The following is a 57,671-nucleotide window of genomic DNA, read 5'->3' on the forward strand; positions in this document are numbered from 1 at the left end:
ATGCCCTTCAGCTGCTCAAGGCGAACCGCTTTCTCTCGGCATGGGAAGGTAGACTCCTCATGGAGCACAACTTCAGCGCGGTCCCGCTCGATGTCCTTGATCTGATCGTTGAGCAACGCGAGCCGTTCGAAACAGCGCTCAATTTGTCGACGAAGGTTTGGTGGCAAAGGCCGCCCATCGCCGGTGCGCATGTCGTCGAGCTGTTTTGACCAGTCACCGCCCTTGATGGCTTTGACAGATCGTATGCCCTGTAATGCAAGTAGCCCCCTGATCCGAGAGATAATTCGGGTGCGCTCGTGCACGAGATCGCCGCGCTCTCGCATTACTCTGCGCGCGTCCTCCTCCTCGGGGGAGGGCACGTCCACGACACGGCACACGCTTTTGTCGCCAGCGAGATAGGCTTTGAGGATTCCGATCATTGCTTCGGCGTCGATCCGGTCGGTTTTTGCGCGCCTGCCTCGCCGCGACACGAGGAAGCTGGCGGGATCCAGCACATATGTATCGATATCGTTCGACCGCAGTAGCCTTGCGAGCCAGAAGCCATCATATCCAATCTCGAAGCACAGGCGAATGGCGGCAGGTTCACCGATACGATCAGCGGCCTTGCACTCAAGATTGCGAAGGTGACTGATCAGTGCCGCGCTGTTCCCGGCAGGAATTGTCCGTAGCGAAGGCTTCGCGGCTCCTGGCGAGAGCGAAGCAACAAGCCAGTTGCGCTTGCTGAGCTCAACGCTGACAATGACAGAAGTCTTGGGGCAGTAATCTGACGACGAGTTCTCCATTTAGCGTTCTCCGTGGGGTTTGACGGAACAACGGCATAGCCGATCCGGCCTGCATAGGATCTATTATGTCCAGGGTTCCTTCTCGTTCACCTGCACCGCGGCGGAGAGCGCGCTTATCGAGGAAGCGTGGCAACATGCCGCTGATCTCGGTGACAAGGCGGCGCCAGGCGAACCCACCGCCGAGTTTCTCGCGTCCTTTCCGCCGACTGACCTCGGCAATCCGTTCAACGGCCTGCTCGAGATATTCGACGATCCGAACTTTCCCATATTCGGCGCGGACATCGAGATCAGCGGCGCGGAGACATGTCTGGTATCGATCTTTGGCGATACGGATTTCCAGCCGGACGCGATTGCGCGCCTGGTTCAACGCTGCTGCCCGCTGACTCTATCTGAAGCCCCAATTGGGTTTGAATGGAGCTATAGCTGTTCGCGCTCGCGCGCCGACGGCATCGGTGGTGGATGGTGCGCCATCTTCGTCGATGGAATTGAATATGGCGCCACGAGCGAAGGGCTATCGAGGGCGCTCCGCCCCGCCACTCATCGCGATCCCTGGATCGAAGATCCGGTCCATCCCCTGTCCGACTGGAAAGACGAAGTGGCCAATGACGATACCCGTCTGGGCTATTTCGACTGGGTCACCGCCCGACATGCTGCCGAGCCGGCTGACATGCGTCCTGCCAACTCCTGATCGCCGGATCCCGATCAAACCCCGTCCGCAGGCCTCTAACATCGCCTTCAGCGAACAATCGCTGTCTCGCCCCACCATTCCGCAACCCGCAAGGATATTATCGATGACCGACGCCCCCGCGCCGGGCGTGCCCGCGCGCCTGTACAGCCAGACCAGCCATGACGAACGTGGTAACTTCCATTATGAAGGCGATCTCTATCGCGTCGGCGAAGCACTGGCTTCACTCGCCTCGCGGATCGAAAGCCATCTTGCACAAGATTTCGCCGAAGCGACGTTTACCATCCGCACGGAAAAGTTCTCCGGGGGGCGCAAGATCATCGCGGAGGTCCTCGATACACCGGCCGATCTCACTGGCCGCGATGCGCAGAACGCCTTCATCGTCGAGGTCCGTGATCAGATGGAAAGGTTCGGGTTCACGCGCACCAATCCGTTGCAGGATTTCTGGTCGTGCAGCTTCTATTGCGAGGTCCGCATCGGCCAGGCCTATTGGGCGGCGCTCGCCAGACACCGAGGCATACGCAACCCTGTCGACATGGTTCTGTCTCTGGGGGCGTTCAAGAAGCGCGTCAAAGCGGGCGACCGACTGAAACTGGTCGATGCCCCGGCCGGCCATCGCCTGATCGGCACGATCCGTGAGATCACCAAGGTGCGATCCGGCGACCTGATCCTCGACGGCCGTTCCTACCTGTCCTTTCCGCGTGCATCCGCCTTTGCTTGCGACGGGCGCCTGGTCAGGATCGCTATCGGTTCGGAATATAGCCCCGATGACCACCTGCTATACGAATGGCAAGCTGTCTGACCGGCTTGGAGCGACCGCCTGGAATCGCGGCCTGCGCATCGTCCTCGTCGGGCGCATACCGTTACAAGTCCGCGCAAAGAAGCGTGCGGCAAACCGCCAACCGACGGTGTAAACCGAGCGTCAGGGTCGCTCGCGCGGCAGGGCTGCGAGTTCCCGGGCATGACCCACGCCGGACCAGGCGCCATGAGACCCGACGACATAAAGATGCTGCTTGGCTCGCGAAGCGGCGACATTGAGGATATTCGGTGTGCCAGCCGCCCAGTTGCGCGCGCCATTTTGTGAGGCCTTCGGCGCGCCCAGAACCAGAATGACCGCCTCCGCCTCCCGTCCCTGAACCGTATGAATGGTCCCGATCCGGTCGTTGGACCATTCCCGGATGTTGACCCCGGCCGCGGCGAACATCGCCCTCTCTTTCTCCAAACGGCGACGCATCTCCTGGGCCACAATGCGGAAAGGGGTGATGACGAACAGGTCCGGGCAGGTGATGCCGGCGTCGATGATACGCCGAATGAGCGAGATGACCTGCTCGCCTTCGTCGGGAGACCATTTGGAGTCCGCCTCGCCGTCGATGTCGACCCATCGGGAAGGACCCAGCGCCCGGCCGATCGCACTCTGGCGAGGGCCCGGCGCATGGACCATCTGGCCGTCATAGGCGATCCTGTTGGAGATGCCGAACATCGGTTCCTGGCAACGGCGGTGAACGAGCAGCGGAATACCAACCCGGCGGGAGCCCTGGTCCGAACGGAATGCAGCCTGATAGGGGGATGCCCGATCCGCGAGCGTCTGGGCGGACGCTTCCGGGGCCGCCCAGATTGGCTTGTCGACCCGGAAGTGTCGGCAAATCTCGGCATTCAGGCGCTCGGGCAAGGCCACGACGGGCGGTATCTGCAACGGATCTCCGACCATGATCGCGCGGCGTGCGCGCAGGATCGCGCCGACGGCCGCCTGGGGCAGCGCCTGTCCCGCTTCGTCTATCAACAGCCAGCCTATGCTGCCGACCGGCAGGTCGCCCAGCATGCGCTCGACCGAGGCGAAAGTCGTGGAAATGACCGGTACGACCAGGAACAGGGTCGACCATAGGTCCCTAAGCAGCGCCTTTTTCGCCGGATCCTGGGGCGCTCCCCTGGAAAAGAAGTCCATCAGGACGCTGAGATTGTGCAGCATCTTTTGCGCCGAGGCGTCGATGAAGGCCTTGTGCACGTCCAGTGCGGCGATGAAGAGGTCTTCGCGGAGACGGTGGACGGCGTCGTTGATCCAGGGCGCCTCAAGGTTCGACGCCTCATGGCCTCGTGCGAAGAAGGCGTCGTCGATGATGCGGTCGCCCAATTCAGGACGATGGCGGTCGATCTCGCTTGCCAATTGCGTCGCCACCGCCCGCGGCGCGGCGAGCCTTGTTTCGCGTCCGGCGATATCCTGATCCAGAGCGGCAAGGGCGGCGTCAGCCTCAGCGAACGCACGTTCGACGGCGCGTAGGGCTGTCCGGGCTTGCGCCTGGGCCGCGACCAGAGGTGCCTGGGTGGAGGTCCAGGCCGCCCATCGGGCCGTGCGGAACAAGCGTGAGAAGAAGACGGGCCGTTCGGTGCGATGTGCCGCAATCGCGGCGCTCCGCTCGCCATGGACGCGCGCGGCGTTCTCAACGTCGATCTGCCGATTGGCGCGGTCGGCCTCAAGGTCCGGACGACGCGAGCGCGTCTGCGCGAGTTCCGCTTCGTCCCTCGCGATCGCCTTTCGGGTTTCCGCCAGCCGAACGCAGAGAATCCGGACGGCTTCCAGCGCCGCCAATCGCCCGTCTACCGTCTGTTTGAGTGTGAGCAGGCGGTCGCGCGCCTTGTACCAGTTTCTCAAGGCGAATGCGGGCGAGGGCGGCTGCTCGGCGAGCACAACCGGCGGGGTGCGGCGCTCGATGATCTTGCCGGTCTCGGGATCCTTGATCTCCTGAACGACCGGGTCCCCCTTGGCGGCCTTGAGATAGGTGCGAAACCCCCAGTCCTCATGCCACCAGAAGCTCTGCTGAAAGGCAGCGCGGTTGCGCGCGTTGCCCAGCACGGCCGCGATCAGGCCCCAGGTGTCAGCGGGCTCCATCGGAACGGCGGGACCATCGTCGTCCTCGGTCGACGCACGGGGGCTGTAGACGAGGTCGCTGATGGACTTGAAATAGCTTATGTCGTCGGTCGAACGGCCAACGGCCTTGGCTGCCGGAAGCTCACGACTGACATTCTCCACCGCCTTGTTGTTGCTGGAGGCGACCAGCATTTCATGTCCCTTGAGCGACGGGTCCAGCACATAGAGATGAAAGAAGGCTTTGGGACCGAACGCCTGTCGCTCTCCTGAAGGCGTAAAGGCCTTTGCAGGGTCGTCGAACGACGCCATCGCCATCGCGCGATCGAGTACGGTTGCGGCAACGATGTCGCGAAGCAGGGTGGTCTTCCCGGTTCCAGGAGGACCATTAACGGCGATCACGCCTCCGCCGTCGGCCAGTGCCGAACGGGCGAGATTGACAGCGGCCTGCTGCAGCAGGACCAGGGGATGCCCACCAGGGCTCGGCCAGCGCGCCGCGGGCGTCCTGGCCGGTGCCACGGCCGCTTCGAGCGCGTCGGTGTCCGAGAACAGGTCGATCGTCCTGCTGGGCGCATCCATACCCAGATACTGACGAAGGCCGCCGGGTAGCTCTCCCTTCGCGCACAGATCGACCGCCTTCGAAAGGTCGCCCATGAAAAAGGAATTGAGTAGCGAGACTTCGGGCGGATTTCTCGCTTTGAAATAGTGGAACACCCGCAAGGCAAAGCTCGGCGGCTCTACGAGAACAGCGGGAAGGCCGAACTGGGCAACGAGCCAGCGGTGCGCCTGGTCGATCGTCGCGAGATCCAAAGGGACCGGGTTTCCGGCATCGTCTGTTCGGCGCAGGATATTCTCGAGCGCCCCGATGATCCGCGGCTCGATGCGAGGCCATGCACCGAGCGCGCCCAGCTTCAGCTTGAGCGCCAAGGGAAGCGCCCAGGCGAAGCTTGAGACCGAGATGCTGTTGTCCTCAAGGAGGACGCCGTTCTTGTCAACCAGGACCGCGCCGATCGCGGCCTTCTCCCGCTGCCGCGTGCTCCGCTCTTCATCTGCGCCGAAGGCCTTGACCAGATCTTCGGTCGCACGATCCATCGGGATCGCGCCGAGGATCACCTGATAATAGAGCTGCCGCTTGGGGCGCGACCGTTCACCCTTGCCCCAAGGAACCTGCCCTCGCGAGAGATCGGCGACACAGCTGCGATCGCCGGAAGCAAGGTCTTCAGGCCTTCTATAGGTCTGGGGCGACAGTGCTTCCAAAGCGGTCCAGGCTGCGAGCATGCCGGCTGCCATATTGTCATGGTCCGGCGTTGCGACAGAAGGCAAATCGCCAAACGCCAGAATGGGCGGCAAAGATGCAATAGAGGATGGCGCTGCTTTGCCAGCGAACGGGTCAGGGGCCGTGCTCGGCTGGCGCGAAGATCGCGCCTCGGAGCGCTCGGGTGCTTTGCCAGGTGGCGCTTTGCTCGCCGGCTCCGTCGCAAGGGCGTTTGCAATGCCGGCGCGCAAGCGCGCTGCCCGATCCGTCGTACGAAAACTCAGCTCATGGTCAAGAAGACGAAGGATCTCCGGGTCCGACTGAGAGGTCCGGAAAATAGTCTCGAGTTGCGCGATCGAATTTTGAAAATGGGGGCGAGCCTTTTCTGCACTCAAACTTCAGTCCCCTTGATGATCCATTGCAGAAATCCGCCCTATGTCGTTCGACCCGGCGGGCGACCGCAAGTCAATATGGTACCGAAGGGATCAGGAGGATCCGATTTGAGTCTTCGCCGCCTGGGTTATCGACAGCCATCGGCACAGGACGCAGGTTGGAAACCGGGCTCTGGATCGCCGCACGGCTAAGTGCCGAAACCCATTTCTGGGATGAAGCCGATCAGATCGCACGCCTGAACACTGAGGACGTCTATGCCGTTTTGCAGGGCGAAGCGGGGTAAATGTTGTCGGTCATCCACCAGTCAGTACAGGATGACGCCCGTTCCGGGCACGAGTTGATCCATAAAATCAAAATCGCGTCGGTTACCGGTCAGCAAATCACAGCCCATCGCAGCGGCCTGAAGAAACAGCACAGCATCGTTCAGCAGCGCGATCGAATGGGCCTGGCCTGACAGGCGCGTTACCAATCCTGCCAACATGCCCGCCTCGGCGAACACCCGCGAGGAAGGTACGGTCAGACGATGTTCGGGAATATCATCGATTGTCCGTCCCAGCGTCTTGAGAACCGAAGCCGTGCGCTTGTCCGCCGGATCGAGCGCGCCCATCAGATGGGTCATTTCGCCCAGCGCTACACAGGAGTGATTAACGATCCGGTTTTCCAGCAACCGATCCGCTTGCGCAGGCGTCTTGCCCTGAAGCACATCGATATAGACGCAGGTGTCGAGCAGAAGCTCTCGGCCTACGACAGTTGCTTTATGAACAAGCGGCAGTTCCTCTTCGCGCCGCCGGGCCAGCTTTGCTGCCGATCGCTGCGGCTTGATCCGGCGCAGCGACGCTTTGCGATCAAATCCTAAGCGCGATATCTGCCGGGACCGAGCCCTTCCGGCTCACCAGCCTGGCCCCGAAATCATCTTCCAGCGCCACTTTGGCGAGCGCATATTCGACGAGATCGGTGGTAGAGGCGATGCCGCTGCGCATCTTGGCACGATCGATGAGTTCGCGCGGGACCCGGGCGCCGACCGCGCTGTTCGTGCCCGAAAGCAAGCCTGCCGCCTTCGCGGCAGCCACGACTGCTTCATGTCGCTGGGACAGATGATCTTCGTGTCTCGTCGCCATCGGGAAACTCCTTTGCGTTAAACAGATACGCCAATTTGTAAAATATGCAAGATGTGATCGGGACAGGCGCCGGCTAAGCTCACACTTGCGGAGCGCGCCAGAGAGCTTGGTAGGAGGCGCATCGCTGCATCAATTCACCATGCGTTCCGCTGCAAACCAGTCGCCCGCTGCGCATGAAGAGAACCTGATCGGCGGCCTTCGCTGTGGCGAGGCGATGGGTGATCATGATCAACGTCGTCGCGCTCCTGGCCCGGCTCCGCAATCTCGTAATCACACTCGCCTCACTGGACGGATCGAGCGCGGACGTGCTTTCATCGAGGATAAGGACCGGCACTTCCACCCCCGTCAGCCGGGCAAGCTCCAGCTTCTGTATCTGGCCTCCCGACAGACGCTCGCCTTGTTCCCCAAGTTCCATCTCGAAGTCGATCGGTCTCCCCGGCTCGTAGAAACGCCAAACGTGAAGCAGTTCCCCGACCTCTCTGATCGACTGGTTCGCCGGGGGATAGAGGATGTTCTCCCGCAATGATCGGTTGAACAGGCCGATGAACTGCGGTGCATAGAGAATATAACGGTGGCGCTCCCCCCACGGGATCATCGCGATATCGACCCCTGCAATCTCGACTTTCCCCGAGCCAGGCGTGAGCACGCCGGCCAGCATCTGTGCAAGGGTAGATTTGCCTGAGCCGTTCGGGCCAACGATCGCGACGAAGCGGCCCGCCGGGATAAAAAGCGAAATGCCGATAATACCCGGCATGTTGTCGCCGTAGCAGAAGCTGACGTCTTCGACCGTCAGATCCGCAGCACCTGTGGGACCGGGCTGCGGGGTGCTCGGCACGACACTGGCGTTCGTGAATGCCAGGACGTCGCGGATGTTGGCGATTGCGACACCAGCCTGCGCGAGGATATAACCCAGCGCGCTCAGCGGAACCGTCAGCCTAAAAGCATAGGTCTGCAACAGGACGAAGTCGCCTGCGGTCATGCGTCCCTTGCCCACATCAAGGCCGGCAAGCATCAACAGCGCCACAAGTCCGACGCCGACACTGCAGAACTGCAGCGCCGCCATGAGGGTCAGCGAACGGTACATGCCAGCGGTGGCCTGTCGTTTCGCCCTCAATATATCGCCGGCATAACGCAGTTCACGATTCAGAGCGCCGTTGAGCACCACGCGGCGGGCATTGCGGACGATGTCACCGATCGTGCGGGACACATGCGATGCCGCCGCATTGGTCGCGTCCGCGTGCGCGCGGTGGCGTCTGGCCCCGATCCAGGTCGCCCCGACGAATCCCAGAAGCGTAAGCGTCAGTACCAGCACATAACGAGGCTGGATCAGGCTGGCGATCACCGCAAGACTGGCGATAGCCTGCAGCAAGACCGGCCCGAGCCGCCAGATCAATCCTTCCACGACCAGCGTCAGGCTATAGGGCAGCCGCTCCAGCATGCCGGGTAGCCGCCCGCTCTGACTGTCCCGCGCCGCCGTGATCTCCGGCAAGGCGGCGGCAAGCGCCCGAGTCGTGAAGTGCCGGGTCAGCGCCTCGACCATTTCCGCGGTGCAGGCGAGCCTGGCCGTTTCGACGATGGAAGCACCGGCCCAGCATCCCACGAACAGCAGGATGGTGAGGAGCAACTGCAGGGGCGATCCCGTCGGTCCGTCCAGCGCGTCGATCAACAGCTTCAGCGCATAGGGGCCTACGACGCCCATCACGATCACGACGGCTTCCAGGCCGGACGCCTGTACCATGCTTCGCCTTGCACCCAGGCCCGCAGACAGCATCAGCCGTGTCAGCCGGGTCAATATTCCGAACGTCGTCACTAGTTAGGCCTCCTGGCGATCGATGGATGAGCCAGAAGGAGGATTGGAACGCGGCCGCTATCTTAGCGCCAAATCAGGTCATTGCGAAGGCAGGATCCCAAGATGTCGGAAAGGGAAGGGAGGGGCAGGAATGTGACGGGAAACGTGGATCGGCCCGTTGCCCCTCTAGCTCCAGGAGATGGTTCCCATGGCGAGCCTTGCCCGCTTGAATGACACGCCCCCCGTGTCCGCACCCTATCGCATCGATGTGTCGCGCGGTGGCCGCAGCGGCCGCGTATCCTCGGAATGGTTCTCACGGCCCGATGACGAGAAATTTCTCTCGCTTTCCAGTCTTTATGACAGCGTTCGCGCCCGCGCCGATCACTCGACCACGCGCATCGTCGAAAGTCGCGCGATCCGGGTCGAAGCCAGGAGCGACAATCCCGAACGGCTGATGCTGATCGCGCCGGGGGATGGACGGCCTGTCGCACCGACCAACTGGTCCTTCGGCCAGATATCCAGCCTCGTCGGTGCGCCGGCCTCCTATCTACGTCAGCTTCCCGCCGCTCTGGCCGGGATCAACCTGCAACACGGCCTCATCACCCATCGCGGCGAACAGGTGAAACTGCTTCAGACCGACGATGGCCGCACCGAACTGCGCGCCGCCACGGGCAGCGAGTATGGCCGTATTTTCGACCATGAACTCGTGCAGGCGATCATGGCTTTCGCCGGCGACGGTGTCGGTGACACACGCTGGAAGGTGCCCGGAACGATCCAGTGGGGCAGTATGACCTATAACCCCTTCGTCGACATCACCAGGGATACGACGACGCTCTACGCCTCGGACAGGGATGTGTTCGTATTTCTGGTCGACGACACGCACCCGATCGAGGCTGGTAAGCTGCCCAACGGCGATCCCGATCTCTATTTTCGCGGATTTTACGCGTGGAACTCCGAGGTCGGCTCCAAAACGCTCGGCATCGCGACCTTCTACCTACGAGGCGTTTGCGCCAATAGGTGCCTGTGGGGCGTCGAGAATTTCGAGGAGGTGAACATCCGTCACTCGAAATTCGCGGCCGCCCGTTTCTCTCACCAGGCTGCGCCCGCGCTCGAGCATTTCGCGAACTCCTCGCCGCAGCATTTTATCACCGGGATCAAGGCCGCGCGGGAACGCATCGTCGCGCGCAAGGATGAGGACCGCGATACTTTCCTGCGCCGCCGCGGCTTCACCAAGGCCGAGACGACGAAGATCATCCAGACGGTAATGGCGGAGGAGGGGCATCCCCCGGAAAGCCTGTACGATTTCGTGCAAGGCATCACCGCTGTGGCACGTTCAAAACCCCATCAGGACAGCCGCCTCGAACTCGAGGGCAAGGCCAGGAAGCTGCTCGAACAGGCGCTCTGACGCCTGGCTTCGGATTTGCCGAATTTTACCTCCAACGCCCGCTCCGGTCTCCGACCGGGACGGCTATCGCTCATGAAAGGATAAGGCGATGCGCGCCCAATCCGATGTTTGCCTGAATGATTTTGCCGTGGACGTCGCCTTCTTCAGCGACGGCGAGCACTTTGCCAGCCAGACCTACGCGGTCACCGTTCGGTCCGACTCATGACCCGCAATCGCACCCAGCGTCTGGGAACAGGGCTCTCTGCCCTCATCGCCGCATCGCCCCCACCCATCACGACTTTGCCACTCGCTAACATCTCCGTTGGATATAATCCCCGCCGTTATTTCGATAGCAGGAAGCATGACGAGCTCGTCGCGTCGCTGCGCCTGCGCGGAATGCTCCAGCCGATACTGGTTCGTCCGACCAAGGATGCGAGCGACAGCTATCTCATCGTCGCAGGCGGGCGTCGCTACCGGGCGGCCTTGGAAGCCTTCGGGCCTGAGGGCGAAATTCCCGTCGTCATCCGAGAGATGACCGATCAGGAAGCCCTTGAGGCAGCGATCGACGAAAACGACGTGCGCGACGACGCATCGGAAACCGAGCAGGCCGATGCCGCCGTGCGCGTGCTCGCGGCCTGCCAGGACGATCGGGCCGAAGCCGCGCGCCGGCTCGGCTGGTCGAAAGCCAAGCTCGACCGCCGTCTTGCTCTGGGTAACCTCTCCGATACCGTCAAGCGCGCGCTCGACGAACGCCGGATCAAGGTCGGCCATGCCGAACTGCTCGCCGCCGTGCCCGCTGACAAGCAGGACAAGGCGCTCGATACGATCCTGAGCTCCGGCCTGGACGTGAGCAAGACACGCGACCTGCTGATGCGCGTCACGCAGGTTCTCGCCAGCGCCAGTTTCGACAAGAGCGAATGCATGACCTGCCCGTTCAATTCGGCAACGCAGCGGGCGCTCTTCGAGACCCATATCGACGATGGCCACTGCACCAACGCGGCATGCTTCGAACTCAAGACCCAGTCGGCGGAAATGCTCCGCTTCGAGGAACAGGAACGCGCCGACAAGGCCGCGCGGGCGGCGGCGCGCCGTGTGAAAGATGATGATGCAGACGATGACGCTGACGATGAAGAGCAGGACGACGTCATCAATGAAGCTAGGGGCGACGGCAAGGAGATGTCAGGCGATGGGACCGGCTCTCCAGTAAGAAGCCGGATGGTCGCATCTGCCCCGTCCGTCGCGGCTGGCAAAGCGAATAGCGCGCCGACGGCGTCCAAATCGACTGTCACCGCCAAATCGATCGCAGACCGTACCGTCGAACTGCGCGAAGCGATGTGGCGCACTGCGGTTGCAAGGGCGCTTGCGGGCAATAGCGCGCATGCCCAGAGTGCGATCCTGGTTGCCGCGATGTCGGGCACGTTGCCGCAGATCAAGGCGGAAACCCTCAAGGCGCGCTCGGGCCTGCTGGTCGACGCCGCATTCCCCGGCCTCGATTATCGCGCCAAAATCACGGTGATCGGCGAACTCGAGAAAGCGCAGGCAGCCACCATATTGTCGGCGATCGGCGCGGCCTATGCCAAGGACGTGGTAAATTTCGAACATGTTGCCGACCTCGCGCGCGCCTTCGACGTGGATCTGCGCGCCATCTGGCAGGTCGATAAGGCTTTTCTTGAGCGATACACCAAGGATGAACTGAGGTTCATCGCTCGCGAATGCGGCCTGATCGCGCATATGGGCGAAAAGGCGTTCGCCAAACGGCTGGGGGGCAAAAAGTCCGACCTCATCGCCGGTATGCTCGGCGCCATCGGCTTCAAATGGGCGGGACGCCTGCCGAGCTGCATGACGCTCGATGGACGATATGGACCACCTCCGGGCGACGCCGCTCCTGCGGTGCCCTCAAAGCTCGCCGCCTGATCTGCTTTTGCATTTTCACGAGAAGGACAGATATCATGCTGATTACCAGCCTGCTTCCGCTGCTAAGCCACTATTCGCTCGGCTTCGATCTCGTCGCAGGCCCCGACGACACCGTCACTCTAACCATTATGCCCCGCAAGGTGGCAGGGGTGGCCCAAAATCTCGAAGCCGGCGAGGCCCGCCCGATCTCGATCACGGCGAGCGCCGCAGAAATCGATGCGGAACTCGGACGAGGCGCAGATGGCGCATTGGGGCAGCTTATGGCCTCGCGCAAAACACTCGCCGACCAGATCGCCGAGCAACGCCAGGCGGCCGAGCTTGCGCGGACCGCCGCTGCGCAAGCCGCGAAGCCGAACACCGCGGCGGCCAAACAGGCCGTGCCTGCCACGCCCGTGAAAGCATCAGCAGCGAATAATCCGCCAGCCGACGCCACGGCCGAGGAACCCGCCAGCCTCTGGTGAGACAGCCGCCCGATTTTTCCAACACCATTGCCAACGAGGCTTGCCATGCAGATCAATCATCTCACCCGGGCCTATCGATATGACGGCATCGACCTGCCGGTGCCGCCCCATCTCGCCGACGACCGCAACGCCCTGCGTACCTATCATGCCACGCTCTACCCGGCGATCCTCAACGCTGAGATGGTCGATACCGGCATTATTGGGGGCGCCCATATCACCGAATATCGCCGTGCCGTCGGCACCAAGGGCTGACCATGGCGCGGCGTGCCGGAACCCCTATACCGCCCACACAGCACAGGACATTGTGCCAATGGATCGAGGCTGACGATGGCGACACGCCCAGCTTTACCCGGCCTGCCTGCAGCGCCGCGAGCCGGACCCTCCACGCCAAGATCGCGCTCCCCCCGGATAGCGGTCCGGGCGAAGTCCGAGAGCCCCTCCAACCCCCATCCGCTCTGCGTCTGCCGCCGCTCGGCTGACCTCGCCGGCACGTCGGTCGTGCTCTCTACTGACGTTCCCGTTCTCTTCGACCAGCCGCTGGGTCCCCATCACGAACTGGTCGGCCGGTGGGCTCTGTCGCTCGAAAAAACGATGCGGACGCTCACCCGTCCGGCCGCGCGTCGGCATATCGAGCGAGTCTTCGACGCTACCGTGCTCGACGTCCTCAATTCCGTTGATCTGGTCGATCTGCGCGTCGTCGTCCTTCAAGGCGGCGAGCAGGGCGGTCCACCCGCGATTGCCATTATCTGTGAGAGCCTGGGGCAGATCGATCTCGGCTGGATCGAAACCGGAGATGCGCCTGTTGCCTGGCGCGCCGCTGCTTATCGGGCGCTGGAACGGAACCTTGGCCGAGTATTGCCCATCTACGGCTACCCATTCCTCTTCGACGAGATCGCGATGTACTATTGGGATGGCGAAACCGAAGACGACGCTGCCCGCCAGAGCCTGATCGCTTATCACGGCGCAGATGCCGACGATCTCGAAAATATGGTGCTGCCCTCGGAGATGAACGCTCGGCGGCCTGCGTGGATGATCGCAGCCAATGCGGCGCCATCGAAGCGACTGCCGGGCGCGCTACGCCGCAGGCTGAACGCACTCGGACGGACATCCAAGGCGCTCGGGGGTCTTGAGAGCGCACGCAATGCCTGGAACTGCGATTTCGAGATCATCCAGGATTACATCCCGGGCTATGAGGAATGTTCCTCTCTGCCGCCGTTGACGCTCGTGCCCTTCGAGCAATTCGCCCGTGAACTCGACGACATTGCCCGTAACGGCATGGAGATGGGCTTCATGGACATCGCAGGGATCTTTCCGCTGCCGCACGCCGATCGCATCGACGACTGGTTCACCTCCCTGCGGCTCGGCGCGCAGTTTCTCGTTGCCGCCCAGGACCTGATCCGGCTCGATCCAACTACATTGTGAGGCTCCTTATGCCCGACCACAGCACGCATTTTGAAGCGACGAGCGGCGGCATGATCCTGACAAACGCCATCCTGCTCTACCGGAGCCAGGGATCCCGAATCCCTCAAGCCTATGGCGCGTCGACACAGGACGCTTGCGCCTTCGCCAGCATCCATGCGGTCGACCAGACCCACGAAGACCATCCGACAATCGCGGCCGGTGTGCCACTTACCCGCGCGCATTTGCGGCAATGGACCGAAGCGCTTGGACGGAGCGTGGCGCCCGAGCTTCTTCCCGACAACATACTGGTCGCGCACGCCGATATGCTCGCTTGGTGGGTTCCCCCGCAGGTGCGCCCGGCCTGGTTCGCACTATCATCTCCGCCTGACGGGCTCCGTGTCCTGCACGAAAGGAACATCGTACCTGTGCCCTATCCCGCGCATCTGTTCGTCGCCACCCGATCGGGCCTCGGCGTCTACGCCCTGCCGACGAATGCACGCCCGACGGCCGAGACGCGGTTGTTGCACTCACCTATTCTTAATGTGTTCGTCGGCGGACAGCTATGCTGGGGCAATATCCCCAGGCCCGGATCGCTTAGCATCGCCTCCATCCCGGACTTTGAGCGCGCTGTATTCGAAAGCTGGTCGACGCATCCTAATCCCGGGCAGGAACGCACTGTTACCGGCAAGGGAGGACTCATCCGGCTCTGGGACGACCTCGCCGCGCGCGGCGCGAAGTGCTTCCCGGTCGGCCGTCTCAAGCCTCTCAGTTTCGCCGGGCGCCGGCAGCCAGGACCAAACGTACGGCGCACTGCGCCAGACCCTGTAACCGTCGGAGCCTTGATCGCCCGCTGGAACCGGCGATGACTTCGCTCACCGATGACCCGACAGCCGCTGCGCTGCTTGCCGCGATGCCCTGCTATCCCGTCCCGTCGCAAGGCCGATCGCCGGCTATCGAAGCGCTTCGGACAGCGCGTGCCGGTCATGGACTTTTGGTCGGCCACGACGGCGTCATGCTGATCCTGCGCCGACCGTGGCTCGCGCTCGATGCCTGGGTCACACCGCCAATCTCGGCCTACCTCCCTTATGGCAGCGCCGGCACACCGAGGGCCGACCTGCGGTGCGGACTGATTCCCGGTGAACTGCTCAAGCGCATATTGGAACATCTACGTGGGGCGTTACCCAATGAGTCCGCGGCGTTTATCCTCTGGAACGCGGTCACGCGGGAATTCTCAGTCGAGTTCCCGATAATCGACGAGGCGACGCCCTCGCGTCTCGTCTATCACCCGCCGATCCTGCGATCCGACTGGCACCTGATCTGTGATATTCATAGTCACGCGGCAGGACCGGCCTTCTTCAGCGCCACCGACGACGTCGATGATGCACATTCAACCAAAATCTCGCTTGTCTTCGGTCGGCTTGATCACGCCGGTAGTCCCCTCGCTGCCTCGCGTCTTTGCGCAGGGGGGATGTTCCTGCCGCTGCCGCGCAGCCCCTTCTCTGGAGATGGTCATGCAAGCTGATATCCGCGCGCGTCACTATCTACACGCTGACTTCGAGAATCGGGCTATTCGTGTCCTGCTGGTGGGCTGCGGCGGGAACGGCGCCCAGATGCTCATGGGACTCGCCTCGCTCGACACCGCGCTCCGCGCGATCTCGACCCGGTCTCTCGACGTCACCGTCGTCGACGACGATATCGTGACCGAGGCGAATCTCGGTCGCCAGCCCTTCTATCGCTGTGACATTGGCAACTCGAAGGCCCACACACTGACCGAACGCATCAACCTCGCGCATGGGCTTTCCTGGAAGGCAGTGCACGGTCGCGCACCTGACGCGATCGGGATCGAAGGCGCCGATATCCTCATCACCTGTGTCGATACCGCTTCGGCGCGGCGTACGCTGGGGGCGGCGCTGGAGAATGGCCATAGCAGCCCCGCTTACTGGATGGACCTCGGCAATCGTGCGAGCGACGGGCAGTATCTGATCGGTTGCCCAGGTAACTCGACTGACAAACGTACTGACCGCCTTCCGACCGTGCTCGAAACCTTTCCGGAACTGGCGGACGAGGCTGTTGCCGAAGACGATGCCCCATCCTGTTCGGTCGCCGAGGCCCTCGAACGCCAATCGCTTTTCGTCAATCGTGTCCTGGCAAGCCACGCGCTTGCCCTGCTGTTCGATCTTCTAGGGCGCGGGTCGATCGGACATGCGGGCGCCTTCATCAATCTTGCCATCGGCCAAACCGTCGCCATCCCGCTGATGCATGGCGTCGCAGGTTGCCGTCGGCACTAAATGATGCTCGCTCGCGTCCATAAATCGCGCCGCATCATAGGTCATTGTGGCCGGTGACGGCTTTTGGTATATACATGGCATATGCAAGGAGGCGCGCCCGATGGCTCAACCCATTTCCACCAGTGTCGTTCGCGAGGCGAAGCTGTTTCGCAACAACCGCAGCCAGGCCGTACGCATCCCGGCGGAGTTCGAGTTTTCCGGGAGCCGCGTTCTCATCCACAAAGAGGGCGACAAGCTCATCATCGAACCTGAACCCAGAGCCAATCTGGTCGATATCCTCAAGGCACTTGCGCCGCTCGCCCCTGACGATGATTTTCCCGAGGATCTCGACGCGACGCTGCTGCCGCTCAAGGATGTCGATTTGTGAGCACACGCTACATGCTCGACACGAACATCGTGTCGGACCTCGTTCGCAACCCGCAGGGGCGCGTATTCGAGAAGATCGTCAAAGTTGGCAGCGACCGTCTGTGCATCAGCGTGATCACTGCGGCAGAATTGCGCTACGGCTGCGCTAAGAAAGGCTCGGCAAAGCTGCTCGCGCAGGTCGAGGCGATCCTTGCCGGTATTGAAATTCTGCCGTTCGATGTTCCCGGCGATGCCGAATATGGCGGCATCCGTGCCGAACTGGAGGCGGCGGGCTGCCCCATCGGCCCAAACGACCTGCTCATCGCCGCGCATGCTTATGCTGTCAGCGCTATACTGGTTACCGCCAATGTCGATGAATTCCGGCGTATCCGGGGCCTTAAGATCGAGAACTGGCTCGAGCCGCAAGCGTAACCGGCGCGGGTTAACTCTACCACCATCCGGTCAACTACGACCGAGCTGATTTACGGTCGAGCGCGATCATGCCGTGAAGGGCCGGATCACGCTCTGCCGACAAGCTTCGCCTCGCGAGCGGACACGAAGGAGAAGGGGAAAGATAGGGGGTGATCCCAGGGAGATCGCCCTTATGCTCACTCCGTACCACCACCGTCGGCATAGTCGGTCTTGCAGCCCGCAGCTATCGACCGGAGAATGCACCGCGCCGTTTCCGCCGGGCCTTGTGTTGTGACGGCCGACGTTGGTGCCTTTGACCCCGCAGACGCGGCTTGCTGGATCGCACATGGCCGCCGTGCAGATCATGCCCAGATACTGGCGTCGGTATGGACGGATTATCCGGACCTGCCGTCCCATGCGCCGCTTGACGAACGCATGGCGCGGAGCCGGGCGCGGGTTGCGGCGCTGCGTCCGTTCAACGACACGATCCGCAAGGAAGCCGAGCGCGACAGACAGCGGGCAAACTTTGCCTGTATCGAGAACCGTGTCGCCAAAGGCAGCGAACAGCCATGTGACCAGGCAATTCTGAACGGGCGCGATCTACACGGCTATGATTGGAACGCCGCCGTCCGTTACGCAAACGGTTGGTATGCAGCACATGCAGGCTGGCCGCCTCGGGATTTTTCCACTCGACAAGGTGAGATATCGCCCGCCTATGCTCAGGGTTTCCGTGACGGCGGTGGCTGTTTCGATGATCTGTTCGATGCGGCGAGGCGCGCCTACGCTGCCGCCGCGCGTAAGGCAGAACAATTGGCGTTTCCTCTACATCCCGCGCTTTCAAGACCCCTTCCCAGCAGTTGGCCGCTCCCGACGGACGGACCGCGCCCCAGCCGTTGGTCGAAGCGCATTTTGATCATCGGCGCGACCATCGCATCCGATGCCTCCAGGGGCTTGATGGAAATGCTGCAGGCGCAGGATGGGCATCAGGCGGGAAAGATCATCATCGCCGCTGCTGCGCGTGGCTTCCATCTATGGCAAGCGGGTCTTTCCGCCGAGATTGCGAAACCCTCCGATCAGTTGCGCGCTCTGCTTGCCGGGGTCGAGCCTGACGATTTGCTGGTGATGGCAGAAGGCGATGATCTTGCCTGGATCGATGGCCATGCCAGCCTGCTGCCACTCTGCCGAACGATGGAGCGCACGCGCAATTCGCCGATCCAGCAGCGTGTGCAGTTCCGCGCCTGGCTCGATCGTGGATTGGGCGACGGTGAGATGATGGCCAGCGGGCATATCCGCTGGACCAAAATCGCTCAGGGCCTCTCGGGGCGCCTTGGCGAGTTCGTGACGCGCTCTGCAGGACCAGCCGAGCCTCGCGGGCACCGAATCGTTGTGGAACTGCGTAACGGAACCCCCGCATTGGGCTTCATGACACCGCAGGGCGAACCGCTGGTTCCCGAGACGGTCATCACCAACAAGGCTCATTTGCGAAAGGCCATGACCATCATGCTGCGTCGGTTCGCAGCCGCCATCCCGCAGCATCACGCGATAGCCGCCTGACATCTCCTGACCCTTGCATCCGATCACAATGGAAACTCAGATGAACGACATCACCTCTTTGCCTGTCATGACCGCCGGCGACGCGCAGGCGATCGGTTTCGCGGCCTTCAACGCCGTTCCGACCTTGCCCATAGACATCCCTGACGGCGGGTTCACCCTTTCGGCTAGAACCAGCGAAGGAAGGCGCATAACCTTCTATTTCGGGCCCTATGTCACGGGCGGGCCGGCTCGCTTCGTCGATATCCAATATCATGATGCAGCCGCCACCGTGCCCGATGCGCGCGGCGCGCCGACACCCGTCTTCGATATCTTCACGATCGGCCATGGCGACACACGCGCCTACGACAGTCGCTCCGAAGAGCTGACGAGCAAACCGTCGATCGCAGTCATCCTTCTATCCGGACCGACGGACGATGACCACTGATCCGGCCGGGAATGAACGGCACGCGCCCAGATCGACCCGGGCCGAAGTCCGCAATCCTGTCCTGGCCCTTCCAGCTGCCCGTGTTCTCGCTGCTATTGATCCCGATATACGGACAGTCCTTGCATGGCTGCTTCGTGATCTTCGGCAGGACGCACGGTCGAAGTCCCGGCAAAGCTGGGATCGGCGCAAGGCATTCACGGCTGCCTACTGGGCATCGGTTGCTACCTATGCGGGCCACATCCTGCGCGCCCTTGGTAGAGCAGGCAGTGATCGCGGCAGGATGCCGCTGGTAGTGCGCCAGCCGGGATTTCCCGATATTGCGGCACGCGATTGGGCCGACGCCTCGCACTGCTATTGCGGTCGGCGCGATCACAGCGGTCTGGGCGCCAGCGAATTCCCCGAGGGCGAGCTCGCCATCGGCGACAGGGTCGTAGCCCGAATCAGCTATAACGGCAGGATCTGGCGCGCAGGACCGTGGCACCCTGGCGACAAGCCTCTTTACGACAATTGGAGCGCGACATCCGCCCCATGATCCCGGCTATCCGGCCTTCCGGTCTCTAGCCATCCGGCACCGCGTTGGGCCCGCGCCCGTCAGAGGGTGGGACCTCGCAGGGACATGGTCGCAAAAGGAGAGGGGGAATTGGTGAGGAAGCCGGGCGGCAGAATGCCGCCATTCCCTCACCACAGGAGATTCTCCGATGGACATCATCGCTTCACGGACGCGTATAACCGGATCGGCTCCCCGTTATTGTTATCGCGCACTGGTCCCGCTGGATGAGGTCAATCCCGCGCGCCGGCATCGTGTCGCCATCCTGCAGGTCCAGACCCCGACCACTCGTCTGCCCTGTACCCGGATCGCCGACACGATGGCGCCCGATCGCTGGTTCGAGCGGAACCTTGCCGTCCCCTGCGGTCTTGCCGCCCGGCTCAACCTCGTCGGCAGGCGCGTCGAAGGCATAATCCTGCGCTCGGTATTTCCCGAGATGATGACCCACCTGGCACCGCTCGCCCTTCTTCTCGATCATGATCCGGGAAGTGCCGTTCATCGGTTCGCGACCATCGATCTCAACGCGGCCTTCGATGCCATCGCTCCCCGCATCGACGTGCTGATGCCTCCCGACCTCGGTCTCCACCTAGGTGCCGATCGCCGTGCGGCCTAACACAGGGACCCTATCCATGAACCATTACACGCTATCCCATCTCGAAGCGGCTGCTTGTTTGTGGGAAGCGGTCCTTGAGTTGCGCGACCGCCCCGATGCCGAACCTCACGCGATCGAACGAGCGCTGGCAATCCGCAAAACCTTCGACGTTCTTGGCACGTCTGGACTGCGCCTGATGGTCGTAGGTTGGACAGATGCGGTCGATGCCGCCTGGTACAAGGCTCAGGAGAGCTCTCCCTTCTCCTTCGACTGGGATTTCGTGCCGCAGTGGATCGTCGACACGATCGACTGGTCGGATCCGCGCCATCCTGACATCCGAACCGATAGCGCCCACCGGGACGTCCCCGGGGGTGAGCGCGCCGCCGTCCGGAAGGGGGCATCCGTAAAGGCCCCTGTGCCCGTCGGTCGGCCCGAACATCTCGCGCTGTTGGCACGAGCACGCGCCGCGTTGGAGACGCCGGCCGGTCTCACCGCCGACGGCTCCAATGCGCTGATCTGGGACATTGCCCACGCCGAGAGACGGCTGTCGGCCGCGCCCTTGCCCTGGCCGACCGATGTCCATGTCGCGGTCATCGAACACCGGCACGGCACGAACCTGCATGTCGCTCTCGATGCGAAGGCGCTTGACGCACAAGTCGCTGCCTATTGCCGCGAATGGTGGAGGGAGATCGGCGACAACAGGGATCCGCATAGTCTTTCAGACAGGGATATCATCGAGACCTATTTCGACGATCATGGGCATGAGAGCTGTTCAACCGATCGCGTGACGTTGGAACCGCCGATAATTCCCCTTCGCATCCCGCAACTCCCCGAAACCGGAACCTATTGCGTCCTGTCGACCGCCCATCTGACCTTTCAGACCGCCGACCGCCTCGACAAATGGGCGTCCTGGCCACCAAGCGAGCGTCCGATCGATATTGCCGCCTCGGTCTATGGCTGGTTCGTGCCGACACGCGAACTGGCTGAGGAATGCCGCGCGCAATTGCCGGAGGACCTGCTGCGGCTGATCGCGTTCGGCCGCGATCGGGGTTTCCGTTTCGTCCTGCTCGATTGCGACGCAGGCAGCCTTGATGTCCTACCGGTCCACGACTGGTAGAACTGGCCGGGTATCATCCCTCAGGCTGGAATCTGGCTCCAAAAGCCCATTTTGCGCCCATGGCTCTTGCGCAGAAAATCAACCCAGTCAGTATGGCACATGGTATCTGACCCGCCATCAACGCCGTCCACAAGCTTGCCCGCAGCCACGAAATCCCGCACGGCATAGGCGTAATATTTTGAAGCGCCGCGATCGAGCACGCCAGTGACCAGTCTGCGGTAAAGAAGGGTGGCAGCAACCGGATCGCTCGACGACAGGGCCTCGGCGCAGGGCCGCAGGACCTCATAGGCCCGCGGGTCCAGCCGATCGATCCGAGCCCGGATCAGTTGGCCGGCGCGCTTTAGATCCGGCCATTCGACCAGAAATGCGAGCGCGCTAACGCTCGGATCGAACGCCATTGCCTGATCGAGCGCCTGCTGCTCTGCGTCGAGATCCTCGAAATCGGGCAGGTACTTAAGCCAGTCGCGCAGCGCTGTCTCATCCAGCCAGCGATCGAAAATCGCCTTGCGCTGCGCCTGCGCGTCTTCCCTGCGGCCCAAGGCGATGAAAGCGCGTAGCCTGAGGTCGGAAAGCTCACGCTCGTTATGCCCGCGTTCGGTCGGCGCATCGATCCAGCCGAGCGCTTCCTCGGCGCGTCCATGCGCGATCAGTCGCTCAGCGACCTTCGCATTGAGCAGCGCGTTACGCCGCTCAGGATCGACCGTGGCGATATAGGCATCGACATCGTCATCGAGGTCGGCGAGTTTGGGCAGGAGCCAACCGGCCTTATAGTCGAAGCTGCGCCGTTCCGTTCCCGTCAGCGTCTCCTGACGGTCCAATAGCAGCTGTCGCAATGCCGCCCGGCCCTCCTTGCCCAGCGCAGGCGAGGCGGCCTCAGGCAACTCATCGAACACGCCATAGCCGTCGCTCTCGATCAGCGTGAGTATATCATCAGCGAGGATTGCTGGTTCCGGCGCTCCGGCGCGGCACCAGATTTTTCCCAGATCTTCGCCGCCCTGCCGAAACACGACGCCCAAAGTACCGCTGCTGTCATCGGCGCGTTCGAACACTGGCTCGGCAAGGCTGAGGAACAGGCGCATGAGATCGATCGCCCGAGCCGCCGATGCTTCGGCCAGCGGTCCTGTTATGCTGGCGCGCAGCTGGTCGAGCTCCTGGGCGAGCGGCCGCACCTTGTCCCATTCGATGAAACTGCGCGACCTACGGATGGTCTTCAAGCGCTTCTCGATCTCATGCGCCAGCGCGCCGCTGTCATCCTTTGCCGCCAGTTCCATCCGCGCGGCACGCGCAAAGATCGGATCGGCCTCGGCCTGGTTCAGCACCAGCCGCGCCAGCCGGGCCGCGCCCAGGCTCTCCAGATTTTCGAGCGTCAGCCTGGTCGAACTGCGCGAGGCCTTCCCGCTTGCTGCCATCAACCTGCGTCTTTCCCCGCCGCGCGCTCGGCGGCGATCAGAGGCATCAGCATGGCGTGCAGCGAGTCTTCCGCACGCGCTCGGCGTGAAGCGTCTGTGGAAGCGAGATCGCGGCGTATCCAGTCAGGCAAGCGACGAAGCAGTTGGTTCAGTTTCGAATCCGGAGAATCAGGCATGCCCGTCTATTTGCCGCAACGGCATGCGTCTGAAAACCGGAACGTAAATCTGTCCGCCATGCAATCCGACCGGAGGGAAGGGGGTGAATGGAAGCGAGGGTCAATTCGGACAGCCCCGGAAGGAGATCGCCATGATGGTTCCCGCCACACTCCACATGAATAGCCGTCTTGGGCGGCCGGTGAAGGAGTACGCCCGATGAACGTCGCCTCCAGCAATTTTACGCGCGACGCCCGCGTCCCGCTCGGCCATTGCTCGACCGGCCAGCTCGAACTCGATCTCGGCAAGCTCATGTCCGGGCGCTGTCTCATCCAGGGATCATCCGGCGCTGGCAAGAGCCAGACGCTGCGCCGGATCGTCGAGGAAGCCTTCGATTATCTCACCACGATCATCATCGACCCGGAAGGCGAGTTCGCCAACCTTGCAGCCCATATCGGCGCGACCACCGTCATAGCCCGCGACTATGCCAATGATGGCCTGACCGGGTTGGCGCTGCGGACCCGCCAGCATCGGATTGCGCTGCACCTTGATCTGACCGACCTGGAGCCGGATCATCGCATCGAGAAGTCCGCCGCCTTTTTCGCCGGGCTGCTTTCGGCGCCGCGCGAGCATTGGGGCAACACGGTGCTGGTCTGCATCGACGAGGCGCATCTGCTCGCGCCGCACATGGCCGCCTCTGCGCGCGATGCCGAGACCCGCCGCCTCGGCGTCGCCACGCTCACCGACATGTGCGCCCGAGGTCGCAAGCGCGGCATCGGCACGATCGTCGCCACCCAGCGCCTTGCCAAGCTCGCCAGTTCCGTGGTCTCCGAACTGCACAATCACCTGATCGGCCTCAACGTCTTCGACCGTGATGTCGCGCGCGCCGCCGATCTGCTCGGCTTCGGGAGCGACCAGGCTGCGCTTCTGCGCCAGCTTCCACCCGGCGAGTTTTTCGCCTTCGGTCCTGCGCTGGCGGCAACGCCTGTGCTGGCGAAGATAGATCCCACCATCACCCCGCATATCGGGCGAACGCCCGATCTGGTCGCCGCCGCCGATCTCGACCCCGACGAAAGCCGCAGCCTGCTAGACCTCGACGCCCTGCGCGAAGTTACACCGGCACGAGCGAAATCGATGGTCATGCGCGGCCAACGTGCGCTCGACGCCTTCCTCATCGACCCCGCCGCTCCGGCTGCCGCACGCATTATCGGCGCCCTGGGGCATATCGCACCCAATGCCACGACCGCGGACGATCTTGCCCGTCATCTGGCGCTGCCGGCCAACGACATCGACGCCGGGCTCGACCTGCTTGCTGCCATCGGCGCGTCCGACACCATGCCCCGCGGGAACACGCGGATTGCGCGTCTGTCGGCGCGGCTGCGGCTGCGCGTCGTCGACACGCCCGTCGTTGGCCTTGTGTGAATGGAGATCGCCATGCCCCAGCCGTCTTTCGATCTCGACGCGGATATTGTTGAACTCGTTCCCTTCATTCCTCGCCCGACGGCGCTCGACGCAGCGCCGCTTGCCGAAGTGGCGTTTCGCGCCGACGCGTGGCTTCCCGATGAAACAGCGCGCTTGCGCGACGCCTTCGCCCAAGATCGCACGATCGACGAGATCGCGGCCATGCTCGGCAGGCCCCGAGCAGGCGTCGCCACGCGTATCCATGATCTTGGTCTGCGCCGGAACTCGAGGCGTTCATGGAGCGGCTGGGACGACCAGGAACTGACGCGATGCTACGCGCAAGAGCCGACTGCGATGCTGGCGACACGGCTCGGGCGGGGCGTGAATGCGCTTTATGCGCGCGCACGCTTGCTCGACCTGTCCGAGCCCGGATCCCCGCCTTACGGTGGCTGGGAGGACGCACAACTGCGCGCCGGGTACGAGAACGGCGTTCCCGTCGCCCAGATTGCCAGCCTGATCGGCCGTCCCTTTGCCGGCGTCATTTCGCGCGCTTCGGCATTGGGACTACGTCATGCCTGCCAGCCGGGCGACTGGAGCGACGCGGAAATGACGCGCGCGCTCGAACTGGCGGCCACCGGTGCACGCTATGTTGCCATCGTGCAGGTTCTGACGGCTGAAGGTTTCCCGTCCCGGAACAGCCGCAGCCTCGGGCAGCGCCTTCGCAAACTGGGTTACGGTAGGGGCTGGGGCCGTCCCTGGATCACCGAGGAAGACGAGTTCCTCCGCCACGCCTATGCGACCGGCAAGAGCCTGACGCCGCTGCGCGAGCGTCTTGGGCGCACTTCGCACTCGATCAGATGGCGTGCGGAAGCGCTGGGTTTGCGTGGCACCCATGTCCATCGGGATGGGTTCCGGCAGGGCCCTGTCTGGACGGCCGAGGAAGAAGCCCGGCTGCGAGCGGACTACGGCAAGGTGCCGACACGTGCAATTGCCGAAAATCTGGGTCGCGGTGCGCGCGCCGTCCTCTACCATGCCAATCGGATGGGCCTCACGCACGGCTTCATGCGCGCGTTCATCCCTGCGGAGGACAGGGCGATCCGTAATGCCTGGACCCATGGCGTGTCGATGGTCGATGTCGCCCAGGCGCTTGGCCGCGATCCCGCCGTTATCGGCAAGCACGCCGCGCGTATCGGCTGCCGGTTCAACGATCCGGCGAGGCCCGCCCGAGGCCCCAGAACCCGCCGGGCAAAGCGAACGCCTGTGACGCTTCAGAGCCTGCTTGCGCTCGAGCCCGCTGCAGCGGTCGATGCCGATCTTCCGTTCGCCGCCTGACCCTGTCTCGCATGGAGGCCATGATGCCGCTGCCCGATCTGCCCGCCCGGTTGTCGCCGTTTCGCGGCCGTTTATGTTCCTTCGATCATGCCCTCAGAACGGCACAGCAACTGCGACGTGCGACCGGCGTGCCGCATTATGTCGTGCATGGCATTGCGCCCCTGCAGGCATTCAAGGTTACGATGCGACCGCCGGCCTGGCCGGACCGCTGGCTGGCCATGGTCGCATGAGCGCGGGTAAGTGCGCGCCCGTCGTCGCGGCATGGGGCGCGGGCACCAACTCCACCGCGATGATCATCGAGCTTGTCCGTCGCGGCGAAATCCCGGACATGACGTTGCTGGCTGCGATGCCCGAGCAGCCTCATACGCGACGGCTCATCCCCGTCTTCCGTCAGTGGATGGACGATCATGGTGTTCCCAACGAGATCGTCGAGTATCAGGCCCGCTTCTTCAAACATTGGCCGCCCTATACGTCGCTGCTCGACGCCTGTTTGACGAATGGCACATTGCCGTCGATCAGCTTCGGCCAGCATAGCTGCAGTGCCCGTCATAAAATCTCGCCCCAGGATAAATGGGTTAAGGCCTGGCCTCCGGCACAGCATGCCTGGGCGAACGGGCATAAGGTCACCCGCCTGATCGGCTACGACTGCTCAACGCGTGACAATCAGCGCTACGCCCATCGCGAAGGGAATATCTCGGACCTCTATGAGTACAGATATCCTCTTCGGGAGTGGGGTTTCACTCGCGAGGATTGCGAGCGCATTATCGCGGATGCTGGCCTGCCAAGTTTCTATAAAAGCTCATGTTTCTTCTGCGCGGCCATGCAGATTTCAGAGGTCCGCGCGCTGACGCGCGAGGAGTTGCGCCTCATCGTTCTGCTTGAAGCGCGCGCCGCACCGCGGCTTCGAACCGTCGAAGGGCTGTGGCGCAAATCGACGAAAAAGCGTCCCGGATCGATGACCGCGTTCATCCGCAACGAGAGGCTGCTCGATGTCGCCGAGATCGATTCGATCATTGCCAGCGCGCCCCTCGATCTTCTCGAGTTCCAGCGGGCCGCAGCAGCCGTCCCGATCGAGCAGCGATCACATATCCAGACATGGATCGAACGCTTCAACGCGGGGCTGGCATACGCTTCAAATATTGCCAACGACCTGGACGAGGTCAGAGAGGCTAACTGATGTATCGGCCCCGACCGCTGGTGAGCGGGAAACGGCGCATTTCAATGATATTCACCATGCCTTGTCCCTGGCATGATCGGTGTGAAGGCTGTCATTTGCGTTGAATCATTCTATCCCTTAGCCTTGCAGTATCCGGACGCGCCGACTGCAATATCTTGATAGAGGGAACGGGCTGGAACATGGGATTGACCCCTGATGTCTGACGCGCGGCAAGCCAGCCTTTTTACCGAGGATGATCTGCCGTCTACCCGTCGAGGTACGTCCGCCCGCCAGGCCGGCGAATTCGACGTCGAACCGGAAAGTCGGCCCGCCTCAATTCAGCTTGTGCTTCGAGGCCATGGGAGATTTCGGATCTGGGTGAAGAGCATGCAGCTAAGGCTTTCCCGCTGGTTATGAGTTGTCCATCCCCCGATGCGTCTTTCTGACGATCTCGCGATAAACCGACATCTTTATACACGGGCTATCGCGACTCTGCCCGATGTGCTGCTGATCGATGTTCCCCTGGCCTTTGCGTCTACCAGCCTGCCACTCGGGCGCTATTATCCCGTAATCCTGGAGACCATTGAAGAGCGGCAGGAGTTCGAGGCCTTCCTCCAGGCAGATCGACCCGCGCCGATCGTGCCCGATCTGCTCGATCGCAGAGCGTCCGCGCTCACCACCATCGATATCGTCTTCGCGCTCTTCGATCCCACCATCGCGGGCTGGCCCTGGCTTCTGCTCTGCCGTTGGCCTGCCGATCATGTCGCGCTGGCGGCAGATCAGGGCGATATGTTCGCACGCGACGCCTACACCATCGAGATATTCCCGGATTCCGCCGCGCGGGCCGCCGCCATCAGCCAGTTGCTCGCGATACTGGGGACGCACCAGTGTGTGCAGGTGGTTCCCGTCACACCTGCAGCGCCGGCCGGAACCGCCTGATCCTGCGACGCGCCCCGCGACAGGCACTCCAGCGACGGTAGCGCCAGCGCGGCTACCGCCGCGCCTCCAGCCTCGCTCCCCAACCCATCTTCGGCCCCGCACCTTCCATCCCGGCTCCGCGCCATTCCGCGGTGGTCACGCAGAGTTGTGGGCGGGACGCGGCGTTGAGCGTGGGGCAGGCGGGGCGGCGTCGCGCCAGCGGGAACGGGAGCGCCTGGCCGCGAGCGGGCGGCGCGCGGGGCGAGGGCGGGATACAGAGGAGAGAAGGACCGGGGAGGGTGTCGCCGGAAAATGGATTTCGAGCGACATTCGAAAGGTCAAGACGATGAACATCGGTGAAATCTTCAATCAGAACGGCCGCCTGACGGGCTCGATCGCCACCCGCACGATCGATCTCCCCCGCATCGGGCTGCGCAAGGTCATGAGCGAGAATGAGAAGGCCCCCGTCTTCGAGATCCTAGCGCTTAATGTCGCGCGTCGCTGGGTTCAGGTCGGCGCACTGTGGGAGGCCGCCTCGAAGCGTACCGGTGAGGTGTTCCTTGCCGGCAACATCGACGACCCCAGCCTGCCCGAACCGCTGCCGATCGCGCTCTTCCAGGCGGATCATGGCGGCTACATGGTCGCGTGGCGGCGCGAGAACATGCGCTCCGACTTCGGCGGAGGCATGGGGACCAGCCGCACCAATTATGACGATCGCGGCTCGCGCGATCAGGGCGGCTTCGGCGACAGTACCGCAGGTACTGACGGAGAACTGACCGGTGCCGACGCGCCGTTCGGCGAGGAGGACCCGTTCTGATCACCGGTTGATCGGAACAGGTTCCGGGCCGGGGAGGCGTCAGGCTTCCCCGGCCCATTCTTTTTTCTCGTCCATGAGGAGACAGTCCATGTCGTTTTCTTCCTTGCATGACCTCGCCCCGTTCGCCGATCTCTCCGCGCTCTGTGCCGCGATTATGGCCAGTCCCGCCATTGCGGAGCTGCTCACGCCGCAAATCTCCACCACGACCCGCACGCCAGCGATCCCGATCGGGGTCACCTGCGGCGAGGTCATCGCGGCTATCTACGACCTGCTCGATGGCACACCCTTCGCGCCGCATGCGGCGCACATCGTCGATGCCGTCCTGACGCGCTCGACATTCGTCGCGCGCGCTCGGGCGAGCATGCACTGATCCGACGCCATGGGGCGGGACGCCAGCGCGTCTGCGCCCCATTTTCTTTTTTTGCATGAAAGGGAGAAGTCCCATGACCCAAGACCGTTCGCGCAGCATCAGCCGCTTCGCAGACCTTCCGGCACTGATCGCGCAGATGACGGCGACCCCGGAATTCAGGCGCGCCTTCGGCGATCCCATGCCGCTTTCGATCATCAGCCCTGGCGATGAACCCGGCGAACATGACATGCCCGAACCCCTTCACGCGCAGGCCGATTGCGCCGGGGTGATCGCCACCATCTTTGATCTGTTGACCGATACCCGCCTCGACGCGCTCGCGCCCGAGATCGCATGGGGCATGGTCAACAGCTTCCATTTCGTTGCCGGCAAGCTCGAGCGACAGGAGGACATGCTGGCCGACGAGTTGCGCGACATGATCCGCCGGACGGAGCCTTCGGAGGTATTCAATACCGAACTGGAGGAGAAGCAGCTGCTGTGCCAGTCGCTGACCGAACAGCGCGAGGCGGTCGAGTGCATGCGCGACTATGCCGCCGAGACCTTTCATGCACTATCGGGCCGTCCATGGTCACCCGCACGTGGGTCGCGCGTCTCCAAGGTGGCGACCGCCACGCAGGTCTCGATACAGGATTTCCTGCGCGCCCGCGAGCTTGCGACACGCGAGCGGTACCGCCCCAGAGGACCGATCGTCATCGCCTCGGGCCATGCGGAATGGCATGACTGGCAACTCCTCTGGGACCGGCTCGATACCATCCTCGAGCGCATCCCGCACATGACGCTGGTGACGACCGCGCAGCGCAAGGGTTTCGATGCGATCGTGGCCTCATGGGCAGGCAGTCGCGACGTACAACTCGTGACCTATTCGCTGACGGGTTCGGGGCGCGGTGCACCCTTTGCCCGCAATCGCAAGCTGGTGGACCTGAAGCCTGTCGAAGCCCTGCTGGGTGAGGGATCAGGTATTCAGGCCAACCTTTATCAGGCCCTGCGTAAGGCAGGCGTCCCGATCCATGCGTTCCGCAAGGCCGATCAGGCTCCGGTCGAAAAGGTCGCTCCACCGCAACGAGGTCGGTTGCGTCGGGCGGCGTAACTTCTGCAAACTTCAATCATCCCGTCGGGGGCGGCGCTGCGCGCTGTCCCCGTTTTTATGCGGGGGATGCTGGTCGCGGCGATGAGGTCAAGGGTTGGCAGTGCTCCCCGCGAGGCGGGCGCCTGGAGGCACCCATTTGCGAATCAGGGGCATCGAGCCCCAGATTCGCAAAGCCTCTTCTCTCTCTCAAGAATTCCAATGGTGGCACGGGACCGCGTCGGCCTCAAGGACGACGGGGCCCCACCATTTTTTTGGGCGGGTCCAGCGGCGCGTTTCCTCTGCGATGACGGTGGCCGCCCAAAAAAATCGTGACCCCCATCGCCGGCTGCGCCGGTCGCTACGCGATCCTTGACCCCGCCGCTCGGAGCCCGTGCCCAAGGGGGGACCTCTTTCGTTTCAAAGGAGGTTCACATGACGAAGATCAACCGCAGCGTCCGCCCATTCTCCGACATCGCCGAATTCATCGCGCAGGAGACCAGGCCCACCACCGACGACTTCCACGCCGCCTTCACCTCCGACCTCGACGGCGTCCGCATCGGGCGCGGCGAGGAGGAGATGGCAACCGACATGCCCGATCCGAGGGAAGCACAGCTTGCCGTCGAACTCATTGTCACGACACTCTTCGACGTGCTGCGGGACACACGGTTACAGCCCGCCGCCGAACGCCTCGCATGGGGCATCGTCAACAGTTTCCATCACGTCGCCGACCAGTGGCAGGGCCAGGCCGACAAGGCGATGCGTGATGTTCAGGACCTGCTGCGGCGCGCCGACGGCAGCGAAATCCACGGCGTCGAACTCGAGCAGGCACGCGATGAACTCGAATATCTCGACGAAGCCACCGACGCCCTGCGGTGCATGCGGGATCACGCCGCCGACGTCTTCCACACCGAAACCGGGCGGCCGTGGTCCGCGCCCAAAGGATCGCTGGTGTCAAGCAAGCGCACTGCCTCGGTCATAGCCGCCACCGATTTCCTCGCCGCCCGCCGCCAGCGCCGAACCGACGCGCACAATCCGCAGGGGCCCATCGTGATCTTCTCCGGCGGGGCGGACTGCTGGTTCGACGACCGCCTCATCTGGGGCAAACTCGACGAGGCGAAATCCCGAAATCCGAAGATGGTGCTGGCGACGACGGCGCAGGACAAGGGGTGCGACGCCATGGCCGCAGCATGGGCAGCCTCCCGAAAGGTGAAGCTCATCACGTTCCGCCTCAGTGCGAAGCTGGGCAAGAGGGCAGGGTTCGTACGCAACGAGCAGATGGTCGGACTGCGGCCCATCGAGGCGCTGGTCTGCGAAGGATCAGGTCTGCAATCGCACCTCGCGCGCCTCGTCAGGGAGAAGCGTATCCCGGCGCGGTTCGTCACGCTCAGCGATCAGGGATGGGAGGCGCAGTGAGTTATCCCAAGAGGATCGGTCCGGTTCACCGGGCCGGTCCTCATTTCTTTTTCGAGCGTCACACTCGCCCCCGCTCTGGGACCCGCAAGCGGGCCCGTCGCGGGCGCGATGCGGAACCGCCTACGCGGTCCCGGCCTCCTGCGCGCGGCTCCGCCGTGCTCGTCGCAGGGACACCCTTCGGGTGCCGTTTCGGCGGGGATGGTCGTGCCTGCAACGTCCAGCCCTACAATCAGAGGAGAGGAGGGACGGGGAGGGTGGCTCAATTGAGGAGATCAAAGCCATGACCGAACACACCCCCTCCCATGCCGGCGTCTTCGTTTCGGGATCACTTTCGATCGCATCGCTTCCCGAACCCGTCATCGAGCGTATCAGTGGCATTCTCGATCGCCGGCTTCCTATCCTGATCGGGGACGCGCGCGGTGCGGACCGGTTGGTCCAGCGCCATCTCTCCGACCGGAATGTCGGTGGCGTTACGGTCTACTGCTCAGGCGAGGGACCGCGTAACAATCTACGTGATTGGCCCGTCCGGCACATTCCCTCTTCCGGGAGAAAGGGGACCGCCGCCTACCATGCCCCGAAGGATGCGTCGATGGCGCGGGATGCCTTCAGCGGTCTCGTGATCTGGGACGGTCGCAGTCGGGGAAGTCTTGCCAACATTCACCGACTGGCGGCGCGGCGATGCTTCATTCTCATCTGGCTCACGCCGGAAGAGCGGTTCATCACCCTCCGGTCCGATTCCGACAGGAGCGCGTTCCTCGAAGCGCACCCCTGCCGGCATCTTTGACAATCCGTTTCGGTACATCAGGTGGCTGGCGACAGTCCCTTGAGCGCTGTTAACGCGCTGCCACCACCGACCCGGATCGCGTGCGTCAGAAGCTCGCGGAACTCCCGCTCCGTGAGTTTCTCGACGGGCAGGCCATTCACGATCGCAGCATATTTGCCGCGCAGGGCGCTGCGGGCACTTTCCAGGTCCTGCGTCAGCTTGCGCTGACGCGCTTCCAGATCGGCAAGCCGATCCCTTTCCGTCATCTTTGGCATGTCCATCGTCCTTCCCCGATGGCCTGCCCGTCGCGCCGCATTCTGCCAGAGTCACTGTGCAAGGCAAGGGGCGATCGACGCTTTTAACGGCACCGGCGACTGCAATCTGCAGTTCCCTCCTTCCCAAGATCTCATCTTCCCATCGTTCCTCCCGTGCGCAGGCAAGGGAGGCAAGGAGACGGTCATGTCCACCACCGAACCCCACCTCGATCGCTTTGTCGAACCCAATGACCCCGATTACTGGGCTGCGCAGATCAGAGGTTTCGCGCTCATTCGCCAGATCGAGGAACAGGTCAGACGGGCAGATCACTATGCCGGTTGCTACACTGGCTATACCGACCCGGTTACCCACGACCTTGTCATCACCGGCGAATGCGACGCTGAATATGATGAGGCGACGACCAAGGCCCATGATCTGGGCTTGATCGCCGCGACCTCGAATGCCTATTTAATCCTCAAGGCACAGGGGCGGACCGACGAGACCGCGCAGATCGTTTACAACGCCCATCATAATATTTTCCTCAGCGATCCGGAGCCTCCATGCCCGGGCGAATAGTAGCGAATGACTTCCGGGGTCGGGCTCGAATCCGGCCCCTTTTTTGCTTGCAGGGAGCCCCCACCCATGGCCTTTGTCCCTCGAGCCGCTGCGGCGGTGAACACCAATCTCCAGAAGCAAGGTTGCCCCGCGCCTTCCGGCACGAGGCTGCGCAGCGCGAGCGCGCTGCGTAAGGCGGGACGCACGGCGCAAGGCCGTTTTGTAATGGACCCTACGCACGGGTGCTGCAGGCACATTAGCCCGTAAAAACAAGGTGATATGGCCGTAATACGCGTATGGCCCAGTTCCAGCGGAGCGTCGTACGTGAACCACGGGACCGACTAGGGCCGCCCTATCCCTTTGAGTTACCTTGAAATATCTTGTGGTACGCGTCATATGCGGCTTCAGGATGCGCCACTTCATCAAAAGGGCTGGACTCGCTGCTGCATGCCCGAAATCATGGTCTCCTCGCTCCAGCAGGAAGGACATCACCCATGGCTGAATTGAACGAGGAGTATATCAGCGACCTTCGTCGGGCGGTGGTCAAGGCCATCTGCGAAGTGTCGGCGGAAAGGCAACGATCCAATGCGGCGGGGAAGGGCGACACCCTCTATATCGGCTCGGCCGAAGTCTGTCAGATGCTCACGATTCTGCTGACTGAATTTCTGGAAGGAGTCCCCGGTCTCGATACGCCCGGCGATGTTCGGCGGATGTCGGACATCGTGGCCAAGAAGATCAGGTTGGGAATCGGCGAGATCCGGCGCCACCGCCAGGAGACGGGCGGAGAGCCTTTGCCGTCGATCATCATCAGAGGCAACTGACCCTCATCATTCGGCCCGATTTTCTGCCGTTTATAGGAAAGCTGGCAGGTCGCCGTTCGTCAGATAATCGACCAGCGGTGTGTTGCGGGTCACCGCATCGTAGAAGAGGTGGTGCCAGCTATTGGCGGTGGGATGTGCATGCCCCTCCTGCCAGGCCGCGATGTTGTCGATGACGACAAGCCCCGTTGATCGCATCTTACTGACATTGCGCAGCAGGCGGCGATGCTCGTTTCGAAAAAAGCGGACATAGCGGCGGGCGACCTGAAGTTCCCGCATATGGGTGGTCACCAGTGCCGTCTCTTCAACGGTCAGATCGGGATGCGGCGTCAGGCTGAAAGTCGGTGCTACAAAGGGCGCGGCAATGTCCAACTGCACGATCTGGGGCAATGAGAAGGCGTCGAAATAGGGATGAATGAAAAAGCGCGGCGACACAGCGTTCCCCGTTTTTTCCTTCTTCCGTCGCTGGCAAGGATCGCACATTGGGGTCAGATTGACCGGGGTGATCGCGAATTGCGGATATCGCCCCTTCGGCAGATAATGGTCCAGCGTTTCCGGGGGGGTGGGGCTGCCGCATGCCGGACAGATGTCAAGGTCATGGCCCCGCAATGCCTCCAGCATCGCGCCTTGCGCCGAATTCTCGGCGGGGTGGCTATAGAGGTTCTTGAATGCCCCTCCCTTAGCTTCGGCGGCGGGCCAGGTCTGCACCTGCGCCGGGGACCCTCCATGGGCGATATATACGCCAACCCGCACCTTCCATTCGGCGGCGATCGATTGGAAGAAACTCTTGTTGGGTTCCTTGGTCCGCTCCGCCACGACAGCATCGATCAACGTGAGGCAGTCGGCGCCCGGCACGGGCAAAAGCATCACCATCCTTCGCGCTCCATCCCTTGAATCTGGATGGCGAGTTCCTCGTTGATATCCTTGCCGAGGGCCTCGATCAGGGCTTCGGCGGACCCCAGTTCTTCGAGCTTCTCGGTTATCCATCGCTCGAAAGGCTTCGACGCTTCGCTGTCGCCGAACACATAGGAACTGATCCTTTGCATGTCGCCACCAAAGGTCTGAAAGGGCGGCGTCCGGATCGACAACCCGTCCTTCGTCCGCGCCATCACGTGCACGCAGTCGGTGGGAACTTCTCGTACGGTAACCAGCGAATGGGTGGCCAGCAGCGCCTTGGAATTGAACCGGTCGAGGATCGTCTTGAGCATATCGATGAACTGGATTTCCAGCGTCGGATGCAGAAACAGCTCCGGTTCGTCGATGAGGATCAGGCTATCGCGGCGGATTGCCCCGAGGATATTGATGACGATAAAGGAAAACAGCTTCTGGCCTGAACTCAGTTCGACGATCTCGCCGTCATGGAAGAAGGTCACGCCATCGGCGGCATTGAGTGCATCGCGGATTTTGTCGATTTTCAGTTCTTCGATCCGGTCGGAACTGATCGGCACATATCGCTCCTCGTCGACGTCGAAAGCGAGATCGTCGAGAAGCCCCGCATCGCTGTAAAGCCGGCTGGCTCTACCGTCCGGGACGCCGATGTTGACGGTGGCGTAATCGAACGCAAAGGCCGTGCGAAGAACCTTTTCAACGGTCGCCAACTTGTTCGCCCAGTTGCGCAAGCCCTTGTAGCGTAGATCGTCCGTCAGGCAGTCCAGCAGGGATGCGGCCGCGTTCTTCTTGGGCGCCTGGTGAGTGAGCGATATTCCACCAAGCTTCCCTTTCGTCCTGCTGACCGAACGCCCGCGAAAACCGAAATACCGATAGACTTCCTTGTCCTGAAGCTCGTGCGCCTCCAGGTCCACAGGGAAACGCTCGAAAGGGCTGTAGGAGACGACGACGATCTGACTGAGGTTTGGCTTTTCGACAAATCCGACGTCATGCTCGTCCTTTTTGGGATTGTCGTCGAGCCAGTCCCGCACCAATTGATGCAGCAGCTGTGATTTGCCGACCCCGTTTGGACCGATCAGCACGTTGACGCCATGGGGCAGCAACCCGCGCTGGCTGAACTTCAAATTGAGCGTGGAGAGGTCGCCATACACGTCGTTGAAGCGGAAGCCCAGGTCGAGAACCGCCATAGAGGCCGCCGCGAAAATCTTCCATCCATCCAGATAGGATTTGATCTCCCCGCGCTCACGCTGGAGGGATTTACGGAAGGCCTGGGTATCGATCAACGCAAGCGCATCGGGATCTTGTTCGATATAAACAAGATAGCTTGCATCTCGCAATTGCTGGGCTGCCTGCTTTGCCGCTGCCTCGCCAAGACGGTCGCGCAATTGCTCGTAAAAGCTGATCTCGCCCGGCAGTGACAGATACCGTGTGCCCGGGATCGGAAAAATTCCGTTCCACCCTTCTTCGCGCAGCTTATCCAGCTTGCGTTCGCTGGAATCGGCGTCCTCCAGCATCAACTTCAGATATCCCAGTTCGACCCTTTTGCCCGCGATGCGGCAAGTCGTGGCGAACGTGGTCTTGTTGCCATAATCATCCCAGTTGTCCGCGAGCAACTCCAGGACATCGCCCTCCATGTCGGGGGCGGGGGTAACTCGCCGGCTCTGGCGGCCGAGATATACTGTCTTCATTGCATGCCCCATCCCATAGTATCTCAGGCATCGATTTATCCGACCCAGTCATTATGCCCGGAGCGCTCTTATAAGGTCCACGCCTGTCGGAGCAGGTCGATCGCGGCTTCTCTCGTCACGATCCCCGTGTAGCGCGCAATATTACCGCAAAGCCCTCCCACTCGCCCTTCGCGCTCAACTTGCGCGACCAGAGGGACCTGCGCGATCGATCCGTCTGCATGGATCACGCTCGCCTCTGCCGTGATCCGGACCCTGTTCTTGCAGATAGTCGCCAGGTCACTCTTTCCCATGCAGCGCAGAACGGTCGAGCCCGACAGGAGGCGCAGCGTGACCGATGGTTTATCAATCGACCTGATTTTTCCATCCGCTCCCCCGTTCGCGGACGTCACCAGATCTTGGAGCAACGCGGAGACCGGGTTCTCGATGTGATACGCCTGGCAATAGTTGCTGGCGACGATGACGCGATGATCCGCGGCCGATGCCCCCTCCAGAGCGATGGTGGCACCGCCGACTGCGGGTGCTTGCGAGAACGGTCCTGGAATGCCTTGATCGGCGGCGGCGGCCTCAATAGCTGTGAGGTCGCTCAAATACTCAACGGTACGAGAACTGACTGAACTGGGCAAACAGACGCCCAGCAAGGCGACCGCAGCTATGCTGACCGCGCGAAGCGGTACGGCAAAACGACGTGCGGGAGGCAGCATGCGATCAGGCGCCCACTTTGGTTGAAGTGATCACGTTCGCCTTTTCGCTGGCAACCTTCTCGTTGGCTTTTAACCGCTTCTTCCAGTCCTTCTTAGTGCTCCCGGTCAGGATCCGCGAGCTTTCGAGTGCGAATTCCTCGACCAGCTTCTCTCGCACACCCGATCCCCGCATAGCCAACCCGGCAAGGCCCCCATGGGCATTGACGACCTGGACGTAGAAGTTGCCGATCTGTTGCTGCGTGACGGGATCGAGCACCACGACTTCTCCGGAAAGCTCGTCGCTGCTCCCAAGCAGCAGGGCCATGCCCGCATTGGCGGTCTTGATGTTCTCGATCGTGATACGCAGGTTGACCGCCTTGCCACCACGCTCCTGCGTGAGCCCCCATTTCCGGGTAACATCACGCATGATAAAGGGCATCATCGACGAGAAGGGCACGGTTGCATATTGGTCCTGGACAGTCACCGTGCCCGAAGGATCATAGGCAGCAAGGCCTGCCTCGCTCCGCTTTTCGCCAGCCTTCGCGTCCAGTTCCGCCATTTTGGCGGTGGCAGTGTCGGCGAGGATAACTTCGACCTGATCGACATAGTTCTTGTCGACGATCTCGAGCGGTAATTGCTCGATAACGGTGCGCTGCCTGGCAACGGCCGGATCAAACGACGCGGGCATGACGACAGCAACGGCAAGTGCCGCCGCAAGCAGAGACTTCTTCACGATCTACCCCCAAATGAAACGAAAAAATTGCTCCGCCCACCTCTCTGGCCGTCCATTTAAGGATAGCGTTTGGGTCGCGACCGGAGATATGAGTTAAACAGGGCAAGCACTCTCCGAAGGTCGAGTGCTCAACCCTGCCGACTACCGCGCAGCCTCTTCGACAGCCTGGCGCAAGCGGTCCCCTGCGTCCGCAGACACGACCTGAACCGACCGTTTGCCGGTGGCTGGATCGGTCTGATGGAAGCGGAATTCCTGCCCCTTGAGCGGGCCGGTGATCAGATCGGCAATCATGATTTCCCGCTGCTTGTTGTCGGTATTTGCGAAGGGTGCAATCAGGTCCACGAGCCAGATCTGATCGCCGCCTTTCCATTCATCAAGGCTCAGCCGGTTCTCCGGTTCGACCATGCCTTTGTCGAGCTTGGCCGCTGCTGTGGGCGAACATTTCGCCCACAGCGCAAGTCCCACCGGCTGCTGGCCGTCACGGAACATGTAGAATTGCTCATGCAGGAGCGCCGGCATGAGCAGCCACTCGATGTCGGCAATACTGAAACTCCGATGCAGGGGAGACTGCGTGAGGAGCCAGGTCATTTCCCCAAGGAAATGGCTGACGGTCAGTGGCGCGGTAGTGGTGTTATCCTGTTTCGTAGTCATCTTAGGTCCATTTCTCGATCGGTCTCAGGCAGCCGAAGCCGTGAGCATATCATAGCTGTGGAATTGATCGACGAGCTTCCCGGTCAATGCACCATCGCCTTGGTTGGCGCCGAAGGTGCTCATCGCCTGGGCAAGTCGGGCCGCTGCCTGTGTCGCTTCGGTATGCGTCGAGGAAGGATCGAACGCGAGGGCCACGTTGCCGATCGTCGCAGTGACGCCATTGTCCTTAGTATAGATCGCGGTCGTGAGCGGAAGGTTGCGACCGATTTTCGCGGTCTCACCGACGTTCGTGCTCGCCAGCGATATCTCCTTGATGCCGAGATCACCAAGGCTATGAAGTTCGCCTTGATCAGAGACGCCGTCATGATTTCCGTCCTGCCAGACTTTGAGATCGCCGAACCGGGCGTCCGTCGCGTTGATCTTTCCGTCCTTGTTGGCATCGAGCACACCCAGTCCATCCCAGGCACTCTTGGCATTCTCCTTCTCTGCAAGGAACGAGATTTCGGAAGCATGGGTGATCACACCGTCGCCGTTGCGATCAAGGACGAGCATGCCATCACCATCGGCGGCCCACCCGGTATCGTCTAGGGTTCCATCGCCATCCATGTCGAAGCGAGCGTCGGTCTTGCTGCGCTTGCGCGCTTCGAGCCCGTCGCCATCGAGATCGATGAGGATCGCGGACAACATGCCCACCTTCGCGTTGTCGAGCTCAATGATAGCCGCCGGCCCGATGAGGCCTGCGGACGCCGCGATGGGCCCTGCCGCGTCACGCGGAATAACATGGGCGCCATCGGAGCTCCCTGACAGCCGGAAGCGCTTTGCCTTTCCAGCCCATTCTCCGGTCTTGTATTCGGGATCGACCAGCGCCGAGAGCGCCTTGAACGCGAGGCCGACGTCGAGCAGCGTTCCCGAAGTACCGTTGTCGAGGGTGTACGCCGAACGGTTATACGTGATGTTTTGCCCAGCGGCAGTCGTTTCGCCGGTAGCCGTGCCCTGCAGTGCAAACGAGGTGATCCCTGCTTCAGTGAGGCTCAGCAGTTCACCGGCATCGCTTGTACCGTTGCTGTTGCGGTCGAACCAGAGCTTGAACTCGACAAACCGGGCATCTCCCGCATCGAGCAGACCGTTGGCGTTGGTGTCGAAGGCCGCAAGACCTTCCAGGTCCGTCTTTGCGCCCTGCTTGTCCTGAAGGAACGAGATTTCCTTGATGTCGTCGATGACGCCGTTTCCGTTGCGCTCAAGGACAAGGAAGGCATCATCGCTCTCGATCCACCCGGTCTTATCCGCGACGCCATCACCGTTCATGTCGAAGCGGGTCAGGCTTTCGGCGAGCGACACAAGCGATTTTCCATCGCCATCGAAATCCAGGACGATGGGGGCGGCAATGCTGGAGGGTTGAACCGGTTGTTCCGGCTCATCCTGAACAGCATCGCTTCCGGGCTGGCCAACATCGTCCCCACCCAAAACGGCGGCCGGAACGTCCTGGCTTCCGCTGGCAGCAGTCTGGCCACTTTCCAGGCCATCGTCCGCTGGCGGCGACGTAGCAGTCTCGGTCTGTGCCGGCGGGCTCGCCTCAGGCGGGGCGTCCGGATCTTCGCTATCGGCAACCGGATCGAAGGAGAGAATCACGTCGGCCAGATCGCGTGACGTGCCGTCGGCGAGCAGATAGTCCGATGTTGCCGTGACGATGTTGCCGGTTTGGCCAAGATCGTTACCCGTTTCATGCATGGTCAGGTTGATCTGTACGATGCCTGCCTCGGTCAGGGATTTGAGTTCACCTGTATCGCTGACGCCGTTCTGGTTCGCATCCTGCCACACGAGGAACTCGCCAAACCGCGCGTCACCGGCATCGAGCAATCCATTCTCGTTGCTGTCGAATGCGCGCAGACCTTCAAGGTCAGTCAGCGCATTGGCGGCATCGTTGATGAAGCTGATCTCCGAGATATCGTCGATCGCGCCGTTGGCATTGCGGTCAAGCGCAAGGAAGCCGTCATCCGCAGCCACCCATCCAGTCCGATCGGCAGCGCCGTCGCTATCCATATCGAACGAGATGCTCGATGTGGCATAGTCCACCAGTTCGATGCCGTCCCCGTCCAGGTCGAGCACGATTGGCGGCACGCTGGAATTGCGCCGCATGAACGTGACGGAGAAGGGTACAGCCGTCGTACGCCCTGTATTGTCCGTGATGTTCAGCTTGAAGGTGACCTCGATGCTCTCTGTTACGCGAACGCCATTGATCTTGGTGCCGCCTTCCCATTCGCCGCCGCCCTCGCCCGGGGTATAGAAGGAAATGTTGCCGGCCGAGTTGACGGAAATTGTCGGGGCACCCGAAGCATCGATTTCCGACCCCCCACCTGACGTCGTATTGAACCGCCGGGGATTCCACTCAGTAATGCTATATGTCAGCGGCGAGCCTTCTGGGTCGGCAGCTATGACCTGGATGATGCTGCCGCCATTGCGCTGTGCGGACACCCGGTACGTGGTGTTATCGATGAAGATGACCGGGCCATCGCTCCCATTGTACGTTTTGTAGGAGGACTGGAACACGGGCTGTTCGGGTGCGTCGCGAATGGTCGCCGTGAAGTTGGCGGTGAAATTGTAATTTCCGTTCGTGGGATCGACGGCGCGGATCTGAAGCACCTGCGTTGCAAGCGAGGTATCCCGAACCGCAACCGTGGTTTCGATCGGTTCCGGGCCCCAGCCATAGTCGACCCACTCCGTCACCGTCTCGTAGCGCGTGGTCAACGCCTCATAATCGGCAGAACCGGTTTTGAATACGAGACTGCCGTCGGACGTGATCTCCCAAATCCCAGATTGCGTCGAGCCATCGGCGAAGCTCCACTGCATGTTTCTCTGCTCGGGGTCCCGAAGCATCAGATTGCGAAGATTGAATTGCTCATGGAAAGGCGGCAATCCGCTCGCCTCGTCAGTTGCGCCGGAAGCGCTGACCAGCGCATGCGGCTCGTTGATGTCGCCCATCTGGATCCAGTAGTTCGCCTCTGTCTCGCGGAATCCAGCATTATTCTGATTGTCCCTGGCCCGAATGACGTAGTTGCGGCCGGTCTCGCCTGCAGTATCGAAGTCGAGCGCCGCATTGACGCGAACCGCGCCAGTCACATTGTCGATCGCGTAGCGACCATCCCAGGTGGATGCCGAGTAGTTCGTGCCGTCCCAGAACCAGTAGCGCTGCTGGCTGAACGCCGTCGCGCCGCTGTCAGGGTCGCTCGCGTTCACGGTGTCGAAGACGGTTCCGACTGCCGTGTTCTCATTGATGACGTTTAGAGTACGCCCAGTCAGAGCGTTCTGCTCATTCTTGTCCTCGATGTAGACCGAGTAGCTGAACGGCGAGGACTCGGCGCCGGAGGCATCGCGCGCGACCAGCGTGAGCGTCGCAACCCGGGCCTCCTTGATACCATCGCCGTCGGTATCGAAGTTCATGTTCGCGCTGGTCCCGAACTGCCCCATATAGGCGCGCAGCCAATCGGACGTGAAATTCACGCCGGGCGAGAAGGCGATGTGGTTGTTGGAGAATGTCTGGAACCAGCCATTCTCGTTACCGCCAACGATATAGAGTTGGGGTGCCACGCCGTCCGGGTCGGCCATGGTGAAGCGGGCGATCAGATTTCCGGCATGCGGAGAATCGCCGCCCACTGTCTCGGAAAAGACGTTCGATGCCTCCAGCACAAGATTGTTGGGCCTCTCGTTCACGTCGGAGATGAAGACCTGAACGAGGGTCGGCGCCGATACCGCACCGCCACTGTCGACCGCCTCTACCGACACATTCGCGATGTGCGCTTCGAGGCGCCCATCGCCGCTCCAGTCATTGATGCCGTAACCTGCCGCACGCAGGGACTCGTAGTCATACGAAACGCCTGCGGCGAAACGAATCTGGTTGCCGACGATCGTGAACCAGTTGCCGGGGTTCCCGTCGGTCGCAAAGCGCAGCGTAGGCGTGGTACCATCGGGATCGCTCAGCGCCAGGGTGGCGACGGTCTTGCCGGCCACCGCTGGGTTTGAACCCAACCCGGTTTCGTCAAAGAATGACCAGACCGTCGCCCCTCCTCCGGGCGCATTGGGCGTTTCATTGACGTTGGTGAGCGGTACGACGATTTGTTTGTCGTAATATTGTCCGGCCGCATCGAACACACGAACGGTTATGGTGTTGGCCGCGTCGCGGCCGGCAGCCTCATAGTCGAGGTTCGCGCCGCCGTTGGCAACGAGTAAGCGGCTCGTGTTGGCCGTGTCGAGGACGTAGCGGCCACCTGCATTGTTGATGAGTTGGAAGCTTGTGGGCGCCGCCATCCCCTCGGCCGTGTCGGGATCGATGCCCGTTAGCGCCCCGACGAATGTTCCGTTTGCCGCGTTCTCCGCGATGGAGCCGCTCAGCGTGATATTCGTAGGCTTGCCGTTCACGACCACGGCGAGGTTCGACCATGCCGATGTCCGCGTCGAGGTGCCGTCCTTTGTCTGGACGGCAAAGCTCAGGGCCGCGTTTTCAAAACGTCCGGCAGGGACGGCCATGCGCAGACCGCTGAGCTGCGCGGAGGTCAGTCGCCACCAGCCAGAGGCGGATTCCCAGATTCCAACTGCTGTGCCTGCAGCATTGACCAGCGAGTATCCGCTGGGCAGGCCTTTCACGAGAACATCGACACTCTCCGAACCATCCGTATCCGGCGTGACAGCCGCCACGGAGATGGCGATGTTCGCGCCGGCAGTACCGCCGGCGCTCGCAAGCGTCGAGAAGCTGCCATTGTCCGCCGTCGGCGCGATACTGAGCGCAATGCCGCCAAGGTCATTGACCGTGCGTGTCGTTCCCCGGATCTTTGCCTGCAACTGCAGGGGAAGCGTACCCCCCGGCAACAAATGCGTGCTGGCGTTAGGGGCCAGCGTGAGGGTCACGGTACGGTTTCCTGCTGCGTCAGGCGTGCCGTAATTGACGCCGGTCACGTAGCTGGCAAGGTTATAGCCACCCAGCGCGGTCAGCGTGAGATCGATGCTGCTTGCCGGGATGGCGATGCCGAGCCCCTGCAGATCCTCGTACCAGGCCCGCGTGGCAAAGCTGATCGTGGTCGTTCCATTGTCGAGCGCTTCGGTCGCGCTGAGCGAGACGGTATCGCTGATTTTTGGAGGGCTCAGGCGTCCCCAATAATCCTCCATGCCGTTGGCAAAGGCGATGTTGGCCGCGCGAAGGGTGTCCATCTGGTCCTGGGTCGTCGGACGATTCAGGGCAGGTATGCCTGCCATCAGCGTAACGAGCGCATCCACATTCACAGGCACGGTGGCCCTGTCGGTGCCGTCGGAGATCAGATCGATCTTGAAATAGTTTGCCGGCAGAGTTCGGTCGGGAAGCGTGAACCAGTTCTCCACCGTCACCGTGCCCTCGGCGCCGGCTTGTCCCAGCAGCGTCAGGCGCAGGTGATTGCCCGTTCCGCTCGGTTGGCCCTGATCGTCCACCCGGTCGAACCAGATGTCCGTGTAGGTCACTGAACTGTCCAGGGCGAGATGATCGAAATTGTCTCCGCTCGCATCGAAATTCTTGATGCGATCGTTGCCCTGGTTTCGGCCGATGAAGTAGGTGTCGTTGTCGGCGCCCCCGATCAGGACATCGTCGCCTGCTCCCCCATCGAGATAGTCGTCACCGGCCTCGGCATCGAGTGTGTCGTTGCCATCGCCGCCGATGAGATAGTCGTTGCCGGCGCCCCCCTTGATCGAGTCGTTGCCTGCCCCGCCCCTCAGGACATCCGAGCCTGTCGAGCCGACCAGAGTGTCCGCCTGGTTCGAACCTTCGACAAGTTCGATTCCGCTCAGCAAATCGCCCTGGGCTTGTCCGCCGGTACCCGTGCCGGCAGCGAGGTTGATGCTCACCGCAGTGGTGGATGCCGCGTAGGTCACGCCGTCGAAACCGGCGCCGCCGGTCAGTTGGTCGGCACCATCGCCGCCTTCGAGATAATCATCTCCATCGCCGCCATTGATGATGTCCGCGCCGGCGCCGCCTGCAAGGCCAACGCTCGTGAAACCGCGCCAGGCATCCGTGCCGCTGGCACGAACACCCTCATTGCCGAGTCCGCCCGCCAGAGTGTCGTTGCCTAGACCGCCATCGAGCATGTCGTTACCGTCACCGCCGGTCAGGCTGTCATCGCCGACCTCGCCATAGAGCCTGTCGTCTCCGGTATCACCCAGCAGCGTATCGTTGCCATCGCCGCCATAGAGCGTGTCGTTGCCGTCGCCGCCTTCCAGCTGGTCGTTTCCGGCGAGCCCCGACAGGGTGTCGTTACCGGCAAGACCGCGCAGGATGTCCCGGTTCTGCTGGCCGGTGCGAGTATCGGCGTTCGCGGTGCCGTCCACTATGTCATCGACGTTGGTGATGGCGAAAGTGAAGGTCTGGTCGAACGTGAGCGGCGCCGAGGACTTGTCCGTTGCCCGGACCTTGAGGATGATCGAGGCGCCGTCGGTTTCATAGTCAAGGCTCTTGTCGGCCAGGAGCACCAGCTGGTTGCTGGCGTTGACTGCAAAGCGCGTACTGACGGTCGTCGCGCTGTTCTCATAGACAGCATAGGTCTGCTGGCCGGCCAACTGGCTTGCAAGGTCGGGATCGGTGGCGCTCAGCGTGCCAAGCACCACGGCGGGACGCGCGACCCCGGTAGCGACGCGGTCGCGCTCGGCGATCGAAGCAGCAGGGCCGGCAAGGGCGATCGCCGTCTGGCGCTGGTTCACATCCTCTAGCCTGACGGTGAAGGTGACTGCTGCAGAAGACAGGGCGCCGTCCGACGCATAGACCTTTCCGGTCAGCGTCACTTCGCCGAGACCGTCCCCGTCGCTATCCGTGACCGTAAAGCCGGCGCCTACCAGCGCTTCGAAATCCGGTTCCACCGCGAACTGAACGTCGGTGCCGGAGATCTTGAAGCGGTTGCCTGGGTTGCCCGTGCCATCGGCGACAAAAACGATGGACGGATTGGGCGCGCCGTCCGGATCGCTGGTGGTGAAGCGTGCAACCAGTCCGGAGACATTCGACGTGTTCGTTCCTGCGACATATTCGCTAACGATACCAGTCGACGTCGACAGAACAGGCGCATTGGGCGCCTCGTTGACGTTGGTCACCGTCACAGTGAACGCCGTCTCGGTGTAGGCGCCCTTGCTGTCCGTAGCACGCACGCGGATCGAGTGGGACGCGGCCGCTTCCCGGTTGAGCAAAGTCGCGTTGAGGACGCGCAATTCGCCGTTTGAGGCAATGACGAACCGGCCGCCAGCATTGTCGGTGAGTGTATAAGCGACAGGATCGCCTTCCACATCGACCGATGTGAAGGCGCCGATAAGGCTGTTATTTGCCGTGGTGCTTCCAGGCGCGCTCTCGGCGATTTGCAGCGCAGTGCCATTGACAACTGCGATCGCCCGCGGCGCGTCATTCACGGCGGTGATCGTGACGTTGACAGGAAGCGCCACCGATTGCCCATCGGCATCTGTAGCGATCACGACGAAGGTATCCTCGCCATTGGCGTCCGCAAATGGCGTATAGGTCAGGGCGCCGGTCGCGGCGTTGAAGCTGGTGATCACGCCCTTGCTGGGACCCTTTGCCGGATCGAGCGCATAGGATGTCAGATTCTGATCGTGATCGACCACGCCGTAGCTACCGTTGATGGCAATCGAGGCATCTTCGGCCAATGTGACAGTTCGGGGCGCTGCGGGGCCGGTTGGTGCGGCCTTGGAACCGGCATGCCAATAGGTCGCCAGCTTTCCCGCGATGTCTGTCGGCAGCGCCGTCGGGGTGATGGCCGGAGTTGTGGTCGTGGCGGTCATCGCCGTAACAAGGCTGAGGCTGTCGGGATGATCGAGGAAGATCACATGTGTCGTGGTCTGGATCGCCCGGACCTTGCTCTGGCCGCTTGTCAGGAAGAAACCGACGACCGTGATGTTGGCGTCCGAGCCGATCACTGCGATGCGCATGTCGTTACCGACGCGGGTCAGCCACAACTCGTTGTACGCGACGCTTTCATCGAAGGTGATGGTGTTGATGCCGCTGGTATCAGTGAGGGTGTCCGTGCCCGCATACCGGTCGAAGGCGTAGGTATCGTTCCCGGCGCCTCCGTTCAGGGTGTCATTACCGCGCCCGCCCTCGAGCGTATCGTCGCCGGCATCCCCGACGAAACTGTCGTTCCCATCGCCGCCAACAAGGATATCATTGCCGGCCCCGCCATTAAGGGCGTCGTTGCCGAGACCGCCCGAGAGCGTATCGTCCTCGGTTTGACCAAAGAGCTGGTCATCACCGTCACCGCCGTCGAGCACATCATTCTGTGCGCCGCCGTAGAGCTTGTCCGCTCCGAGACCGCCCGAGATCGAATCCGCGCCATCCTCACCGTAGAGGTTGTCGTTGCCGTCGTCCCCGCTCAGAACATCGTCGCCCGCGCCGCCATACAGGGTGTCGGTGCCGGCAAGGCCGAAGAGCTTGTTATCCGCTGCGTCGCCGGTGATGGCGTCGTTGTAGGCCGAACCCACGACATTCTCGATGCCGATGAGCGTGTCGCCGAGCGCGTCCGAACCATCGACGCTTGTCTGGGCGCCAGCCAGCTTGAGGTCGATCGTGACCGCCGCCGCAGAACGCACATATCGCGCCGTGTCGCCGGCATCGGTCGAAGCCGCGCTGGAGCTGTTGGCACCGCCGTTCAGCGTATCCGCGCCGAGGCCGCCTTCCAGTGTATCGTCGCCGTCTCCGCCGAGCAGAGTGTCATCGCCCGCATAGCCGGCCAGGACATCGTCTCCAGCGCCCCCGTTCAGACTGTCGTTGAAAGCTCCAAATCGCCCGACAAGCAGATTGTCGGCTGCCGTGCCTGCGAGCGTGGCATCGCTTGTCGCCAGGAGAATGCTGGCCAGAGACACCGACATGCCATCGGCGAACTTGAGCGTTTCCACCGCGCTGTTCGCGAGCTTCTGCCCCTTGATCGTCACCTGCGAGGTGGCAAGGCCGCCCACGCTGATGATGAGATCATTGCCGCTCCAGGCGAAGCTGAGGTCATTGAGGCTGATGTTCGGGCCGAACTCCAGTTCGTCATCGCCTCCGTTGACGGAGGCATCGAAGCGCTGGCGGGTCACCTGTTGCAGGTTGGTGCGCGCAAAGCCGCCCAGCCATCCGGCCTGGGCATAGGCTGACGGAGCCGGCGCAGCTGGGGTGGTCCCGGGTGCATAAAGATAGGTGGCGTTGTCATAGACAACGGTCCCGTCCGCAGCTTGAATCTGCAAGCGCCAATAGCGATTGCCCGACGCCGCTTCGACCGCCCCGGTGGCGGCCCAGGACTTGATAGAGAAACCAGCGCCGAGCGTAGCCGCCGCGGTCACCGCTTCTTCAATGACAAAGCCGCCTTCGATGATGGTGTCGGCGCCGTCGCCTGCGTTCCAGACATAGGTGTCGTCGCCGGCATTGCCGGCAAGCTCATCGTTGCCCTTGCCGCCGGTCAGTTCATTCTGGCCGCTATCGCCACCGATGATGTCGGCACCGCCGCCACCGATGACATTCTCGATCGAATAATATTCGTCACCTGCCGCATCGCCTGTGTTGGTGTGCGATGCGGAGAGTTGGACACGCACCGCCGCCGAGGTGGACGCGTAGCTCGCGGCATCCAGACCGGCTCCGCCGACCAGGATATCCTTGCCCGCACCGCCGTCGAGAGCGTCATCACCTGTGCCGCCATAGAGCACGTCGTCGCCGGCCTCGCCCTTAAGCGTATCGAAACCGCTATTGCCGGCGAGGATATCATTGCCTCCGCCGCCGGCGATCACATCATCCCCTGCGGCGCCTGTGATCCAGTCGGCAATCGCCGTGCCCGCGAGCGGCGCGCTGGCAGTCCCATCCGCAGCGTCGGTGCCTGCCTTCAAGACCATCTTCACCGGATCAATGTCGAGCAAGCCGGTCTGGTAGAACGCCAGCTTTTCGATGCTGCCGGGCGCGAGGAACCAGTCCTTGATCGTGACACTGTCGGCAACGAGCGAGCTATCCGAAACCTCGTCGCTCTCCTTGCTGACGACAAGGACGAGATCGTTCGATCCGGCAGGACGCTGCAGGATCACGTCCTGCAGGTTGATGCCAGGTGCAAACTCGATCGTATCGGTTCCCGAGTTGGCGGTGATGACTGCGTCCGCAGGAGGTGCAAAGACCTTGAGCGTACTGGTTGCGCTGTCGAAGTCGTAACGCCCGACCCATTGGAAATCGGGCTCGTCAGCGGTCCCGACATTCTTGCGCAGCACCGCTCCACCAGGACCCGTAACGATGCCGGTCGTGGCGTTGTAGCTGAACGCGGAATTCCATTCGCCGGCGATCCAGACGGTCTGCCAGTAATTGGCGAAATCGTCGAAGACCATATCGCGGCCGTCGCCGCGCGCGAACTTGAAGGTGTCGTTACCGGCACCGCCAACCACGACGTCGCCATCGCCGGTTCCGCCCGAGACGATATCATTGTCCGCGCCGCCATAGATGTCGTCGGCTCCGGCATCGCCGGTGATCGCGTCTATCCCGGCGCCGCCCAGCAACTGATCGTTGCCGAGGCCACCGATGAGCAGATCCTTACCGGCATCGCCAAGGATCATGTCATTGCCGGTGCCGCCATTTCCGACGTCGTTACCCGCAAGAAGGAAGATCTTGTCATCGCCCGCATCGCCTGCAATGAAATCATTGCCTTGCGTGCCGATCAGCACATCGTTGCCCGACCCACCCGCGATAAAGCTTGTGGTGTCGCCGATGCGGATTTCGTTGCCGTCGGCAAATTTGAGCCATTCGACACGCTTGTAGGGGTTGGAGAACCAGTCCTTGACTGTGATAACGGTGCTGGTCGCATTCTCGACGGTGCCGACGGTCTGCATGAGGGTGATCAGCAGGTCATTGCCGGGGGCGGTCGCCGTACCCGAACGCTTGAGGCGAACGTCGCCGATGTCGATCCCGGCACCGAATACGATGGCGTCCTCGCCGCCCTCCACGGTTCCAGATGCCACACCCGCCGAAGCGCCGACCCAGTCCGGACGCAGGGCACCTGCCTGCCCCGGAGTGGTCTTCCAATTCTCAATGGCAGTTAGGCGTTGAGCCATTCCATCGGCGCTGGTGTTGGTCAGCGCCGATTCCGTGCTGGCCTCGTCGATGATGTCCGCGCCATCTCCGCGCCGGACGACATATTGGTCGGAGCCGGTGCCGCCCTTGAGGCTGTCGCCATTGCCGGCTCCGCCGACGAGAATGTCATCGCCGGCGCCGCCGAGCAGCGTGTCGGTGCCTTCGCCGCCTTCGAGCCAATCGGACCCTTCGCGGCCTGTGAGCGTGTCGTTGCCCGCTCCGCCGTTGAGGTAATTGCCATCGCCGCCGAGCGATCCGGCTGCGGTCGAACCCGCATTCAGCGTATCGTTGCCGTCACCGCCGAGCAGCCAGTCATCGAGACGGCCGCCGTAGATGATGTCGTCTCCGGTTCCACCGAAGATATTGTCGCCAAGGTTCGACGCGTAGATGGTGTCGTTGCCTGCGCCGCCATCGACGGTCGCGGCAATCGGGATATCGAGGACGCGGCGGTCGCTCGTCGCAAACCCAACGGTCGTCGATGCCGCCATCGTGCGGGAGCGCGACACGGTGAAGATCGCCTTGCCCGAGCTTTCATCAACAGTGACGCTGTCGATCCACACGAGGGGTTCGGTTCCGGCGCCGTCGACGATCGTTCCGGTTCCCGTCACCGGCTGCGTGCCATTGGCGAGAGCGGACGCGCCTGCGGACACCGTCGCCTGGAGGCTGAATTTCTCGTTGCCCTCGACGTTGAGAAATTGCGGCTTGCCATTGCCCGGAGTGACGACCTGGCCGTTGACTACGACCGGGGCCACGTAATCCGGATTGGCGACGTTGTCGGCGACCACTGCGGTCCGCACGAACAGTTGCGTCGCTCCAACCGCGAAGGTTGCGCTGGTCGCGTTCGTCCAGGTCGTGCCGTTGGTGGAGACCTGAATATTGGCCGCACCAGTGCTGCCGAAATCGACGCCACCGCCGGTCGCCTTGTCGGCGACGAGGGCAAGATTAACGGTGACCGCACTTGTGGCTGCTTTCGAAAGCGAGAGGCGGAATACCGCGTAGCCGTCGCCTTCCCAGGCATAGCTGTTGCCAACCATCAGGGTGGGAGAAGCTGCCGTGCCATCAATGATCGTTGCAGTTGCTGCTCCGCCCATGATCTGCATGCCCGGAGCATTCGAAAGCGATGCGAGGAAATTCTCGCTGGCTTCTGCTAGCGCATCAACCGTGACATTGACTTGCACCGTGGAGCGCAAAGTTGTCGCAGCGAACGTGAGTGTTGCGGTCTTCACCGTGAAATCCGTGCCGCCTGCGGCAATATCGTTGTTGAAATGTCTGTTGACTGTAAAACCGCGCTGGTCGGCGAGGTCGCCGTTACGAAGGTCGATCGTGTTGTTGGCGCTATCCGCTTCAATCGTGGTCTGGCCCGCGATATCGATCGCGTCGCCGAGCACATAGTCGCCGACGCCAATCTGGCGGCTTACCTGGCCGCTTGCCGGATCGTAATCGAACCCGAAATCGACATCGGCGGCGGTGCTCTCGGCTTCCTTGATAAGGAAATCAAATCCGCCGAACCAATCGCTTGCGGCACGTCTTGTCAGCCCTAGTTCTTGCGCGCGGGCGAGCGTGATCAGCGTCTCGATCGCAAAGGCGCTGTCTGGTTCGGCCGCCACCAACACATTGATTACGCTGGAATTGCCGAGGTAGCTCTCATATTGCTGGGCCGAGGTTATATTGCCCAGAAGCACGCTACTGTCGAAGTTTTGCGGATCAGGCCCGCCGATCTCCAACGAGTTGTAAAGCGCGCGCTTCACATAAATATCGCCTCCGGCGATCTGGAAGTCGGGATCGGTCAACCCTTGATACACGCCATAGCCGATCAACCGTGTCGCCGCATCCTTGCCCGAGAATTTCTGCGTGATCGCATCGCTGTCGCGCGTCGAAGAGGGCCTGTAGACGAAGGCGCTCTTGCGCATCCCGTAATTGCCCGACTGCACGGCCTCCGGGTTGAGTAATGTGCCGCCTGTCGCCGACAGCACGGCGTTGAACGTGTCGGAAACCGCAAACGCCACGCTGCGGGCTGCATCCTTCGATCCGGCTTTCCTCGACCATACATTGGCCACCACAAATTTCTGTTGCTCTGAATCCCAGGCAGAATCCGCCCCAGAACGCGGCGTACCGCCGAAGAGGGAACCGATAAGGCCACCAGCAATGAAGCCGACGAACGCACCAATCGCCGCACCGACGGGACCTGCTAGCGCGCCAAGTTGTACGCCCGCCAGCGTTGCAGATGCTCCGGTGCCGACAACCAAACTAGCAACAGCGATACCGCCAAGGGCGGCACCCACCGCCGAACCCAATTGTCCACCGAGGGTGTCAAAACTCACGATATTTGATGCTAAATAGGAGCCGAGGAAGCCACCAACAGCATTGCCAAGATCGGCGAACTCAAGGCCTTCGAATATTGCCTCGCCGCCTGCAATGTTGCCAATTATCTGACCGACCGCATAACCGGCCGAACTGTTGGCAAGTTCGCCCGCGAAACCGTCAAGCCCAATTGCGTTGACCAGTTCCGCCGTCAGGAATGATGAAATCGCGCCAAGGCCTGCCGACTTGAGATTCGCGACAAACTCTTGTCCAAACGCCTCAAAACCGCCTTCCAGGGCATCGCCTATGGACTTGCCGCCAATAGCTCGATCAAGCGAGTCTCCCAGATTGTCGCCGAGCGTTTTCAAGGCAGCCGATGCAACGATGCCAGTTAGAACGTCGCCGTTGGCAAGACGATAACCGAGCTGCGAACCGATTATTCCACCCGCATTCGCGAAATCGAGGCCAACGAAAGTCCGGCCGTTGAAATCTGTAGCGATCAATCTGCCATCCGGCAAAAAGCGGCGGATGACGTTCATGTCATCGTTGCCCGAAATTGCCGCATCGATGTAGCTATTCCCTTCAGCATCCTTCTTGATGATGAAGCGCGTTTCTTGACCGTCTCGATCCGTATAATAGGGCTTTCCGCGAATAATCGTTACGTCAATACCTTCTGGCACAAACGCCCCGGTCTCTGGGTCTCGATAGGTCGTCAGAGATGCCGGCCTCCGATTCGCTCTGGTGCCCACAATGAGCGATCCATCTGGTTGCCGCTTGGCTTCGACGACAATTTCTTCAGCTTCATCTTCGGTAACGGCCAAATGTTGCGCTATCGCCGCAATCGCATCTGGCCGTGCGGTTGGGTCAGAAATAATTGCCGCCTGATTGTTAATACCTGCCCTCAATGAGCGGATGTAAATATCCATCCCATGAGCCGTTACAAAACCGAAATTATCCCTGTAATCAATTCCGTCATCGAGATACTTCGCCGCAGGCCCCGCAAGCCTATAGCCCGATGAATCGGAATACAGTGGCACTCCATCGCTATCATTACGGAAATGAACAAAACCGGCAGAATCTTCAATACGATCAAGTTCGGTAATAATGTCGGAGAAGCCTGTAACATTACCATTCGGGAACAGATGACTGAAGCCGATACCAAAAGAGCCAAAGGTATTTGATGTGACAATGCGAGAGCTCAAGCCTTGCAAGGACGCATCGGCACGCAAAAGTTGCACCATCTGGCCCCCGGCCGAATGGCCATTTAGGTCAAAACGTGCGGTAGAATATTGGTTCATCAAGCCGAACACAAAAGTCTGAATGTCGGCATACATCGCGCCGTTGCCACCAGTTAGCGCAGTCTGGATGTCCGTCTGCGGCAACTCTTGGTAAGCGAACGAATGATCGTTTACGCCTGCAACTCCGACAATAATTGTGCCCGTTTGGATATTCTGAAAGGCGACGGCGTCACCACCAGCAACGCCCGGTCCGCGCGACGTCGAACCGACGAAACGATAGTTGTTTGTGAAATTGGTAAGCTCCGACTCAGTGAAAATCCCACTGGCACCGGGATTTGTTTTAATCTTCAAAGCAAGAACAGGGCCAGTATCGTTCAAAGACATATTAACTGCCGGAGCGATGTAGCCTAGAGCTGCGACTTGAGCAGATGTCAGGTAGTCACGTGCAAATGTTGGGGGCGGATTATCGCTCATTGATCAACACCCCCAACAGATAAGTCTTTATAAAATTTTAAGCAATTGAAACCCGTTGGTCCATCGATGGACCGATATTGATATATATAGTCAACAATCTGAGCGACGACCTTATCGCCTTTCGTAATAAAAATGTCATCGCGAACAATCTTGTCGTCTACATTCGGCCTAAAATGTGATTTATTCTTGCCAAATGATGTATCGAAATCTCCAACAGGCGTATAATAGGTGCGCCCCGTCATTGGAGGGGTTTCCTGTATCTCTCTTTGATACGCAGCGGCGGATTGAGCACGATATTCACGCCACAGATCGTTATCATGAACAATGACCTTCATGTTCTGCTTGCATATCCGTTCATGCTCTTCAATCATGTTATTGTTCATTGAACATCCTTGAGTGGCGATGGCTATCAGCGAAATCGATACGATCATTAATTGTCGATAATATGGAACGCGCCCACGATGCGGTTTCGCCTCGTAGGTATGGAAGTTCGCGTTGTCGGAAATGAACGCCATATTAGTTCTTTCCCTGAATTCTTTCGAGCAAATGGAGTCTTGCCTTCGCCTCGGCCAGTCCGGGCGTTTTCGGGCCTCTGTCCGCCTGCATGACCCGGCCCATGCTTCCATCTCCAATTGGTGGGACATACACCCACACAGACCCACCGCTGTCAGACGCCGCAAGGCGATACATGTCTCGGGCCTTCTCGATATCGCGCCCTACACCTAGCCCTTCCTCGAATCTGATTCCCAGTTCGAGTTGCGCCTGCTTGTCTCCGGCGCGCGCGCGGGCAGCTAGTCGCTGCAATTCAGGATTGGTCTGGCCTGCAGCGAGGGGAACGCTCATGAAGCTGGCTCTGCTCGCGCAGGCCTGCAGCGTCAGAAGGGCTGTGGCTGCGGCGATCCCGGCGACGAGCCGGCGTCTCACGCCCGCGTTTTGTGATGCCATACGACCTCGCTCAAGCTTAACCTTAGCCTCACTGCTCTCGCCCTGCCTGTTGGATGCTCCTTTGAAGCGGACTGAAAAGGTACGATATGATTCTTCGAGTACCGGTTTTGACATCCACCGTTGCTGCCAGACCAGGGGTTGGCGCGTACTGAGAGTTGTTCGCGTTAATAACGTTCTTCTCCAGAGTGATGGTAGCAACATAGACCAGCCCTAAATCTTTATCCTGCACAGTATCTCAACTAATTGATCGCACTCTTACCGGTGCCGTTAATTGAATTTTTGATGAACTGTATTGCTATCAGCATCTTTGTAGTCCCCCACCAGAAGTTATCGGATGCAATTGCATTATCAATACCTTCAATCCCCGATATCGGGCGTTGGCCGGTCCTGTCCTGGATCGTGGCGGCGCCTTCGGATATCTGGTAATATTGGAAGTCAAGGACAACAACGGCCCCATCGCGGTACTGCTCAGGACGCCGCCCCCATCCGTCTTTTGGCGTTTCGGCTGTTCCAACGGTTGCGAAAAAGGCCTTCGTAAATGGGTCGGCTGTGCCGTCGATCACGGTGCTCACGAGACCGTCGATGCAGTTGAAGTAATAGTCGTCCGCCCCAACCATGATCAGCACAGGCAAGTCGGCCCTTGCTACTAGGTCCTCACGTAGAACCCAGCCATCCCTATCGAAGTCGTATTTAAAATTTCCCTTTACAAGTGGCTGTCCATTGGTTGGAGGAGCAGGGGGCGTGCTGCTAATGGGGGTGCCGATCGATATATACGACGATACGCCCGAGGGCCGAGGCGCTTCAATCGCTCTGGTCGGATCAGTCATTATTACCCCCTTTTTCGATAAACTCATCAATTACTGCGGTTGCGGCCCTTTGTCGTTCAACAAACTCATCATTTTGACAGGCGAGCAGCCAAAAAACTGAGTCGCGAATTTCTTGGCCATTCGTCAACATGCGACACATGGCTGTTTCGAATGCGTAACCTGGCAAGATTGGCCCGTCCGAGTGGACAAATTGGGCCGAGCGAAACTGTGCGACGAGCGATTTTTGCGTTCTGCTTGCCTGTCCAAGATCATCGAGCTCAATGTCAAGGAATGTCGGATGAATTTTGGCGGGCCACTTCGAGGAATGATCAGCACCTGCTGACTGGCAGTTATTAATCACCGCATTAAGTCTTCGTCTCAATAGCGCAAACTTATCAAAATAACGCACAGACCGTGCGATGTCGGGAAGGCGGTTGAGATACTCACCACAACCCGATGGTAGCGTTGATTCTAGAAGGCAATTCCATCCATCAAGAGCATAAGCGTCATAGTCTTTAGGTTCATTACCCTTTTGCCGACTGAGGCAGCGATCAGAGAAAAGTTCAATGCGGACCAAATCGTCTAGAATTATATCGACGGCTACTTTCCGAGGAGGGCGATTGTGCGCGTCCACTGCGTCGGGCACAGTAAAGTCTCTCGCCGAGCTCGAACCAAGCTGTGATATGTCTTGAGTCCGATCCCCTGACCATTCGTTACGTTGGACTAGCTTTTCTCTCGCTGCTGCGATCCCCGCCACGAGTGGGCCACGATTAATAAGCTGAGGCTTCACGCCATTGTTTGTAGGTACGTAGGTGATTTGAGACCCGCCGGTGGGGGTAGCCGCCAAGAAATACAGTTTCCGCGCTTTTTCCTGATTCGATGGAATTTGGTCGCCATTCTCGAACCTCATTCCAAGCTGATACTGGGCATTCTTTTCACCCGCTTTCGCTTCGCGTGCGAGAGCGGATAATTCGCTATCAGGTTGTAAGGGTATGCCCATGTAGCTGGTTCCGCTGCACGCGGTTATGGAAAGCACTAGCGTCTGTATAGCGAATGATTTCCAGAGTGCGCATACCTTGCGTCGTGATTGATAGAATAACGTCTGTTTTAGATTCACGAACGGTGAGAAGTGTTGCGAATTCATAGGAATTTGAAGAATGGACTTTATCGCTCTCGCCTTGCTTGAGGTAGGCTTTTCCCAGACCTGGCTAAACTGATATGAAATATTGCTCGATGTTTCGGTTGTAATCTCGAATGTCGCCGCCGACCTTAACGTTGCGGATGGTATGAGCCGAGAAAATGCTACTGAGCGCGACACAGCCGGGACCTTTCGCAATCGCCTGTTCTGCCGTAGATCTCTGCGGTTCCTTGCATCATTTCTCGTGGCCGGCCTGTGCTATGCTCGTCTGCAGCGGGCTGAGCAGATAGCTGATGATACGCCGGGTCCCAGTTTTCACATCCACAGTTGCGGCAAGACCCGGGGCCAGCCCGGTCCGCCGACCGTCCGTGTCTATGTAGCTCCGCGCCAACGCGATGGTGGCGATATAGACCAGGCCGAGGTCCTTATCCTGCACTGCATCGCGGCTGATCGAGCGAACACGGCCAGGGATCGTGCCGTAACGCGTGAATGGAAATGCCTCGAGCTTCACCGCCGCTTCCTGCCCGACCCGCACGAAGCCGACGTCCTTGTTGAGGATGCGAACTTCGACCTCCAGCCCACCGCGGGCGGGCACCACCGTCATCAACGGCTTGGCGGCTTCTACAACGCCGCCCACAGTGTGGACCTCGAGGCTTTGTACCGTTCCATCAACCGATGAAACGAGCCGCTGGAAACGGTTCATCTGGGTGGCCTTCGTTACTTCCTCACGACGCAGGATTGCGTCGGCCTCTGCCTTTGCAAGGTCGGTGAGTGCCGTATGCCTGGCTTGCTCACGGGCTTCGCGCCGCTGCTGGTCGAGCTTTCGCGCCTCGGCCAGGCCTCGGTCGACCTGGGCGAGGGCGATCTCACGATCCCCCGCTTCAGATCGCCGTTGGCGTTCCAGTTCCAGCAAGCGCTGTCCAGGTGCATATCCTCTCGCGTCCAACCGGTTCATGCGGGCGATCTGGCGATCGAGTATTGGCACCGTGTCGGCAAGGCGGGCTGCGGATGCTCGTGCCGCAGTCACGTCAGCAAGAGCGGAGGAACGCGCGTCGCCCAGGCTGGCGGTGCTTGCCTCGATTTGAGCAAGTTGCGCGGCGATCAGGCGTCGTTGGGTGTCCGCGATTTCCGGCCGCGTTCCGCTGGGAGCCGTGAAATGCAAACCCTTGCCGGATAAAGCGTCGGCAATTGCCCGGTTGCGGGCGATGTCGAGTTCGGTGCTCGCCAGTGCCTTCTGCGCGGAGGCGAGGTCGGCACCGGCCAGCGTTGGGTCAAGATCTAGCAAGGCCTGGCCCCGCCG

The 57,671-nt window shown here is 61.4% G+C and carries 50 protein-coding genes (1 of these 50 running past the window's edge); 31 read left to right on the forward strand and 19 right to left on the reverse strand.

Translation table 11 applies throughout. The features are described from left to right. Positions 1 to 782, reverse strand: a 782-nt coding sequence (locus tag AX724_RS16835; protein ID WP_062347791.1) for an IS110 family transposase, incomplete at its 3' end; no start/stop codon positions are given. 19 nt (positions 783 to 801) lie between these two features. Here AX724_RS16835 and AX724_RS16840 point away from each other — a divergent pair. Both AX724_RS16840 and AX724_RS16845 read left to right on the forward strand, forming a co-directional pair. Continuing rightward, positions 802 to 1,470, forward strand: a complete 669-nt coding sequence (locus AX724_RS16840; protein WP_231736726.1) for a hypothetical protein — start codon at positions 802 to 804, stop codon at positions 1,468 to 1,470. A gap of 103 nt (positions 1,471 to 1,573) precedes the next feature. Further along, positions 1,574 to 2,269: a hypothetical protein gene (locus AX724_RS16845; protein ID WP_066768507.1), complete on the forward strand. Its 696-nt coding sequence runs from the start codon at positions 1,574 to 1,576 to the stop codon at positions 2,267 to 2,269. 120 nt (positions 2,270 to 2,389) lie between these two features. On the opposite strand, the gene AX724_RS16850 is transcribed toward AX724_RS16845, so the two are convergent. Then, positions 2,390 to 5,605: a DEAD/DEAH box helicase gene (locus AX724_RS16850; protein ID WP_231736727.1), complete on the reverse strand. Its 3,216-nt coding sequence runs from the start codon at positions 5,603 to 5,605 to the stop codon at positions 2,390 to 2,392. A 527-nt stretch (positions 5,606 to 6,132) separates the two neighbouring features. Between AX724_RS16850 and AX724_RS24755 the strand changes: the two genes are divergently transcribed. Continuing rightward, complete coding sequence (locus tag AX724_RS24755) at positions 6,133 to 6,258, forward strand: hypothetical protein (RefSeq protein ID WP_269454166.1); 126 nt, start codon at positions 6,133 to 6,135, stop codon at positions 6,256 to 6,258. Positions 6,259 to 6,279: 21 nt separating this feature from the next. Here the strand turns inward: AX724_RS24755 and AX724_RS24575 are convergent, their stop codons facing one another. After that, positions 6,280 to 6,594 (reverse strand): hypothetical protein, encoded by a 315-nt coding sequence (locus AX724_RS24575; RefSeq protein WP_231736728.1) that lies wholly within the window; start codon positions 6,592 to 6,594, stop codon positions 6,280 to 6,282. Here AX724_RS24575 and AX724_RS24580 point away from each other — a divergent pair. Further along, a complete protein-coding gene (locus AX724_RS24580) occupies positions 6,586 to 6,831 on the forward strand; it encodes a hypothetical protein (protein WP_231736729.1) in 246 nt (81 codons plus the stop codon). The genes AX724_RS24575 and AX724_RS24580 overlap by 9 nt on opposite strands. Here the strand turns inward: AX724_RS24580 and AX724_RS16860 are convergent. Together AX724_RS16860 and AX724_RS16865 are read right to left on the reverse strand one after the other, a co-directional pair. Beyond that, entirely contained in the window at positions 6,821 to 7,093 is a 273-nt protein-coding gene (locus AX724_RS16860; RefSeq protein WP_066768517.1) for a hypothetical protein, read from the reverse strand. The genes AX724_RS24580 and AX724_RS16860 overlap by 11 nt on opposite strands. A 79-nt stretch (positions 7,094 to 7,172) precedes the next feature. Beyond that, entirely contained in the window at positions 7,173 to 8,903 is a 1,731-nt protein-coding gene (locus AX724_RS16865; RefSeq protein WP_066768519.1) for an ABC transporter ATP-binding protein, read from the reverse strand. Positions 8,904 to 9,090: 187 nt separating this feature from the next. Here AX724_RS16865 and AX724_RS16870 point away from each other — a divergent pair, with 187 nt between their 5' ends. From AX724_RS16870 to AX724_RS16940, 15 genes are all read left to right on the forward strand, one after another. Further along, entirely contained in the window at positions 9,091 to 10,287 is a 1,197-nt protein-coding gene (locus AX724_RS16870; protein WP_066768521.1) for a hypothetical protein, read from the forward strand. A 201-nt stretch (positions 10,288 to 10,488) separates the two neighbouring features. Then, positions 10,489 to 12,180: a PRTRC system ParB family protein gene (locus AX724_RS16875; protein WP_082733575.1), complete on the forward strand. Its 1,692-nt coding sequence runs from the start codon at positions 10,489 to 10,491 to the stop codon at positions 12,178 to 12,180. Between the two features lie 35 nt (positions 12,181 to 12,215). Continuing rightward, entirely contained in the window at positions 12,216 to 12,641 is a 426-nt protein-coding gene (locus AX724_RS16880; protein WP_066768525.1) for a PRTRC system protein E, read from the forward strand. A 45-nt stretch (positions 12,642 to 12,686) separates the two neighbouring features. Then, positions 12,687 to 12,893 (forward strand): PRTRC system protein C, encoded by a 207-nt coding sequence (locus AX724_RS16885; protein WP_066768529.1) that lies wholly within the window; start codon positions 12,687 to 12,689, stop codon positions 12,891 to 12,893. 246 nt (positions 12,894 to 13,139) lie between these two features. Then, on the forward strand, positions 13,140 to 14,063 hold the full coding sequence (locus tag AX724_RS16890) for a hypothetical protein (protein WP_231736730.1): 924 nt from the start codon (positions 13,140 to 13,142) through the stop codon (positions 14,061 to 14,063). A gap of 8 nt (positions 14,064 to 14,071) precedes the next feature. Beyond that, positions 14,072 to 14,908: a PRTRC system protein B gene (locus AX724_RS16895; RefSeq protein WP_066768541.1), complete on the forward strand. Its 837-nt coding sequence runs from the start codon at positions 14,072 to 14,074 to the stop codon at positions 14,906 to 14,908. Next, positions 14,905 to 15,564, forward strand: coding sequence for a PRTRC system protein A (locus AX724_RS16900; RefSeq protein WP_066768543.1), 660 nt, complete (start codon positions 14,905 to 14,907; stop codon positions 15,562 to 15,564). Before AX724_RS16895 ends, AX724_RS16900 begins: the two co-directional genes overlap by 4 nt. Further along, a complete protein-coding gene (locus tag AX724_RS16905; RefSeq protein ID WP_066768548.1) occupies positions 15,554 to 16,330 on the forward strand; it encodes a PRTRC system ThiF family protein in 777 nt (258 codons plus the stop codon). The genes AX724_RS16900 and AX724_RS16905 overlap by 11 nt, the downstream gene beginning before the upstream one ends. A 100-nt stretch (positions 16,331 to 16,430) precedes the next feature. Beyond that, positions 16,431 to 16,697 carry an antitoxin gene (locus AX724_RS16910; protein ID WP_066768550.1) on the forward strand — a complete coding sequence of 89 codons (267 nt, stop codon included), beginning with the start codon at positions 16,431 to 16,433 and terminating at the stop codon, positions 16,695 to 16,697. Then, positions 16,694 to 17,107 carry a type II toxin-antitoxin system VapC family toxin gene (locus AX724_RS16915; RefSeq protein ID WP_066768553.1) on the forward strand — a complete coding sequence of 138 codons (414 nt, stop codon included), beginning with the start codon at positions 16,694 to 16,696 and terminating at the stop codon, positions 17,105 to 17,107. The genes AX724_RS16910 and AX724_RS16915 overlap by 4 nt, the downstream gene beginning before the upstream one ends. Positions 17,108 to 17,377: 270 nt before the next feature. Continuing rightward, complete coding sequence (locus AX724_RS16920; RefSeq protein WP_231736731.1) at positions 17,378 to 18,640, forward strand: hypothetical protein; 1,263 nt, start codon at positions 17,378 to 17,380, stop codon at positions 18,638 to 18,640. 40 nt (positions 18,641 to 18,680) lie between these two features. Further along, complete coding sequence (locus AX724_RS16925) at positions 18,681 to 19,064, forward strand: hypothetical protein (protein ID WP_066768557.1); 384 nt, start codon at positions 18,681 to 18,683, stop codon at positions 19,062 to 19,064. Between the two features lie 280 nt (positions 19,065 to 19,344). Next, on the forward strand, positions 19,345 to 19,596 hold the full coding sequence (locus AX724_RS24585) for a hypothetical protein (protein WP_066768559.1): 252 nt from the start codon (positions 19,345 to 19,347) through the stop codon (positions 19,594 to 19,596). Between the two features lie 166 nt (positions 19,597 to 19,762). Next, positions 19,763 to 20,224, forward strand: a complete 462-nt coding sequence (locus tag AX724_RS16935) for a hypothetical protein (protein ID WP_066768561.1) — start codon at positions 19,763 to 19,765, stop codon at positions 20,222 to 20,224. 16 nt (positions 20,225 to 20,240) lie between these two features. Further along, complete coding sequence (locus AX724_RS16940; protein ID WP_066768563.1) at positions 20,241 to 21,320, forward strand: DUF5983 family protein; 1,080 nt, start codon at positions 20,241 to 20,243, stop codon at positions 21,318 to 21,320. Positions 21,321 to 21,340: 20 nt separating this feature from the next. Here AX724_RS16940 and AX724_RS16945 read toward each other — a convergent pair whose 3' ends face one another. Both AX724_RS16945 and AX724_RS24135 read right to left on the reverse strand, forming a co-directional pair. Then, the gene (locus AX724_RS16945; protein ID WP_066768565.1) at positions 21,341 to 22,729 is read right to left on the reverse strand and encodes a DUF6880 family protein; all 1,389 of its coding nucleotides are present in this window, start codon (positions 22,727 to 22,729) and stop codon (positions 21,341 to 21,343) included. Continuing rightward, positions 22,729 to 22,905: a hypothetical protein gene (locus tag AX724_RS24135; protein ID WP_197421617.1), complete on the reverse strand. Its 177-nt coding sequence runs from the start codon at positions 22,903 to 22,905 to the stop codon at positions 22,729 to 22,731. The genes AX724_RS16945 and AX724_RS24135 overlap by 1 nt, the downstream gene beginning before the upstream one ends. A gap of 196 nt (positions 22,906 to 23,101) precedes the next feature. Between AX724_RS24135 and AX724_RS16950 the strand changes: the two genes are divergently transcribed. The 10 genes from AX724_RS16950 (at position 23,102) to AX724_RS16995 (ending at position 32,136) form a co-directional block, all read left to right on the forward strand. Continuing rightward, positions 23,102 to 24,304 (forward strand): ATP-binding protein, encoded by a 1,203-nt coding sequence (locus tag AX724_RS16950; protein WP_066768567.1) that lies wholly within the window; start codon positions 23,102 to 23,104, stop codon positions 24,302 to 24,304. A gap of 12 nt (positions 24,305 to 24,316) precedes the next feature. Then, entirely contained in the window at positions 24,317 to 25,615 is a 1,299-nt protein-coding gene (locus AX724_RS16955) for a hypothetical protein (RefSeq protein WP_066768570.1), read from the forward strand. Positions 25,616 to 25,638: 23 nt separating this feature from the next. Continuing rightward, positions 25,639 to 25,845, forward strand: a complete 207-nt coding sequence (locus AX724_RS16960; protein WP_231736732.1) for a hypothetical protein — start codon at positions 25,639 to 25,641, stop codon at positions 25,843 to 25,845. Further along, complete coding sequence (locus AX724_RS16965; protein WP_066768575.1) at positions 25,842 to 26,792, forward strand: hypothetical protein; 951 nt, start codon at positions 25,842 to 25,844, stop codon at positions 26,790 to 26,792. Before AX724_RS16960 ends, AX724_RS16965 begins: the two co-directional genes overlap by 4 nt. A gap of 411 nt (positions 26,793 to 27,203) precedes the next feature. After that, on the forward strand, positions 27,204 to 27,710 hold the full coding sequence (locus AX724_RS16970) for a hypothetical protein (protein WP_066768578.1): 507 nt from the start codon (positions 27,204 to 27,206) through the stop codon (positions 27,708 to 27,710). A 325-nt stretch (positions 27,711 to 28,035) separates the two neighbouring features. Beyond that, on the forward strand, positions 28,036 to 28,506 hold the full coding sequence (locus AX724_RS16975; RefSeq protein ID WP_066768581.1) for a DUF736 domain-containing protein: 471 nt from the start codon (positions 28,036 to 28,038) through the stop codon (positions 28,504 to 28,506). An 88-nt stretch (positions 28,507 to 28,594) separates the two neighbouring features. Then, positions 28,595 to 28,876 (forward strand): hypothetical protein, encoded by a 282-nt coding sequence (locus AX724_RS16980; protein ID WP_066768584.1) that lies wholly within the window; start codon positions 28,595 to 28,597, stop codon positions 28,874 to 28,876. A 73-nt stretch (positions 28,877 to 28,949) separates the two neighbouring features. Then, on the forward strand, positions 28,950 to 29,960 hold the full coding sequence (locus AX724_RS16985; protein WP_066768587.1) for a DUF2493 domain-containing protein: 1,011 nt from the start codon (positions 28,950 to 28,952) through the stop codon (positions 29,958 to 29,960). 411 nt (positions 29,961 to 30,371) lie between these two features. Then, positions 30,372 to 31,352, forward strand: coding sequence for an SLOG family protein (locus AX724_RS16990; RefSeq protein ID WP_066768590.1), 981 nt, complete (start codon positions 30,372 to 30,374; stop codon positions 31,350 to 31,352). Positions 31,353 to 31,632: 280 nt separating this feature from the next. After that, positions 31,633 to 32,136 carry a hypothetical protein gene (locus AX724_RS16995; RefSeq protein ID WP_066768592.1) on the forward strand — a complete coding sequence of 168 codons (504 nt, stop codon included), beginning with the start codon at positions 31,633 to 31,635 and terminating at the stop codon, positions 32,134 to 32,136. Positions 32,137 to 32,153: 17 nt separating this feature from the next. Here the strand turns inward: AX724_RS16995 and AX724_RS17000 are convergent, their stop codons facing one another. Beyond that, on the reverse strand, positions 32,154 to 32,390 hold the full coding sequence (locus AX724_RS17000; RefSeq protein WP_066768718.1) for a hypothetical protein: 237 nt from the start codon (positions 32,388 to 32,390) through the stop codon (positions 32,154 to 32,156). Between the two features lie 184 nt (positions 32,391 to 32,574). Between AX724_RS17000 and AX724_RS17005 the strand changes: the two genes are divergently transcribed. Together AX724_RS17005 and AX724_RS17010 are read left to right on the forward strand one after the other, a co-directional pair. Then, positions 32,575 to 32,946, forward strand: coding sequence for a hypothetical protein (locus AX724_RS17005; RefSeq protein WP_066768595.1), 372 nt, complete (start codon positions 32,575 to 32,577; stop codon positions 32,944 to 32,946). 473 nt (positions 32,947 to 33,419) lie between these two features. Continuing rightward, positions 33,420 to 33,746 (forward strand): hypothetical protein, encoded by a 327-nt coding sequence (locus AX724_RS17010; protein ID WP_066768598.1) that lies wholly within the window; start codon positions 33,420 to 33,422, stop codon positions 33,744 to 33,746. A 30-nt stretch (positions 33,747 to 33,776) separates the two neighbouring features. On the opposite strand, the gene AX724_RS17015 is transcribed toward AX724_RS17010, so the two are convergent. The 11 genes from AX724_RS17015 to AX724_RS17060 form a co-directional block, all read right to left on the reverse strand. After that, positions 33,777 to 34,616 (reverse strand): hypothetical protein, encoded by an 840-nt coding sequence (locus tag AX724_RS17015; RefSeq protein ID WP_066768600.1) that lies wholly within the window; start codon positions 34,614 to 34,616, stop codon positions 33,777 to 33,779. After that, positions 34,610 to 36,319 carry an ATP-binding protein gene (locus AX724_RS17020; RefSeq protein WP_066768602.1) on the reverse strand — a complete coding sequence of 570 codons (1,710 nt, stop codon included), beginning with the start codon at positions 36,317 to 36,319 and terminating at the stop codon, positions 34,610 to 34,612. The genes AX724_RS17015 and AX724_RS17020 overlap by 7 nt, the downstream gene beginning before the upstream one ends. Positions 36,320 to 36,387: 68 nt before the next feature. Further along, the gene (locus AX724_RS17025) at positions 36,388 to 37,020 is read right to left on the reverse strand and encodes a hypothetical protein (RefSeq protein ID WP_156448131.1); all 633 of its coding nucleotides are present in this window, start codon (positions 37,018 to 37,020) and stop codon (positions 36,388 to 36,390) included. A gap of 4 nt (positions 37,021 to 37,024) precedes the next feature. Beyond that, a complete protein-coding gene (locus tag AX724_RS17030) occupies positions 37,025 to 37,732 on the reverse strand; it encodes a hypothetical protein (RefSeq protein ID WP_066768607.1) in 708 nt (235 codons plus the stop codon). Positions 37,733 to 37,873: 141 nt separating this feature from the next. Continuing rightward, the gene (locus AX724_RS17035; protein ID WP_066768610.1) at positions 37,874 to 38,383 is read right to left on the reverse strand and encodes a toxin-activating lysine-acyltransferase; all 510 of its coding nucleotides are present in this window, start codon (positions 38,381 to 38,383) and stop codon (positions 37,874 to 37,876) included. A 24-nt stretch (positions 38,384 to 38,407) separates the two neighbouring features. Next, complete coding sequence (locus AX724_RS17040) at positions 38,408 to 53,392, reverse strand: Calx-beta domain-containing protein (protein WP_231736733.1); 14,985 nt, start codon at positions 53,390 to 53,392, stop codon at positions 38,408 to 38,410. An 86-nt stretch (positions 53,393 to 53,478) separates the two neighbouring features. Continuing rightward, complete coding sequence (locus tag AX724_RS17045; RefSeq protein ID WP_066768616.1) at positions 53,479 to 53,997, reverse strand: hypothetical protein; 519 nt, start codon at positions 53,995 to 53,997, stop codon at positions 53,479 to 53,481. Between the two features lies 1 nt (position 53,998). Next, complete coding sequence (locus AX724_RS17050; RefSeq protein WP_156448132.1) at positions 53,999 to 54,325, reverse strand: SEL1-like repeat protein; 327 nt, start codon at positions 54,323 to 54,325, stop codon at positions 53,999 to 54,001. A gap of 341 nt (positions 54,326 to 54,666) precedes the next feature. Continuing rightward, positions 54,667 to 55,254 (reverse strand): hypothetical protein, encoded by a 588-nt coding sequence (locus tag AX724_RS17055; RefSeq protein WP_156448133.1) that lies wholly within the window; start codon positions 55,252 to 55,254, stop codon positions 54,667 to 54,669. After that, complete coding sequence (locus AX724_RS23480; RefSeq protein WP_156448134.1) at positions 55,247 to 56,233, reverse strand: SEL1-like repeat protein; 987 nt, start codon at positions 56,231 to 56,233, stop codon at positions 55,247 to 55,249. The genes AX724_RS17055 and AX724_RS23480 overlap by 8 nt, the downstream gene beginning before the upstream one ends. A gap of 373 nt (positions 56,234 to 56,606) precedes the next feature. Further along, positions 56,607 to 57,671, reverse strand: partial view of an HlyD family type I secretion periplasmic adaptor subunit gene (locus AX724_RS17060; RefSeq protein ID WP_066768629.1) — the 3' portion only. The gene runs 330 nt beyond the window's last position; the window shows 1,065 of its 1,395 coding nt (coding positions 331–1,395); the start codon falls outside the window, past its right edge; it ends in the stop codon at positions 56,607 to 56,609.

Origin of the sequence: Sphingobium sp. CCH11-B1 (genome assembly GCF_001556865.1) — a bacterium.
Lineage (GTDB): Bacteria > Pseudomonadota > Alphaproteobacteria > Sphingomonadales > Sphingomonadaceae > Sphingobium.

Excerpts from the sequence above, each read along its gene's own strand:
- AX724_RS16845 (WP_066768507.1), top strand. The coding sequence starts at position 1,574 with ATGACCGACGCCCCCGCGCCGGGCGTGCCCGCGCGCCTGTACAGCCAG.
- AX724_RS17045 (WP_066768616.1), bottom strand. The coding sequence starts at position 53,997 with ATGGCGTTCATTTCCGACAACGCGAACTTCCATACCTACGAGGCGAAA.
- AX724_RS16960 (WP_231736732.1), top strand. The coding sequence starts at position 25,639 with ATGCCGCTGCCCGATCTGCCCGCCCGGTTGTCGCCGTTTCGCGGCCGT.
- AX724_RS17015 (WP_066768600.1), bottom strand. The coding sequence starts at position 34,616 with ATGGTGATGCTTTTGCCCGTGCCGGGCGCCGACTGCCTCACGTTGATC.
- AX724_RS16850 (WP_231736727.1), bottom strand. The coding sequence starts at position 5,605 with ATGCTCGCAGCCTGGACCGCTTTGGAAGCACTGTCGCCCCAGACCTAT.
- AX724_RS16900 (WP_066768543.1), top strand. The coding sequence starts at position 14,905 with ATGACTTCGCTCACCGATGACCCGACAGCCGCTGCGCTGCTTGCCGCG.
- AX724_RS23480 (WP_156448134.1), bottom strand. The coding sequence starts at position 56,233 with ATGGGCATACCCTTACAACCTGATAGCGAATTATCCGCTCTCGCACGC.
- AX724_RS17035 (WP_066768610.1), bottom strand. The coding sequence starts at position 38,383 with ATGACTACGAAACAGGATAACACCACTACCGCGCCACTGACCGTCAGC.
- AX724_RS24585 (WP_066768559.1), top strand. The coding sequence starts at position 19,345 with ATGCCGCTGGTAGTGCGCCAGCCGGGATTTCCCGATATTGCGGCACGC.
- AX724_RS17050 (WP_156448132.1), bottom strand. The coding sequence starts at position 54,325 with ATGAGCGTTCCCCTCGCTGCAGGCCAGACCAATCCTGAATTGCAGCGA.
- AX724_RS17005 (WP_066768595.1), top strand. The coding sequence starts at position 32,575 with ATGTCCACCACCGAACCCCACCTCGATCGCTTTGTCGAACCCAATGAC.
- AX724_RS16990 (WP_066768590.1), top strand. The coding sequence starts at position 30,372 with ATGACGAAGATCAACCGCAGCGTCCGCCCATTCTCCGACATCGCCGAA.
- AX724_RS16945 (WP_066768565.1), bottom strand. The coding sequence starts at position 22,729 with ATGGCAGCAAGCGGGAAGGCCTCGCGCAGTTCGACCAGGCTGACGCTC.
- AX724_RS17055 (WP_156448133.1), bottom strand. The coding sequence starts at position 55,254 with ATGACTGATCCGACCAGAGCGATTGAAGCGCCTCGGCCCTCGGGCGTA.
- AX724_RS16880 (WP_066768525.1), top strand. The coding sequence starts at position 12,216 with ATGCTGATTACCAGCCTGCTTCCGCTGCTAAGCCACTATTCGCTCGGC.
- AX724_RS24580 (WP_231736729.1), top strand. The coding sequence starts at position 6,586 with ATGGGTCATTTCGCCCAGCGCTACACAGGAGTGATTAACGATCCGGTT.
- AX724_RS16965 (WP_066768575.1), top strand. The coding sequence starts at position 25,842 with ATGAGCGCGGGTAAGTGCGCGCCCGTCGTCGCGGCATGGGGCGCGGGC.
- AX724_RS16975 (WP_066768581.1), top strand. The coding sequence starts at position 28,036 with ATGAACATCGGTGAAATCTTCAATCAGAACGGCCGCCTGACGGGCTCG.
- AX724_RS17025 (WP_156448131.1), bottom strand. The coding sequence starts at position 37,020 with ATGCTGCCTCCCGCACGTCGTTTTGCCGTACCGCTTCGCGCGGTCAGC.
- AX724_RS17020 (WP_066768602.1), bottom strand. The coding sequence starts at position 36,319 with ATGAAGACAGTATATCTCGGCCGCCAGAGCCGGCGAGTTACCCCCGCC.
- AX724_RS16870 (WP_066768521.1), top strand. The coding sequence starts at position 9,091 with ATGGCGAGCCTTGCCCGCTTGAATGACACGCCCCCCGTGTCCGCACCC.
- AX724_RS16925 (WP_066768557.1), top strand. The coding sequence starts at position 18,681 with ATGAACGACATCACCTCTTTGCCTGTCATGACCGCCGGCGACGCGCAG.
- AX724_RS16895 (WP_066768541.1), top strand. The coding sequence starts at position 14,072 with ATGCCCGACCACAGCACGCATTTTGAAGCGACGAGCGGCGGCATGATC.
- AX724_RS16995 (WP_066768592.1), top strand. The coding sequence starts at position 31,633 with ATGACCGAACACACCCCCTCCCATGCCGGCGTCTTCGTTTCGGGATCA.
- AX724_RS16885 (WP_066768529.1), top strand. The coding sequence starts at position 12,687 with ATGCAGATCAATCATCTCACCCGGGCCTATCGATATGACGGCATCGAC.
- AX724_RS16980 (WP_066768584.1), top strand. The coding sequence starts at position 28,595 with ATGTCGTTTTCTTCCTTGCATGACCTCGCCCCGTTCGCCGATCTCTCC.
- AX724_RS16955 (WP_066768570.1), top strand. The coding sequence starts at position 24,317 with ATGCCCCAGCCGTCTTTCGATCTCGACGCGGATATTGTTGAACTCGTT.
- AX724_RS16970 (WP_066768578.1), top strand. The coding sequence starts at position 27,204 with ATGCGTCTTTCTGACGATCTCGCGATAAACCGACATCTTTATACACGG.
- AX724_RS24575 (WP_231736728.1), bottom strand. The coding sequence starts at position 6,594 with ATGACCCATCTGATGGGCGCGCTCGATCCGGCGGACAAGCGCACGGCT.
- AX724_RS17000 (WP_066768718.1), bottom strand. The coding sequence starts at position 32,390 with ATGCCAAAGATGACGGAAAGGGATCGGCTTGCCGATCTGGAAGCGCGT.
- AX724_RS17040 (WP_231736733.1), bottom strand. The coding sequence starts at position 53,392 with ATGTCTTTGAACGATACTGGCCCTGTTCTTGCTTTGAAGATTAAAACA.
- AX724_RS24135 (WP_197421617.1), bottom strand. The coding sequence starts at position 22,905 with ATGCCTGATTCTCCGGATTCGAAACTGAACCAACTGCTTCGTCGCTTG.
- AX724_RS16950 (WP_066768567.1), top strand. The coding sequence starts at position 23,102 with ATGAACGTCGCCTCCAGCAATTTTACGCGCGACGCCCGCGTCCCGCTC.
- AX724_RS16910 (WP_066768550.1), top strand. The coding sequence starts at position 16,431 with ATGGCTCAACCCATTTCCACCAGTGTCGTTCGCGAGGCGAAGCTGTTT.
- AX724_RS16860 (WP_066768517.1), bottom strand. The coding sequence starts at position 7,093 with ATGGCGACGAGACACGAAGATCATCTGTCCCAGCGACATGAAGCAGTC.
- AX724_RS17010 (WP_066768598.1), top strand. The coding sequence starts at position 33,420 with ATGGCTGAATTGAACGAGGAGTATATCAGCGACCTTCGTCGGGCGGTG.
- AX724_RS16905 (WP_066768548.1), top strand. The coding sequence starts at position 15,554 with ATGCAAGCTGATATCCGCGCGCGTCACTATCTACACGCTGACTTCGAG.
- AX724_RS16875 (WP_082733575.1), top strand. The coding sequence starts at position 10,489 with ATGACCCGCAATCGCACCCAGCGTCTGGGAACAGGGCTCTCTGCCCTC.
- AX724_RS16935 (WP_066768561.1), top strand. The coding sequence starts at position 19,763 with ATGGACATCATCGCTTCACGGACGCGTATAACCGGATCGGCTCCCCGT.
- AX724_RS16985 (WP_066768587.1), top strand. The coding sequence starts at position 28,950 with ATGACCCAAGACCGTTCGCGCAGCATCAGCCGCTTCGCAGACCTTCCG.
- AX724_RS16940 (WP_066768563.1), top strand. The coding sequence starts at position 20,241 with ATGAACCATTACACGCTATCCCATCTCGAAGCGGCTGCTTGTTTGTGG.